Source organism: Streptomyces catenulae, from assembly GCF_000718015.1.
Classification (GTDB): Bacteria; Actinomycetota; Actinomycetes; order Streptomycetales; family Streptomycetaceae; genus Streptomyces; species Streptomyces catenulae.
Window position 1 is genome coordinate 461,374 of the sequence record NZ_JODY01000001.1, and the last position, 56,965, is coordinate 518,338.

A 56,965-nucleotide genomic window follows, 5' to 3' on the forward strand; every position below is an offset into this window, starting at 1 on the left:
CCGGTGTGGAGCGCCCGCAGACCGTGACCTCCGCACCGGCCGCGAGGAACGCCTCGGCGAGGGTCCGTCCGATGCCCTTGGTGCCGCCGGTGATCGCCACCGTCCGGCCGGTGAAGTCCCGCGGATCGCCGCTCATGGCCCGCCCCTCTCCGCCCGCGTCGCGGTGCCCGGCCGGGCCGCCGCGGGCCCTTGACACCCGGCCGCGCGGCCACCGTAATCTATCTACCAAACGTTTGCTAGGTGACTGCGGAGCCGCCGCCCCGGGGCGGGCGCCCGGTACGAGACCGTCCACGGCACACACCGTCAGGAGCTGCGTATGGCCGACAAGACGATGACCGCGCCGGAGGTGGTCGCCCGGCTCCGCTCCGGTATGACCCTCGGCATCGGCGGCTGGGGCTCACGCCGCAAACCGCTCGCCCTGGTCCGCGAGATCCTCCGCTCCGACCTGCGCGACCTCACCGTCGTCTCCTACGGCGGCCCCGACGTCGGCCTGCTCTGCGCCGCCGGGAAGGTCCGCAGACTCGTCTTCGGCTTCGTCTCCCTCGACTCCATCCCCCTCGACCCGCACTTCCGCGCCGCCCGCCAGCACGGCCGCATCGAGGTCGCGGAGTACGACGAGGGGATGCTCCAGTGGGGGCTGTACGCCGCCTCGCTGCGGCTGCCGTTCCTGCCCACCCGCGCCGGACTCGGCTCCGACGTCCTGACCGTCAACCCCCATCTGCGCACCGTCGCCGACCCGTACGGCGGCGGTGAGGAACTGGTCGCGATGCCCGCGCTGCCGCTGGACGCCGCACTGGTCCACCTCAACCGCGCCGACGCGGCGGGCAACGCCCAGTGCCTGGGCCCCGATCCGTACTTCGACGACCTCTTCTGCGGCGCCGCCGAGCACGCCTTCGTCTCCTGCGAACGGATCGTCCCCACCGCCCGCCTCACCGAGGACGCCCACCCGGCCACCCTCGTCGTCCGCCGCCTCGCCGTCGAAGGCGTCGTCGAGGCGCCCGGCGGCGCCCACTTCACCTCCTGCGCACCGGACTACCCGCGCGACGAGGCGTACCAGCGGGAGTACGCCGACGCCGCCCGGTCGCCCGAGGCGTGGGAGGCGTTCCACCACCGCTATCTCACCGGCGACGGACACCACCGCACGCCGGACCAGGACGGAGAGGGGCAGCCGGTATGAGCGACGCGACCCGGGCCGAGATCTGCGCGGTCGCCTGCGCCGAGGCGTTCCGCGGCAGCGGCGAGATCCTGGCCAGCGCCTTCGGCACCGCCCCCACCATCGGCGTCCGGCTGGCCCGCGCCACCTTCGCCCCCGATCTGCTGCTCACCGACGGCGAGGCGCGGCTGGTGCAGGGGATCTGGCCGCTCGGCGCCGCGCCCGACGGGCCCGTCGAGGGCCACGCGCCGTTCCGCACGATCTTCGACCTGGTGTGGAGCGGGCGGCGGCACGCCATGATGATGCCCACCCAGATCGACGCCCACGGCAACGTCAACCTCTCCGCCATCGGCCCCTACGACGCGCCGAAGGTGCAGCTCCTCGGCGTCCGCGGCGCCCCCGGCAACACCCTCTGCCACCCGGTGAGTTACTGGATCCCGCGCCACTCCACCCGGGTCTTCGTGCCCCGCGTCGACATGGTCTGCGGCGTCGGCACCGCCGCCGCGGCCACCGTGGGGCGCGCCGCCCGCCACCACGATCTGCGCCGCGTCGTCACCGACCTCGCCGTCCTGGACTTCGCGCCCCCGACCGGCACGCTCCGGCTGGTCTCGGTCCACCCCGGCGTCAGCCCCGAGGAGGTCGTCGCCCGCACCGGCTGCCCGCTCGTCGTGGACGGCGACATCCCCACCACCCGGCCGCCCACCGCCGCCGAACTCCGCCTGATCCGCGAGGTCATCGACCCGGCGGGGCTGCGCGGGCGGGAGGTCCCGGCATGACGCACCCGGCGCTGCACACCCGGATCTGCGACCTCTTCGGCGTCGCCCACCCGATCGTCCAGACCGGCATGGGGTACGTCTCCGACGCCACCCTCACCGCCGCCACCGCCAACGCCGGGGGACTGGGCATCCTCTCCGCCGGGCTGCTCGACCTCGACGGGCTGCGCCGCGCCCTCGACGCGGTCCGCGCCGCCACCGACCGGCCCTTCGGCGTCAACCTCCGCGCCGACCAGCCCGACGCCGAGGCCCGCGTCGACCTGCTGATCCGCAGCGGCGTCAAGGTCGCCTCGTTCGCCCTCGCGCCCCGCCGCGACCTCATCGCCCGCTGCAAGGACGGCGGACTGCTCGTCGTCCCCTCCATCGGCGCCCGCCGCCACGCCGAGAAGGTCGCCGCCTGGGGCGCCGACGCGGTGGTCGTCCAGGGCGGCGAGGGCGGCGGCCACACCGGCGCCGTCCCCACCGGACTGCTGCTGCCGCAGGTCCGCGACGCCGTGGACCTGCCGGTCATCGCCGCCGGTGGCTACTGCGACGGCCGCGGGCTGGTCGCCGCCCTCGCCTACGGCGCCGACGGCATCGCCATGGGCACCCGCTTCCTGCTCACCCGCGACTCGCCCGTCGCCCCCGCCGTCAAACAGGTCTACCTGGACAAGGGCGTCCACGACACCGTCCTGACCCGCGAGGTCGACGGCGTCCCGCAGCGCGTGCTGCGCACCGGGCCGGTCGCCCGGCTGGAGCGGACCACCGGCGCCGGGCGGCTGCTGCGCGCCGCCCGCAACGCCACCGCCTTCCGGAAACTCTCCGGCACCCCCTGGCCCGACCTCGTCCGCGAGGGCCTCGCCCTGCGCCGCCGCCACGGCCTGACCTGGAGCCAGGTCGTGATGGCCGCCAACGCCCCGCTGCTCTACCGCACCGGACTCCTCGACGGCCGCCCCGACCTCGGCGTCCTCGCCACCGGCCAGGTCGTCGGCCTCATCGACGACCTGCCGAGCTGCCGGGAGCTGATCGACCGGATCATGACGCAGGCGGACGAGGTCCTGCGCCGCCTGGCAGACCCGCCCGGCGGGGGAGTCCGCCCCGCCGCACTCGACGAGGGAGCCGTGTGACCGTGCCCGAGACCCCCGGGGCGCCCGCCGCCCCCGACGCCCCGCAGCCCGGACCCGACCGGCCCCGCTCCCACCAGCTGCTCGACGGCCGGACCGTCGTCGTCACCGCCGCCGCGGGCACCGGCATCGGCTTCGCCGCCGCCCTGCGGTGCGCCGAGGAGGGCGCCCGCCTCGTCATCAGCGACCGCCACACCCGCCGCCTCGCCGAGGCCGCCGACCGCCTCGCCGACCACACCGGCACCCGCCCGCTCGCGGTGCCCTGCGACGTCACCGACGGCGCACAGCTCGACCACCTCATGGACACCGCGGCGCACGAGTGCGGCACCCTCGACGTACTGATCAACAACGCCGGGCTCGGTGGCACCGCAGCCGTCACCGAGATGACCGACACCCAGTGGGACACCGTCCTCGCCACCACGCTGACCAGCACCTTCAAGGCCACCCGCGCCGCGCTGCGCCATATGGTCCCGGCCGGTCGCGGCGTCATCGTCAACAACGCCTCGGTCGTCGGCTGGCGCGCCCAGCGCGGCCAGGCCCACTACGCCGCAGCCAAGGCCGGGGTGATGGCGCTGACCCGGTGCAGCGCCCTCGACGTCGCCGCCCACGGCATCCGCGTCAACGCCGTCGCCCCCAGCCTCGCCATGCACCCGCACCTCGCCAAGGTCGCCGGTGCGGAACTGCTCGCCGAGCTGAGCGCCCGCGAGGCGTTCGGCCGCGCCGCCGAACCCTGGGAGGTCGCCAACGTCATGGTCTTCCTCGCCAGCGACTACGCCTCGTACCTGACCGGCGAGGTCGTCGCGGTCAGCAGCCAGCACCCCTGACCTGCGCGGTCAGGCCGGGTGCCCGAGGTCCAGCAACTCCTCGTGGAAACCGCCGAACCCCCGCTCCCGGTCGACGAGATGGATCTCCAGGATCCAGTGGCAGCGCCGCCCCTGCCCGTCGTCCCGCCGCATCGGGCGGGCGCTGCCCGGCGCGATGTACGAGTCGACCTCGGCACCGGCCACCTTCTCGTGCGGGAACTCGCCCAGCAGATGGCCCGAGTGCGGCCCGCCGAACCCCCAGCCCGCCTCCTCCGCCAACCGCACCACCTCGGCGTACAGCTCCTCGCCGGTGATGTCCGGACGGGCCGCGAAATGGCGGCGACCCGCCTCGAAGAGCCGCGGCAGATCGTCGCGCAGCCGGTGCTTGACCGGATCGTCGCCGAGGACAAAAGTCCGGCCGAAATCCGCCTCCCACTCCGCGAAGAGCGGGCCGAAGTCGCAGAAGACGATGTCGTCCTCGCCGATGATCCGGTCCGGCGGGTTCTGCCGGTACGGCTGGAGGGTGTTGGGGCCGGAACGGACGATCCGCTTGTGCCAGTACCGCCGGACCCCGAACATCTCGTGGGCCAGATCCCGCACCGCGTCGCTCACCTCGCGCTCACCGCGCCCGGGGGCGACCAGCCCGCGGCGGCCGATCTCCGCGAAGAGCGCCGCCGCCTGTCCCTGCGCCGTGAGCAGCGCCGATGCGCGCGCGGACTCCTCGGCCGTCCCGCTTCCCCGGTTCTGCGTGCCCGCTTCCTGGGTCATGCGCACAGGCTAGGAGAGATCGGCACATCCGGCACGGCGGGCTCCGCATCCGGGGGCCGCAACGCGCCAGGTCGAGGCGGCCCCCGGACACCGCGCGCAGCCCGCCCGTCACATTCAGGTAACCCCCGCGAAACCCTTGACGGCCCTCTGATCCGTTCTTAACCTCGCTCGTAGTTCGTACCTTGCAGTAAACGTGCTGCGGCGCTTTCCGCAGATTTTTGGACAGGCACAGACATAGACCACCTGTCGGTGGTTTCGTCATGCCTGTCTTTCTTCTCTCCCCGCCACCGATGGGTCCTTCCTTCAGAGGCGGATTCATGGCACAACGTCCGAGCGTCAACGGCGTCGCCGACGTCGTCGGCCTCATCGATGGCCTGGGAAAGATCACCGGCCGCGCGCAGGTCGTCTGGTTCCTCGTCTTCGGCGGGCTCTTCCTCGACGCCTACTCCAACGCCGCGCTCAGCGCCGGACTGGGCCCGATGACGACCCAGATGCACCTGACCAGCACCCAGGTCTCGGTCCTCACCGCCACCGCCCCCGCGCTGGCGATCCTCTTCAACCCGGCCGGCGGCTGGCTCGCCACCCGCTTCGGCCGCGTCCCCCCGCTGCTGCTCGCCAAGGTCTTCGCCATCGCCGGTGCCCTGCTCGCCGCGTTCGCCGGGGACTTCACCGTCGTCTGGCTCGGCCGCGTCCTGGTCGGCGTCGCCTACGGCATCGACTTCGCGGTGGCGATGGCGCTGCTCGCCGAGTACACGCCGGCGAAGCAGGGCGGCCGCCTCAACCTCTGGCAGGCCGTCTGGTACGTCGCCACCACCAGCAACCTCGCCCTGGCACTGGTCTTCTTCCACCTGGACGTCGGCGCGGACATCTGGCGCTGGTCCGTCGGCTCCGCCGCGGTCGTCGCCGTCGTCCTGCTGGTCGGCCAGTGGGCGATGCTCAAGGAGAGCCCGACCTGGCTGGCGGGCAAGGGACGCCTGGACGACGCCGTCGCCAACCTCGACAAGCTCTACGGCATCAAGGCCGTCGCCGGACGCCCCGACGAGGCCACCCGCGCCGCCACCGCCGCCCCGGCGCCCGGCTTCCGCCAGGCCGGAGTCCTCTTCAAGGGCGCCTACCTGCCGCGTACCGTCCTCTCCTCGGTGATCTCCCTCGGGCAGTCGATGCAGTACTTCGCGGTCGGCTGGTACCTCCCGGTCATCAGCCTGTCGATCTTCGGCGAGAGCTTCGAGAAGGCCACCGTCGGCTCCATGGTCTTCAACGCCTTCGGCATCATCGGCGGCCTCCTCTCCGCCTACGCCGGGCGCCGCCTGGGCCTGCGGCTCAGCTCCGCCGCCGGGTTCGCCGGGGTCTTCGTCGCCCTCGTCGCGATGGGCCTGACCTTCGGGAAGGTGCCGCTGGCCGTCGCGTTCCTGCTGCCCGTGGTCTTCATCCTCTGCCACGCGGCGGGCCCCGGCGCCAACGGCAAGTCCATCGCCGCCCTCTCGTACAGCAGCGACGTACGGGCCCTGGGCACCGGCGTCACCGGCATGGTCGGCAGCTTCGGCAGCGTCGTCGGGCTGTACGTCTTCCCGCAGATCAAGGACGCGCTCGGGCTGGCCGGGACCTTCCTGGTGCTCTCCGTCGTGCCGCTGCTGGGCCTGATCACCTGCCTGGTCATCAAGTGGGACCCGACCAAGGCCGGGATCTCCCCGGACGAGGCCGCGGCCCACGACCTGGCCGCCGCGCCGGAAACCGCCCCCGCCGCCCCCGCGCGCTGACCGGGGCCGGGCCCCGCCCCGGCACACGATGATCGCTCGCCCCCGTACCGCACGCTCGTAAGTGAAAGGGCCGCTATGACGCAGACGTTCACCGGCGCCGCCTCCCGGCGCGGTGTGCTGGCCATCGACGAAGGCACCACGGGCACCCGGGCCGGAGTCGTCCTCGACTCCGGCGCCGCCCACCAGGTGTTCTACCGCTCGATCGCGGTCAGCCACCCGGACGACCTGGCCGTCGAGCAGGACCCGGCGGAGATCTGGACCGCCACCCTCGACGTGGCCCGGCGCGCCGTCGCCGGTGCCCGCGAGGACGGCATCGAGATCACCGCGGTCGCCCTCTCCACCCAGCGGGCCACCGCCATGCTGTGGGACGCCGCCACCGGCGAGCCGCTGCTGCCCGCCGTGGTGTGGCAGGACCGGCGGTACGCCCACGAGCTGACCGGCTACGAGGCCGAGTGGGACGCCCGCCTGCTGGCCCGCCAGGGCCGGCCGGTCGGCGCCCGCGCGCCCTTCCTCTGGGCCGCCCGGCAGATCGCCGCGCACCCCCAGGTCGCCGCCGCCCACCGCGCCGGACGGCTCCGCTTCGGCACCGTCGACACCTGGCTCATCTGGCGGCTGACCGGCGGCGCCGTCCACGCCACCACCCCCACCAACGCGGCGTCCAGCGGCGGCTATCTGCTCGGCGCGCACGCCTGGGACGAGGAGTGGATCGGCCACCTCGGCTTCCCCCTCGACCTCCTGCCCGAGCTGCGCTCCGACGACGCCGGGTTCGGCACCACCGACCCGGCCGCCCTCGGCATCGCCGTCCCCGTCGCCGCCTCCATGGGCGACCAGCACGCCGCCCTCATCGCCCTCGGCGGACTCGCCGCGGGCCAGGGCATGTGCATGTACGGAACCGGCGCCTTCGTCGACGCAGCGACCGGCACCGAACCCGCCCTGCCCCGGCCCGACATCTCCGGGGTGCTCGCCCAACCGGGCCGGCGGCAGGGCGACACCAGCCACTTCAGCCTGGAGGCGTACACCTCCACCGCGGGCTCCGCCCTGCGCTGGCTCTGCGACGACCTCGGCCTCTTCGCCTCGCCGAAGGAGCTGGGGGAGGAGGCCGGGCGGGTGCCGTCCCGGCCCGGCCGCACCCCGCGCTTCGTCCCGGCGCTCGCCGGGGTCCGTACGCCCGTCTGGCATCCGGAGGCCACCGCGGCGCTCACCGGACTCACCCTCGCCACCACCCGCGCCGACCTCGCCCGCGCCGTCCTGGAGGGCATCGCCCACTCCGTCTGCGACCTCATCGACGGGGTCGCCGACACCATGGGCGCGCCCTTCACCCGGCTGCGGGTCGGCGGCGGCGTCTCCGGCAGCGACCCGCTGATGCAGATCCAGGCCGATCTGACCGGACTGCCGCTGGAGCGCGCCGCCGACTCCGCCACCGCCAGCCTGCGCGGCACCGCCTACCTCGCGGGCGTCGCCCAGGGGCTGTGGTCCTCGCTCGACGAGATCGTCGAGGCCCAGCCGCGGGGCCGGATCTTCACCCCCGCCCTCGCCGCCGCGGACCGCGACCGCAGCCGCGCCGACTGGTACCACCTGCTCGCCGCCCACCTGCACGAAAGTGCCCTGCCCCCGCACACCCCCCACTGACGGCCCGCGCGCCGTCATCCGGACGGCCCGGCCGACCCCCGGGCCGTCGCCGAGGAACACCAGGAGTTGATGTTGTGATCACCATGCCCGCCCGGAAGCCGCGGCGCAGCGCCGCGGCGACCCGCCGATCGGCCCTGCTGCTCGACCGCGCGGCGATCAAGCGCGACCTCGCCGACGAGACCTACGACGTCCTCGTCATCGGCGGCGGCGTCACCGGTGCGTACGCCGTGCTCGACGCGGCCTCGCGCGGGCTGCGCGCCGCACTGATCGAGAAGGACGACTTCGCCTCCGGCACCTCGTCGAAGTCCTCGAAGATGATCCACGGCGGTCTGCGCTACATCGAACAGGGCAACGTCAACCTCGTCCGCCACTCCCTCCTGGAGCGCCACCGCTTCCGCAAGAACGCCCCGCACCTGGTCCACCGGCTGCCGTTCCTCTTCCCGATCCTGGAGAAGGAGGGGGTCTTCGACGCCCGCCTCGCCAAGGGCTTCGAGGGCCTGCTGTGGACGTACGACCTGGTCGGCGGCTGGCGCATCGGCAAGCTCCACCAGCGGCTCACCGTCCCCGAGGTCCTGGCGCAGGCGCCGACGCTGCGCGCGGAGAACCTCAAGGGCGGCCTGGTGTACTTCGACGCCCGCACCGACGACGCCCGCCTCGTCCTCACCCTCGTCCGGACCGCGGCGGCGCTCGGCGCGAAGGTCCTCAACGGCGCCGCGGCCACCGGGCTGCTGATGGCGGGCGGGAAGGCGTCCGGCGCCCGGGTCACCGCCGACGGCGACGACTTCGAGATCCGCGCCCGCGCCGTCGTCAACGCCACCGGCGTCTGGGCCGACCAGGTCGACGCGATGGCCGACGAGGGCCACGCGCCGCAGGTCCGCCCCGCCAAGGGCGTGCACATCGTGGTGCCGTGGGACAAGGTCCGTATCAACTGCACCGTCACCGTGCCGATCCCCGGCCGCGCCCGCCGCGCCACCTGCACCCGCTGGGGCAACAGCGTCGTCCTCGGCACCACCGACGAGGACTACCGGGGCTCGCCGGACGATGTGCACTGCACCCGGCAGGAGATGGAGTTCCTGCTGGAGGGCGCCAACACCGCCTTCGAGGGCAGGCTCACCCCCGACGACGTCACCGGCTCCATCGGCGGTCTGCGCCCGCTGGTCGGCGGCAAGGAGGGGGCCACCCTCGACATGCGCCGCGACCACCACATCACGATCGGCACCGGCGGCATGGTCACCGTCACCGGCGGCAAGCTCACCACCAGCCGCCACATGGGCGAGCTGGTCATCGACAAGGTGATGACCGTCCTCGGCCGCAAGGCCCCCAGCCGCACCGTCAAGCTCCCGCTGCTCGGCGGCGCGGGCTACGACGCCGAGGCGGTCGCCGCGTCCGGCGGCCTCGCCGCCCACCTCGGCGAGCGCTACGGCACCGAGGCCCGCTTCGTCGGCGACCTCATCCAGGACGACCCCTCGCTCGCCGACCCGGTCGTCGCCGGACAGCCCTACACCAAGGCCGAGGTCGTCTACGCCGCCCGCGCCGAACTGGCCCGCTCCGTCGACGACGTCCTCTCCCGCCGCACCCGCGCCCGGCTCTTCGCCCGCGACGCCTCCGCCGAGGCCGCCCCGGTCGTCGGCGCCCTGCTCGGGCAGGAACTGGGCCTCACCCAGGACGAGGTGGACCGCTCGGTCGCCGCGTACCTCGACTCCGTCCGCCACGAAAAGACCGTCCTCCTCGAAGGAGCAGCAGCATGATCAGCCGTCAGACCATCACCCACCCCTTCAACCGCGGCAACTACACGGTCGGCGCCCCCAGCTTCGCCAAATGGGCCAAGGACCGGCCGGTCGGCGACGGCCCGGCCGCGCTCCAGGGCGAGCCGGTCGAGGTCCCCGAGGCCGTGATCGAGGAGCTGCGCGGCGCCGCCCACGCCGTGCACACCACCCGTGAGGAGGTCGTCACCCGTACCCGCGACTGGTGGGCCGGTTCGATGATCGGCGAGACCGAGGGCCGCCCGGCCACCCCGGACGCCGTGATCGTCGAGGCCGCCGACGCCGACCAGATCGCCGCCGTGCTGCGCATCTGCCACGAGGCCGGTATCCCCGTCACCCCCTCCGCCGGGCGCTCCAACGTCACCGGCGCGGCGCTGCCCGTCTTCGGCGGCGTCGTCCTGGACGTCTGCGGGCTCGACGCCATCACCGGCTTCGACGCCGAGTCGAACATCGTCGACGTCCAGGCGGGCATGTTCGGCGACCTCTTCGAGAAGCAGCTCCAGGAGGAGTACGGCGTCACCACCGGCCACTGGCCGTCCGCGTTCGCCGTCTCCACCGTCGGCGGCTGGATCGCCTGCCGCGGCGCCGGTCAGCTCTCCACCCGCTACGGCAAGATCGAGGACATGGTCGTCGGCGTCGACGTGATCCACGCCGACGGCACCCGCGCCACCTACGGCGACTACGCCCGCGCCGCCGTCGGCCCGGACCTGCGCCAGCTCTTCATCGGCTCCGAGGGCACCCTCGGCGTCATCGTCGGCGCCCGCCTCCGCGTCCACCCGCTGCCCAGCTACGCCAAGGCCGTCGCCTTCGGCTTCGCCACCTTCGCCGAGGGCCTGGACGCCTGCCGCAAGATCATGCAGCGCGGCGCCACCCCCGCCGTGCTCCGCCTCTACGACACCCTGGAGTCGGGCACCCACTTCGGCCACCCCGAGACCAACCTGCTGCTCATCGCCGACGAGGGCGACCCCACGATCGTCGACGCCTCGATCGCCGTGGCCGCCGACGTCTGCGCCGCGTACGGCCCCGAGCTGGACAGTGACGCGGTCTTCGCGCGCTGGCTGGACGAGCGGATGCTGGTCGGCAAGTCCGCGGACGGCTTCACCCCCGGCCCCGGCTTCGTCGCCGACACGCTGGAGATGGCCGCCTCCTGGACCGACCTGCCGGTCATCTACGACGAGGTGGTCGCCGCCATCCAGTCCGTCGAGGGCACCCTCGCCGCCTCCGCCCACCAGTCCCACGCCTACACCGACGGCGCCTGCGTCTACTTCTCGCTCCGCGGGGACGTCGCACCCGAGGCGCGCCGGGACTGGTACCGCGCGGTGTGGGACGCCGCCAACGGTGTCCTCATCAAGCACCGCGCGGCGCTCAGCCACCACCACGGCTGCGGGCTGCTGCGCGGCCCCTACCTGGAGGAATCGCTCGGCGCCGGGTTCGCCACCTTCGTCGCGGTGAAGAACGCCCTGGACCCGGACGGCATCCTCAACCCTGGCAAACTGGGCCTGCCCAGCCGCTTCGGGACGTCCCCGCTGAGCTGACCCGGAACGCGCCCGGGCGGCCCGGTCCCCACCGGGCCGCCCGGCGGCTCCGGTCTCCCTCCGCCCTTTCTCGACGGGAAAGGCCACTCCACCGGAAGGCTCCGCCATGGCCCCCTCTCCCCGGTCCGGCGCCCCGCTCGACCCCCGGCTCACCTCGGCCCTCGCCGAGGTCCCGGTGGTCGCCTCGGTCGTCGGCAGCCAGCCGCTGCGCCAGTTCCTGACCGCACCGGCCAGGATGTGCATCCTCGCGTCGTTCGCCGTGGGGCAGCTGCCCCAGGTCGTCCCGGCGCTGGGCCGGGCGGGGAAGGCCGTGTTCGTCAACGTCGACTCCAGCCCGGGCCTCGCCCAGGACCGGGGCGCGCTCGAATTCCTCAAGGACCTCGGCGCCCACGGCGTGGTGAGCACCCGCCTCTCCCTCATAGAGAAGGGCCGGCCGCTCGGCCTGCTGACCGTCATGAAGGTCTTCGTCACCGACCGTTCCAACCTGCGCCGCTCCCTGGACGCCGTCTCCCGCGGCGCCCCCGACCTCGTCGAGGTCATGCCCGCCCCGATCATCGGCCGGATGAACGACCGGTCCCGCCGCGCCATGTCCCCGTCGATCGCGGCGGGCTTCGTGGAGTCCCCGGCGGACGTCGCCCTGGCGCTGGCCCAGGGCGCGGTCGCCGCCGCCACCTCCGACCCCCGCCTCTGGCACCTGCGCCGCGACCAGCTCCCGCCGGTCCCGCCGTCCGCCCTCAAGCGGCCCGCCGCCTCCCAGGAGTAACCCCCCATGACATACGTGGTCATCGCCCGCTACCGCACCCTGCCCGACGCCCAGGACACCGTCCTGCCGCTCCTCGACGCCATGGCCACCGCCTCCCGCGCCGAGGAGGGCTGCCTGGGCTACCGCGTCCACCAGGGCACCGAGGACCCCCGCGACCTCGCGCTCTACGAGGAGTACCGCACCGAGGCCGACTTCGCCGCGCACTGCGCCTCCGCCCACTTCCAGGACCTCGTCCTCGGCAAGGTCGTCCCGCTGCTGGAGAGCCGCGAGGTGCTGCGCTGCGCACCGCGCGCGGAGGTGACCGCATGAGGACCCGCGCCGCCGTCCTGCGGGCCGTCTCCACCGACCGCCCGTACGCCACCACCGCCCCCGTCGCCGTCGAGGAGCTGGAGCTGGGGGCGCCCCGCGAGGGCGAGGTCCTGGTGAAGATCGCCGCGGCCTCGCTCTGCCACTCCGACCTCTCCGTCGTCAACGGCGACCGGGTCCGCCCGCTGCCCATGGCGCTCGGCCACGAGGCGGTCGGTGTGGTCGTCGAGGCCGGTCCCGGTGTCCGCCGGGTCACCGCGGGCGACCATGTCGCGCTGGTCTTCGTGCCGAGCTGCGGCTCCTGCGCCGACTGCGCCCAGGGCCGCCCCGCGCTCTGCGCCGCCGCCGCGGCGGCCAACGGCTCCGGCGGACTGCTGCACGGCCCGTCCCTGCTGACCGACGCGGCGGGCGAACGCGTCCACCACCAGCTGGGCGTCTCCGCCTTCGCCGAACACGCCGTCGTCGCCCAGGAATCCCTGGTCCCGATAGCCCGCGACATCCCGTTCGCCGTCGCCTCGATGTTCGGCTGCGCGGTCCTCACCGGCGCCGGTGCGGTCATCAACACCGCGGCGCTGCGCCCGGGCCAGTCCGCCGTCGTCTACGGGCTCGGCGGCGTCGGGCTCTCCGCGGTGCTCGGCGCCCGCGCCGCCGGGGCGTACCCGGTCGTCGCCGTCGACCCGGTCGCCGAGAAGCGTGAACTGGCGCTGCGGCTGGGCGCCTCGCACGCCTACGCCCCCGACGAGGCTCCGGCCGCGATCCGCGAGCTGACCTCGGGCGGCGCGGAGATCGCCGTCGAGGCGGTCGGGTCGCCCGCGGTGATGGCCGCCTGCCTGGACGTGGTCGGCCGCGGCGGCAAGGTCGTCTCGGTGGGGCTGCCCGCCCCCGGCCGTACGCTGGAGGTACCGGCCCTGGCCTTCGCCGGTGAGGGCAAGTCGCTCCTCGGTTCGTACATGGGTGACGCGGTGCCCAGCCGGGACATCCCGCGCTTCCTCGACCTGTGGCGCGCCGGTCTGATGCCGGTCGAGCTGATGCACACCGGCACCCTGCCGCTGACCGGCATCAACGACGCCCTGGAGGAGCTGGCCGCCGGGCGCGCCATCCGCCAGGTCCTCGACACCAACGGTCTGCTGGACGGCTGACCGCCCCCGAACGCGCGCCCGGCACGGTTTCCCCCGAACCTGCCGGGCGCGCTCCTGCCCCCGCCCGGTCGCGGCGCTCCCCGCGACGGCGCACGGTGAGAGGGAGGGGCCGCGCACGGCGGGCCGGGCCGGGCGCCGCCGTGGACCCCGCGCCGAGCCGCGAGGAGGAGGCGCCATGACCGTCCCGCAGCCGCCCGGACCTCCCGGGCCGACCCACCCCGACCCCGTGCCGCCCACCCCCGGCCCGGGCCCCGGCCCGCCCGGTCCGACGCCCGGCCCCGGGCCGGGACCGGTACCCGCACCGGGACCGGATCCCGTGCCCGGCCCCGTCCCGCCGCCCGAGCCCGACCCCGTCCCGCCGCGCCCGGCCCCGCCGACCCCGGGGCCCGCCCCGGGACCGGCCCCCGACCCGGTACCGGCGCCGCACACCCCCTGAGCCGGGCCGCGCGCGCCCTTCCGTATTTCTGGAACGCGTTCTACTGTGCCGCCCACGACCCGATGGCCGACGGCCCGTCAGAAACCGTCGCGCCGCGGGCCGTCGGCGACAGGAACGTACGGACACCGGACGAAGGGCAGGGCCGTGCACCTCGCATACACCCCCGCACAGCAGCGGTTGCGCGCCGAACTGCGCGGCTACTTCGCCGAGCTGATGCCCGAGAACACCTACGCCCAGGACGCCGACCCCGCCGCCCGTAAACGCTTCTACCGCGCCACCGTGCGGCGCCTGGGCGCGGACGGCTGGCTCGGTGTCGGCTGGCCCGAGGAGTACGGCGGCCGGGGCATGACGCCGATGGAACAGTTCCTCTTCTTCGACGAGGCGGCCCAGGCGGGCGTCCCGCTGCCGCTGATGGCGCTCAACACCGTCGGCCCCACCCTCATGCGCTACGGCACCGACGAGCAGAAGGCGTACTTCCTGCCCCGCATCCTCTCCGGCGAGATCGACTTCGCCATCGGCTACAGCGAACCGGACGCCGGTACCGACCTCGCCGCGCTCCGCACCCGCGCCGTCCGCACCGGCGACGAGGACACCGGCCACTACGTCGTCGACGGCCAGAAGATCTGGACCACCAACGGCGACACCGCCGACTGGGTCTGGCTCGCCGTCCGCACCCGCAGCGCCGCCGACGGCACCCCGCCCCACAAGGGCATCACCCTGCTCCTCGTCCCCACCGACGACCCCGGCTACTCCTGCACCCTCATCAACACCCTCGCCTCACACGACACCACCGCCAGCCACTACGACCACATCACCGTGCCCGCCGCCCGCCGCGTCGGCCGGGAGAACGAGGGCTGGCGGATCATCACCAACCAGCTCAACCACGAACGCGTCACCCTCGCCGCCCACGGCACCATGGCCATCCGCGCCCTCCACGACGTCCAGCACTGGGCCGCCACCACCCGCCTCACCGACGGCCGCCGCGTCATCGACCTCGGCTGGGTCCGCACCCGCCTGGCCCGCACCCACACCGCCCTCGACGCGATGAAACTCCTCAACTGGCAGATGGTCGACGCCCTGGAACGCGGAACCCTCACCCCGCAGGACGCCTCCGCCGTCAAGGTCCACGGCTCCGAGGCGCGCCGCGACGCCTACGCCTGGCTGATGGAGATCCTCGCCGCCGCGGGCCCCCTCAAGGACGGCTCCACCGGCGCCGCCCTCCACGGCGACCTGGAACGCGGCTACCGCTCCGCCGTCATCTTCACCTTCGGCGGCGGCAACAACGAGATCCAGCGCGAGATCATCTCCTGGATCGGCCTGGGGATGCCCCGGGTACGGCGGTGAGGCGGTACGCCCGCTGCCCGGCGGTCAGCCACCGACGGACCCGCCGTGGGGTCCGGCCACCGCGCCCCCGACCGGCCCGGAGGGTTCCCGGGCCGCCGGGAGGGTGAGCCGGAAGACGGCGCCCGCGCCCGGGGCGCTCTGTGCCGTGACGGTGCCGCCGTGGGCCTCCGCGAGCTTCCGCACGATCGACAGCCCCAGACCGCTGCCGCCGGTCTGTCGGCTGCGGGACTTCTCGGCGCGCCAGAAACGCTCGAAGACATGCGGGAGTTCGTCCGCCGCGATGCCCGTTCCGGTGTCCGCCACCTCGATCCGTACGGAGCCCTCCGCCGCCCGCGCGCGCAGCGTCACCGTGCCGCCGCGGGGCGTGTGCCGGATCGCGTTGGAGAGCAGATTGCCGGTCATCTGCCGGAGCCGGACCGGGTCCGCGGCCACGGGCGGCACCCCGTCGGCGGTGACGGTCAGCCGCACCCCGCCCGCGTCCGCGTCGGCGCGGTGCGCGGTCGCGGTCTGCGCCAGCGCGTCCGCGACCGCCACCGGCACCTTCGACAGCCGCAGCTCGCCCGCGTCGGCCGCCGACAGATCGCGCAGGTCGTCGATGATGTGCTGCAACAGCAGGGCCTCCTCCAGCACGGAGGCCAGCAGCTCCGCGTCGTTGTCGACAACGCCGTCCTCCGCCGCCTCCAGCCAGCCCCGGATGTTGCTCAGCGGCGTACGCAACTCGTGTGCCACATCGCTGACCATCGCCTTACGGAGCCGCTCCAGCTCCGCGCGCCGCCCGGCCATCGTGTTGAACGCCGCCGACAGCCGCCCGATCTCGTCGCCGCCGACCACCCGCACCTGGGCGGACGCGTCGCCGTCCGCCAGCCGCTGCACCGCGGCGGTCAGCGCCCGCAGCGGACGCACCAGCCGGATGCCCGCCAGGACGGTGACGGCGACGGTCACCAGCAACACCAGCGCCGCGCCCCCGGCGATCCGCGCCTTGTTGGCCGGGGAGAGGGAGAAGAAGGTGGTCGCGGTGCGGGTCGGGGCGGAGACGTAGAGCTGCGCGGCGGGCGCCACGTACGGCGCGAGCTGTTCCGCGCGGCCGGTGGCGAGGCAGGAGGAGACCAGCGGGCCGCCGGACCAGCGGCCGGTGGCGGCCGGTCGCCCCTCGCCGTCCAGCGTGAGGGTGGTGGCGTGCGCGCCGCGGTGGGCGAGACAGGTGTTGACGAGGGTGTTGAGCGCACCGAGCGCCTTCCGCTCGGTGGGCGTCGGCCCGCCGCCGAGGGCCGGGGTGGTGCAGGCGGGGGCGGCGCTGGTGGCCGGGGGCACCAGCCGGGGCCGTCCGCTCGGCAACCGTTCGACACGGGCGTCGGTGCCGCCGGTCCGGTGCAGACAGCTCCGAAGGCGCGCGGCGAGGCTGTCCAGGGCGGTGCGTTCGTCCGGGGGCAGCAGGAACGGGCCCACCGCCCGCGCGTCGATCCGGTCGCCCGCCGCGCCGGGCAGCAGGTCGGGGTCGACGGCGAGCGGGTCGATGACGGCGGTGGGTTTGGCGGGCGGCCGGAACGGTACGCCGGGCTCCGGGTCGGAGTCGGCGACCGGCCGCGACCCGCCGCGGGCGGTCAGCACGATGCGGTGGCCGGTCCGGCGGGCGAGCGCGGCGACCGTGGCGTCCGCGTCCGACCAGTCCGGGTGCCGGGCCGCGTAGCCGAGCAGCGCGTCGTACGTCCGGGCGTCGTCGGCCAGCGCCTGACCCTGCTCCTGCCGGATGGCGACCGCCGTCATCCGGACGACGACATACGCGGTGGCCGCGACCGAGCAGACGGAGACGACCACGGAGACGGCCAGCAGCCGCAGCAGCAGACTGCGGCGCAGCGCCCTCGGCGCACGGCGCCAACGGGCCGGCGGGCGCACCGGGTCCCCCTCCGTGGCGCCGCCCCGGCGCCCGGCCCGGTCAGCGCCCACGGCGGGTGTCCCGGCGGCCGTCGGCGGGCGGCTCCTCGTCGACGAGCTTGTAGCCGACGCCGTAGACCGTCAGGAGGCGGCGGGCGTCGCGGGGGTCCTCCTCGATCTTCTTGCGGAGGTTCATGACGTGGACGTCGACGGTCCGGGCGGTGATGTAGCGGTCGACGCCGTGCAGCCGCTCCAGGATCTGCGCCCGGGTGAAGACCTGCCCCGGCCGCGACGCCAACACCTCCAGCAGCCGGAACTCGCCCGGTGTGCAGTGGATCCGGCGGCCGTGGGCCCACACCTCGTGGCGTCCGGGGTCCACGGTCAGCGGCCCGGACCGCAGTACGGGGTCCGGCGCGGGCGCGGGCGCCGCCGGGCCGCCGCCCGTCCGGCCGCCGCGCCGCAGCAGCGACCGGGCGCGGGCCATCAGCTCCCGCGGGCTGAACGGTTTCGTCAGATAGTCGTCGGCGCCCAGGTCCAGGCCGAGCAGCAGATCGTCCTCGGTGGAACGGGCGGTCAGCATCATCACCGGCAGGGCGGCCAGCTCCGGCTCCGCGCGTACGATCCGGCACACGTCGAGGCCGTCGATGTGCGGCATCATCACGTCGAGGATCAGCAGCTCCGGTGGCCGCCGCCGGAGTTGGGCGAGCGCCGTCGGCCCGTCGTGCACGACGACCACGTCATGGCCCTCGTGCTCCAGGTAGCGGCGGACCAGATCCGCCTGTTTCGCGTCGTCCTCGGCGACGACCACATGCGCGCACATGCGGTGAGTCTAGGAACGCCGCACCCCGCACCGGGCCACCGGAGCGGGCCGCAACCGGTACACCACGGGTTCCTGACAGCTTTCTGACAATCCGTCGCGCCGCCGGGCGGCAGCCCGCACCGGGGGCGCGGCGCGCCCGTCACCCGCGCTCCCCGCCCGGCGTTGTCCCGTCGAGCGGTCCCCGTGGACGGGCCGCGTACGGCGGTTTCCAGGAGGTGTGGCACGGATGACGGAGAGTGCTGGGGGGACGGGGCCCGCCATGCGGCCCGTGGTGTGGGAGACCTACGGGCCGGAGGATCTGGGCGGACAGCCGATCTTCGGCGGCGGGTTCATCAACTTCGGGTACTGGCGCGGCATCGACCTGGACCGCCCGCTCGGCGAGGCGGAGCGGGTCCGCAGCCAGGAGGACCTCTACCGGCACGTCCTGGACGCCGCCGCGCCGCGGCCCGGCGCGCGGGTGCTGGAGGTGGGCTGCGGGCTGGGCACGGGATGTGTGGTGATGCTGCGGGAGTACGGGTGCGCCGTCACCGGTATGGACATCCATCCGCAGCAGCTGAGCCGGGCGCGCGCCGCCCATGCGGAGGTGCTGCGGGCGGAGCCGGGGCGGCTGCGGTTCGTCCGGGGCGCCGCGGAGCGGATGCCGTGCGGGGACGGCGAGTTCGACGTGGTGGTGAGCGTGGAGGCGGCGCAGCACTTCCCGGACCTCGGCGCCTTCGCCGCGCAGACCGCGCGGGTGCTGCGGCCCGGCGGCCGGGTGGCGGTCGCCGGGTTCTTCACCGTGGACGAGGCGCCGGACCGCCCCGACCGCCTCGCCCGGCTGCTGGAGACCTTCGACAGCGGACTGGACATCGCCCGGCCGGTACGCGCCCTCACCGACGCGTTCGCGGACGCCGGGCTCGCCGGGGTGTCGGCGGCGTCGATCGGACGGTACGTCTGGCCGGGCTGGGACCGCTGGCTCGCCCGCTGGTGGGCCCCGGACACCTGGCCGCGGAACTTTCTGCGCGCCTATCAGGAAGGGATCCTGGACTATTACCTCGTCACGGCGGACCGGCCGCGGTAGGGGCGCGGGGCGCCCGGACCCCGCGGGCGGGCGCCCCGCCGCCGCACCCCGGCGCGCGGTGGCTCCCGGTGGGCGGGCCGCGGCGATAGCCTCGCCCGGGGCGGCCCGGAGCGCCGCCACCGGCAGGCCGCGGGCCGGGGCCGGGAGCGGCACACAGGAGGAGCGGACACCGTGGCGGACGAAGCGAACGAGACCCCGGACAGCACCGCCGTACGGGTCGCCCTCTGGCGGGCGCTGCACGTCCGGGCGGACGCGGCGCCCCCGGTCCTGCACGACGAGACCGGGCTGCAACTGGCCGACCCGGAGGACGGGTGGGAGCGGCGCGGCGACATGGATCTCCACGGCACCGGCGGGTTCCGCGCCGCCGTCGTCGCCCGCGCCCGCTTCGTCGAGGATCTCGTCACCGACCGGCTCGCCGACGGCGTCGGCCAGTACGTCATCCTCGGCGCCGGGCTCGACACCTTCGCCCAGCGCCGCCCGGAGACCGCCGACCGGCTGCGGATCTTCGAGATCGACCAGCCGGGCACCCAGGCGTGGAAGCGGCGCCGCCTCGACGCGCTCGGATACGGCGTCCCGGACCGGCTGCGGTTGGTGCCGGTCGACTTCGAGGCGGGCGACGACTGGTGGGCGCGGCTGGTCGACGCGGGCTTCGACCCCGCCCGGCCCGCCGTCGTCGCCTGCACCGGCGTCACCATGTACCTCACCGAGGAGGCCGTCACGGCGACCCTGCACCGCCTCGCCGGGCTCGCCCCGGGCTCGACGCTCGCCCTGACGTTCCTGCTGCCCACCGAACTCCTCGACGCCGCCGACCGCCCCGCGCTGGAGGCCACCGCGCCGCAGGCGGCGGCTGCCGGAACGCCGTTCCGCAGCTTCTTCACCCCGGAGCGGATGCTCGCGGCGGCCCGGGAGGCCGGTTTCCGGGAGGTCCGCCATGTGGCCGGAACCGCGCTCGGCGCCCGCTACTTCGCCGACCGGCCCGACGGCCTCCGCCCGTCCAGCGGCGAGGACTTCCTGGTGGCCACGGTCTGACGGCCACGCCCGGCCCCGGGAGCGCGGCGGGCGCCCGGGCGGGGCTCCGCCGAGGCGCGGCCCCCCGGCGGACGGACCCGCCCGCCGGTCCGTCCGCCGGTGGGCCGTCCGTTACTCCGCGCTCACCCGGTACAGCGCCGTCGCGTGCGGCGCCAGCGTGGTGGCGGTGAGGGGGCCGGTGGTGCGGGTGGTGCGGCCGGTGGTCAGATCGCGGACCCGGTAGGAGTGTGCGGCGGGCAGTCCGGCGGCGGTCGCCGTGGTGGACACCGTGCGGGGCGTGTCACCGGAGTTGAACAGCGCCACGGCCCGGTCGCCGCCGCGCAGCGGCTTCGCCAGCACCGCCGTCTCCTCGTCGTGGTGCACCAACTCGCCCTGGACGCCCAGTGGGTCCTGGTCGACGGCGATGATCTCCTTGTTGCCGAGGACCCGCAGCGCGGCGGGGGAGAGGCGGGTGAGATCGGTGCTGGAGATCAGCGGCGCGGCCATCACCGCCCACAGCGCCATCTGGCTGTGGATCTCCGTCTCGGTCAGCCCCGAGTCACCGGCCAGCAGGAAGTCCGGGTCGTTCCACCGGCCCGGCCGCTGCAACGCCGCCAACTGCGCGTTGTAGTCGAAGTTGTAGCGGATCGAGGACCACTTCGCGGCCGGGGTGTGCTTCTCCACCGCGATGTCCCGCCCCTCCCGCCAGAGGTTGCCGACCTCCCCGGACCAGCCGATGACCCGGTGCCAGAGCGCATCGCCCTCGTACTGGAAGTACGCCGGGGCGGAGACCGAGAAGGCGATCGGGCGGCCGGTGGCGCGCAGCGCCCGGCTCATCTGCCGGTAGACGTCGTGGTAGGTCTCCTCCTTGGTGCGGCCCGCCGCCGTCGGCACGTTGCAGCCGTCGAACTTCAGGTAGTCGACCTTCCAGCTGGCGAAGAGATCGGCGTCCTGCTGGAAGTGGCCGAGGCTGCCCGGGTACTTCTCGCAGGTCAGCGTCCCGGCGTCACCGTAGATGCCGTACTTCAGGCCCATCCGGTGCAACTCCCGCCCGATGTACGCCATGCCGTGCGGGAACTTCGCCGGATCGGGCACCAACTCGCCGCTCTTCCCTCTCTCCTTGAGCGTCCAGCAGTCGTCGACGGTGACGGTGTCGTACCCCTTCGCCGCCAGCCCGGTGCGGACCAGCGCCCGGGCGTTGTCGAGGATCACCTTCTCGCTGACGTCGCACATGTAGTACGACCAGTTGTTCCAGCCCATCGGCGGGGTCGGCGTCAGATCGGGGTACCGCTCCGCGCTGTGCCGGGCGGCGGGCGCCGGATCGGCGGACGCCGGGGCGGTGGCCGCGAGCAGGCCGGTCGTGCAGACCGCCGCGGCGGTCAGCGCGACGGCGGCACGGCCGGGACGGGAAACCGGAGGAATACGCACAGGGCACCTCACGAGGGACGAAGCGGGGCGGGGACGGCCGGAGGCTAGGACCGCACCGGAGGCCGGTCAAGACACCCCGCCGCACGCTGACGGGGATTCAGCCGCCGGAGCCGCCGCACCGTCCGCGCGGGGCACGGGGGTACGAGGGCGTCCGGGACGCCGCCCGCCACCCGACCCGCGCTGAACTGACGCCACGTCAGAAAACCTCTTCCCTCCTCCGCCCCCCTGCGGCATCCTGCGCCCATGCAGACCGAGCTGAGCACCACGCTGGGCGTCGAGCACGCCGTCTTCGGGTTCACCCCGTTCCCCGCGGTCGCCGCCGCCATCACCCGCGCCGGTGGCTTCGGCGTCCTCGGCGCGGTCCGCTACACCGCGCCCGACGAACTCGCCCGCGACCTGGAGTGGATGACGGCGCACACCGACGGCCTGCCGTACGGGCTCGACGTCGTCATGCCCGCCCGCAAGGTCGAAGGCGTCACCGAGGCCGAGGTCGAGGCGATGATCCCGGACGGCCACCGCGACTACGTCGCACGGATCCTCGCCGAGCACGACGTCCCGCCGCTGCCCGAGGGCGAGACGTCCGGCTGGCGGATCACCGGCTGGATGGAGGAGGTCGCCCGCAGCCAGCTGGACGTGGCCTTCGACCACCCGATCAAACTCCTCGCCAACGCCCTCGGCTCCCCGCCGCCCGACGTCATCGCCCGCGCCCACGACCGCGGCATCCGCGTCGCCGCCCTGGCCGGAAGCCCCCGCCACGCCCGCCACCACCGCGACGCCGGGATCGACATCGTCGTCGCCCAGGGGTACGAGGCCGGTGGGCACACCGGGGAGATCGCCACGATGGTGCTCACCCCCGAGGTCGTCGCCGCCGTCGACCCGCTGCCGGTGCTCGCCGCCGGAGGCATCGGCACCGGCGAACAGATCGCCGCCGGGCTCGCCCTCGGCGCCCAGGGCGTCTGGCTCGGTTCGCTCTGGCTCACCACCGAGGAGGCCGAACTCCACTCCCGGCGGCTGACCGCCAAACTCCTCGCCGCCGGACCCGGCGACACCGTCCGCTCCCGCGCCCTGACCGGCAAACCCGCCCGCCAGCTGCGCACCGCCTGGACCGACGCCTGGGACGCCGCGGACGGCCCCGGCCCCCTCCCGATGCCCCTCCAGGGCCTGCTGGTCGCCGAGGCCACCTCCCGTATCCAGCGCCACGGCATCGACCCGCTGCTGGGCACGCCGGTCGGCCAGATCGTCGGCCGGATGAACAGCGAACGCAGCGTCCAGGCCGTCTGCGACGACCTCACCCGCGGCTTCGAGAAGGCCGTCGACCGCATCAACCGCATCGCGGGCCGCGCCTGACCGCCGCGCCCGCCGAGGAGGCAGCACGATGACGGACCACCCCGCACCGCCCACCGGCTTCTGGGCCCAGGCCACCGCCGACCCGGACCGCACCGTCCTGATCGCCCCCGACGGCGAGGAGTGGACCGCGGGCCGCCTGCACGCCGCGGGCAACCGCCTCGTCCACGGGCTGCGCGCCGCCGGACTCACCCGCGGCGACGCCTTCGCCGCCGTCCTCCCCAACGGCGTCGAGTTCCTGACCGCGTATCTCGCCGCCTCCCAGGCCGGTTTCTACTTCGTCCCCGTCAACCACCACCTGGTCGGGCCCGAGATCGCCTGGATCGTCGCGGACTCCGGGGCGAAGGTGCTGCTCACCCACGAACGGTTCGCCGACGCGGCCCGCGCCGCCGCCGACGAGGCCGCTCTGCCCGCCGGACGCCGCTACGCGATCGGCGCCGCCGAGGGGTTCCGCCCCTACGCCGACCTCCTCGACGGACAACCGGACACCCCGCCCGCCGACCGCACCCTGGGCTGGGTCATGAACTACACCTCCGGCACCACCGGCCGCCCCCGCGGCATCCGCCGCCCGCTGCCCGGCACGCCGCCGGAGGAGACCCATCTCGGCGGTTTCCTCGGGATCTTCGGCATCCGGCCGTTCGACGGCAATGTCCATCTGGTCTGCTCGCCGCTCTACCACACGGCCGTCCTCCAGTTCGCCGGTGCCTCCCTGCACCTCGGCCACCGGCTGGTCCTGATGGACCGCTGGACACCCGAGGAGATGCTGCGCCTGATCGACACCCACCGCGCCACCCACACCCATATGGTCCCCACCCAGTTCCACCGGCTGCTGGCGCTGCCCGAGGAGGTCCGCGCCCGGTACGACGTGTCGTCGATGCGGCACGCCATCCACGGGGCGGCGCCCTGCCCCGACCATGTCAAACGCGCCATGATCGACTGGTGGGGGAGCTGCGTCGAGGAGTACTACGCGGCGAGCGAGGGCGGCGGCGCGTTCGCCACCGCCGACGACTGGCTCAAGAAGCCCGGCACCGTCGGCAAAGCGTGGCCGATCAGCGAACTTGCCGTCCTCGACGACGACGGCAACCCCCTGCCCCCGGGCGAACTCGGCACCGTCTACCTGAAGATGCGCACCGGCGGCTTCCGCTACCACAAGGACGACGCCAAGACCCGGAAGAACCGCGTCGGCGACTTCTTCACCGTGGGTGACCTGGGCTGTCTCGACGAGGACGGCTATCTCTTCCTCCGCGACCGCAAGATCGACATGATCATCTCCGGCGGCGTCAACATCTACCCCGCCGAGATCGAATCCGTCCTCCTCGCCCACCCCGCCGTCGCCGACGCCGCCGCCTTCGGCATCCCGCACGACGACTGGGGCGAGGAGGTCAAGGCCGTCGTCGAACCGGCCGAGGGCCACGAGGCCGGAGCCGAACTCGCCGCCTCCGTCCTGGAGTTCTGCACCGGACGACTGGCCGGATACAAACTCCCCAAGTCCGTCGACTTCGTCCCCGCCATGCCCCGCGACCCCAACGGCAAGCTCTACAAGCGACGGCTGCGCGCACCGTACTGGGAGGACACCCCCTAGGGGTTCCCCGGCCGGGCGAACGCGGCCCGCAGCCGCCCGCCGTTCACCAGCGCGACCACCCCGGCCAGCAGCACCCCGCACCCGGCCTGTTCCCACCGCAACCAGACCGGGAACGCCCCGGGCAGCGCCACGATCACCACGACGGCCACCAGCATCGCCCCGGAGGCCAGCCGCAGCCGCAGGAACGCCCGCCGGTGCCCGCGGGCGGCCCCCGCGGCGAAGGACGCCATCAGCAACGAGGTGGCGGCCACGATGATCACCCGTGTCCACACGGCACCGTTCACCGCCACCGGATCGTGGCGCAGCACCACGGCGGCGCCGAGCGTGAGCACCCCGAGGACGACGTACCAGCCGACGAGCTGCCGGGTGCGGCGCAACCGCCGCCGCACCTCCGGCTCCCGCAGGATCTCCCCGTCCACCCCACCGGTCCGTGGACCCGTCCTGACCATGTGTTCCTCCCCTTCCCCGGCGGCTGCCGCGCCGTCCGGACCGTCCCCGCGGGCCGACCGTGGCCGCCTCCCACGGGCCGTCCCAGCATCCGGCGCGCGTCCCACCGGGACATCCGCCGCCGGGACGAGCCGACCCCCGGCCGCACCCGGGGGCGAGGCGGCGCGGCCCCTTAAGGGACCGGCCCGCCGAACCCGCCCCGACGGGCCGGAGTGGGGCGGAATCCCGGCGGTACCGCCTGCTCGGACGAGGGGGAACGGCCCGGGCGCACCCGTAGGGGACGTGGCCCGGTCCCCGGCGCGCGGCGGGCGGGCGTGCGCCGGGCGGTGGCGCCTCTGCCGGGTGCCTTGACCGGGCCGGGGACGGGGCCGAGGATCGCGCCATGACGGCAGCGCGGAGCAACACGGTCGACGGAGTCCTGCGGCGCAGCGCCCGGCGGGTGCCCGGGCGGACGGCGGTCCGCTACGCCGACCGCGCCTGGACCTACCGGGCACTGGACGAGGCGGTGACCGCGGCGGCACACGTACTGCGCGGCCTCGGCCTCACCCCGGGCGACCGGGTCGCCGCCTACGGACGCAACTCCGACGCGTACCTCATCGGCTTCCTGGCCTGCTCGCGCGCGGGGCTGGTGCACGTCCCCGTCAACCACGCCCTCACCGGCGAGGACCTGCGCTACGTCCTCGACCAGTCCGGCAGCTCCCTCGTCCTGACCGACCCCGCCCTCGCCGCCCGGCTCCCGGCGGAACTCCCCGCCCTGCCGCTGCGCGACGCCCCGGACGGACTCCTCGCCCGCCTCGCGGCGGCGCCGGGGACGGACCTGGACGACCTCCCCGGGGACGACGGCGACGCGCTCGCCCAGCTCCTGTACACCTCCGGGACCACCGCGCTCCCCAAGGGCGCGATGATGACGCACCGCGCCCTGGTGCACGCGTACACCAGCGCCGTCATCGCCCTCGACCTGACGGAGAGCGACCGGCCGCTGCACGCGCTGCCGCTCTACCACTCGGCGCAGATGCATGTCTTCCTGCTGCCCTATCTGGCGGTCGGCGCGGAGAACACCCTCGTGGACGGGCCCGCCGCCGAACAGCTCTTCTCCCTGATGGAGACCGGCCGGGTGGACAGCCTGTTCGCGCCGCCCACGGTGTGGATCGGCCTCTCCCGCCACCCCGACTTCGCCGTCCGCGACCTCCGCGGGCTGCGCAAGGCGTACTACGGCGCGTCGATCATGCCCGTACCGGTCCTGGAGCAACTCCGCTCCCGGCTGCCCGCGCTCGCCTTCTACAACTGCTTCGGACAGACCGAGATCGGCCCGCTCGCCACCGTCCTCGGCCCCGGGGAGCACGCCGGACGGATGGACTCCTGCGGCCGCCCGGTGCTCTTCGTCGAGGCGAAGGTGGTCGACGCGGACGGCCGTGAGCTGCCGGACGGCGAGCGCGGCGAGATCGTCTACCGCTCCCCGCAGCTGTGCAGCGGCTACTGGGACAAGCCGCAGGAGACCGCCGAGGCGTTCCGCGACGGCTGGTTCCACTCCGGTGACCTGGCGGTACGCGACGCCGACGGCTACTTCACCGTCGTCGACCGGGTCAAGGACGTCATCAACTCCGGCGGGGTGCTGGTCGCCTCCCGCCAGGTCGAGGACGCGCTCTACGCCCATCCGCAGGTGGCGGAGGTCGCGGTGATCGGGCTGCCCGACGAGCGGTGGATCGAGGCGGTCACCGCCGTCGTCGTCCGCACACCCGCGGCAGACGCGGACGCGCCGGTCGGGGAGCGGGAGCTGATCGACGCGGCACGGGCCCGGCTCGCCGGGTTCAAGGTGCCCAAGCGGGTCGTGTTCGTCGACGCGCTGCCCCGCAACGCCAGCGGCAAGATCCTCAAACGCGAGCTGCGCGCCCGCCTCGCCGCCGGCTGACCGGCGCCGCCGACCCGCCGGACGCCCGCGCCGAGCGGCGGGCGCGGGCGGAGATCGCGGGCCACCGCGTGTACGGAGGGCGACTGTCAGTGCCCCCTGCCATGCTGGGAACCGGTCGAAATCCCGCGTGCGGTGACGGTGCGTCATCGCCGCGCGGGAGCCGGCCACGGTCGCCGTGTGCCGCGTCACGGCGCGCCGACCGCAGCGCCGTCCCGGCACCGCACAGCCACCCGTCCGCGCAAGGCGAAGGACCTCGGAGGACCCATGCTGACCACCGACTACGCACCGGGCATGCCCAACTGGATCGACCTCGGCACCACCGACACCGACGCCGCCGTCGCGTTCTACTCCGCCGTCTTCGGCTGGACGCACCGGTCCGCGGGGCCCGAGGCCGGAGGCTACGGCTTCTTCCAGCTCGACGGGCGGACCGTCGGCGCGATCGGCCCGCTGACCGAGGAGGGCGCCACCCCGTCCTGGACCGTCTACTTCCACACCGCCGACGCGGAGGCCACCGCCCGCGCCGTCGAGGCGGCCGGGGGAGCGGTGCGGATGGCGCCGGGCGATGTCTTCACCGCCGGACGGATGGCCGCCTTCACCGACCCGACCGGCGCCGACTTCGGCGTCTGGCAGCCCCGGGAGAACCCCGGTCTCCAGGCCGTCATGGCGCCCGACACGCTCTGCTGGACGGAGCTGTACACCAGCGACACCGCCGCGGCCAGGGAGTTCTACCGCACGGTCTTCTCCTGGACGTACCAGGACATGCCGATGGGCGACGGCCCGGTCTACGGCATCGTCTCCGCGGCGGGCGGCGGCACCGGCGCGGACACCAGCCAGGGCGGCGTCCTACAGCTCCCGAAGGAGCATCTGGACGCCGGTGCGGTCTCCGAATGGCATCCGTACTTCGGCGTCACCGACTGCGACGCCACCTTCGAGATGGCCACGGAGCTGGGCGCCCGTGTGCAGATCCCGCCCATGGACATCCCGCGCGTCGGCCGCGTCGCCGCGGTCCAGGACCCGTGGGGCGCGCCGTTCGCCCTGATCAAGGGGGACCCGACGATGGAGTGAGCGGGCACGCCGGGGCGGTCGGCGGGACCGGCCGTGGCGGGGCCGCCGCCCACGTCCGCCCCGCCCACGTCACCCCTGCCGCGTCACCCCGCCCGCGTCATGCCACCCGGGTGGCCGTGCCCAGCAGGGCCACCGCCGGAAGGGCCACGAAGCCGTCGCCCACCGCATGGGCGGCCACCTTCCGGTCGTAGGCCCGGCGGACCGCCGTGCGGGAGGCGTCGTCGAGATGCCGGAGGACGGTGGCGGCCACCGGCGTACCGGTGGTGATGTCGTGCCACCACTGGCCGGGATCGACGCGGTGCAGCAGCTGCGACCGCTCCACATCGGCGTCCCCGAACCCGGCCGCGTCCAGCAACCGGCAGAAGGCGGCAGGCCGTTCGGTGGCGTCGTACCCGGCGAGGAACGGTGCGGCCTCGGGCGCCTCGGCGGGCCGGTCCACCCCCGACTCCGTCAGCGCCTCCCCGAACAGCGCCAGCGCCCGCATCGCCTCCTGGTCCCAGCAGGACAGCGCGGCCCGGCCGCCGGGCGCCAGCACCCGGTGCACCTCCGCGAGGCCCGCGGCCGGGTCCCCGAGGTGGTGGATGACGAAGTTGCCGGTCACGGCGGTGAACTCGCCGTCCGCGAACGGCAGCGCGTCCAGCAGGGCGACCCGCACGTCGAGCCCGGGATGCGCGGCCTTCGCGAGCGCGGCCATCTCCGGGGAGGCGTCCACCGCCGTCACCTCCGCGCCCCGCCGCAGCGCCGCGGCCGCCACCGGACCGGGACCGCATCCCACGTCCAGCAGCCGGGTGCCGGGCCCGACGCCCGCCGCGTCCAGCAACGGCGCGACGAACCGGGCGGTGAGCCGGGCGAAGCCCTCGCGGTACGCATCGCTGCGCCCGGCCCAACCCTCCCGCTCGAACCGGTCGAACGACTCCGCGTCCCAGGTGGTCATGGCCGCTCCCGCCTCTCCTCGATGGCCGTTCATCGTGGCAGCCGGGGCGCCCGGACGACCAGCGGCCACCTCCCGGAACCGGCCGGACGGAACACCGCCCGGCCGGGCCCGACGCCCCGTAAGCTCATCGGCCCGGGCCGCGTACGGCCGCCCGTTGCGGCGCCGAGCGCTCCCGGAGCGCCCGATACGAGAAAGGCCGAAAGGTGCAGCCGACCCCCGTGATCCGACGCCTCCTGCCCGCCGCCGCGTGTGCGGCGCTCCTGCTCACCGGGGCGGGCGGGGCACACGCCGCCACCGCCACGGCGGGGGCGCACCCCGCCCCGTCGCACGCCGCCCCGGCCCCGGGCGCACCCTCCGCGGCGACGCCCACCGGCGAGGCGGCCGCCCGCTCCCCGTACCGTCACCTGAGGCCGCTCGCCGCGCTCTCCGCCGAGCGGGCCGCCCTCGGTGATCTGGTGGCGGCCGCCAAGTGGGGCACCGGTGCGCCGATCGACGATCCGGTGCGGGAGCAGGAGGTGCTGGACGCCGTCGCGGCGCAGGCCACGCGGCTCGGCGCCGACCCGGAGGCCACCCGGCGGATCTTCCGCGACCAGATCGAGGCCAGCAAGGTGGTGCAGCGCGGTCTGTACCGCCGCTGGACGGCGGACCCGGCGCGGGCCCCGCAGGAGCGGCCCGACCTGGCAGTGGTCCGCGCCGAGATCAACCGCGTCAACGCCGCCCTGGTCCGCGCCGTCGCCGCCTCCCCCGAGGCCCGCTCCGCGCCGTACTGCCCGGTGGTCCTGGGCGCCGCCGCCGACCGGGTGCGGTACGAGCGGCGGCTGGACGCCCTGCACACCCGGGCGTTGGGGCGCGCGGTCCGGTCGGTGTGCGGGGGCTGAGGGCCCGTCGCCTCCTCAGCCCGCGTCGCCGCCGCCCGCCGCCACCGCCTTCGCCCACCGGTAGTCCGCCTTGCCGCTCGGTGACCGCTGGATCTGATCGGTGAGGACCACCGTGCGGGGGACCTTGTACCCGGCGAGGCGGGAGCGGCAGTGGGCGCGTACCGCCTCGGTGTCCAGCGGGGCGGCGCCGGGGCGGAGTTGGACGACGGCGGCGACGCGGCTGCCCCAGTGCGGGTCCGGTACGCCCGCCACCAGCGCGTCGTAGACGTCCGGATGGGCCTTGAGGGCCTGTTCGACCTCCTCCGGGTAGATCTTCTCGCCGCCGGAGTTGATGCACTGCGAGCCACGGCCCAGGACCGTGACCACGCCGTCCGCGTCGACGGTGGCCATGTCGCCGAGCAGCACCCAGCGGTCGCCGTCCGCCTCGAAGAACGTCTCGGCGCTCTTGGCCGGATCGTTGTGGTAGCCCAGCGGGACATGGCCGCGCAGCGCGATCCGGCCCACCTCGCCCGGGGCGACCGGCCGCCGGGTCGCCGGATCGACCACCGCGGTACGGGGGTTGACCCGCACCCGGAAGCCCCGGTCGGGCCCGGAGTCGTCGGTCGCCGTGCCGTTGAAGCCGGACTCCGACGAGCCGAAGTTGTTGAGCAGCATCGCCTGCGGCACCAGCGCGGTGAACTGCGCGCGGACCGTGTCCGACAGCACCGCGCCGGAGCTGGAGACGCTGAACAGCGAGGAGCAGTCGGTGCCGCGCAGCGGACCGGCCAGCGCGTCGGTCAGCGGGCGCAGCATCGCGTCGCCGACCAGCGAGACGCTGGTGACCTTCTCCCGCGCCACGGTCCGCAGCACCTCCTCGGGCACGAACTTGCGGTGCAGGACGACCTTCTGGCCGAAGTGGAAGGCGATGAACGCGGTCAGCGTGGAGGTGCCGTGCATCAGCGGCGGCGTCGGGAAGAACACGATGCCGTCACCTCCGGCCGCCACCCGCTCCGCGACCTCCTCCGGGCGCCGCACCGGCTCGCCCGTGGGGGCGCCGCCGCCCATCCCGGAGAAGAACAGGTCCTCGTGGCGCCAGACGACGCCCTTGGGCATCCCGGTGGTGCCGCCGGTGTAGATGATGAACCGGTCGTCGGCGGAGCGCGGCGCGAACCCGCGCCCCGGCGCCCCCGCCGCCTCCGCGTCCGCGAGCGCCACCGGCACCGGATCCGGCACCGGCGCGCCCCGGGGCGCCTGCCCGACCCGTACGAGATGGCGGAGCCGGGGCGCGTGCGGGGCGGCGGTGGCGACCCGGGCGCTGAACTCGCCGTCGAAGACCAGCGCCACCAGGTCCGCGTCCCGGTAGAGATAGGCCAACTCGTCCTCGACGTACCGGTAGTTGACGTTCACCGGTGTGGCGCGGATCTTCAGGCAGGCGTAGAGGGTCTGGAGGTACTCGACGCCGTTGTAGAGGTGGAGCCCGACGTGGTCGCCGGGGCGGACGCCGCGGTCGGCGAGGTGATGGGCGAGGCGGTTGGCGGTGCGGTCCAGCTCCGCGTAGGTCAGCCGCCGTTCGGCGCCGCTGCCCGGATGGTCGACGTACACCAGCGCCTCGCGGTCGGGGACCGCGTCGACGATCGATTCGAAGAGGTCGGCCAGGTTGTACTCCACGTCTCCTCCAGACCGTGCCGGACGGCGGCTCGGCGGCCATTAGAGCGGGGCCCGCGACAGCAGGGAAGGGCTCCGGCGAAGAAAACTGACTGAGTGTCAGAAAACTCTTGAAGTCGCCGTACCGCTCCTGCACCCTGTTCGGTGCGTGGCGCCCGGGCCCCGCCCGGCGTGCGGCGTCCGGGCGAACCACGGACTTCGCGGACGCGCCCGGCGTCCACAGACGGGAGGACGGACATGGGCGGGACGGAACATCTCACCGTGCACCGCGAGGGGGCGACCCTGGTGCTCACCCTCGACCGGCCGGAGGCGAAGAACGCGCTGTCGCTGCCGATGCTGGTCGGCCTCCACGACGGCTGGCTCGCCGCCGACGAGGACGACACGGTCCGCTCGATCGTGCTCACCGGCGCGGGCGGCACCTTCTGCGCCGGTATGGACCTCAAGGCCCTCGCCGGAGACGGCATGGCCGGTGACCACTACCGCGAACGGCTCCGGGAAGACCCCGACCTGCACTGGAAGGCGATGCTGCGCCACCACCGCCCCCGCAAACCGGTGATCGCCGCGGTCGAGGGGCACTGCGTCGCCGGGGGCACCGAGATCCTCCAGGGCACCGACATCCGGGTCGCGGGGGAGAGCGCCGTCTTCGGCCTCTTCGAGGTCGCCCGGGGCCTCTTCCCGATCGGCGGCTCCACCGTCCGCCTGCCGCGCCAGATCCCGCGCACCCACGCCCTGGAGATGCTGCTCACCGGCCGCCCGTACCCGGCGTCCGAGGCCGCCCGGATCGGGCTGATCGGCCATGTCGTCCCCGACGGCGGGGCGCTGGACAAGGCCCTGGAGATCGCCGAACGGATCAACGCCTGCGGTCCGCTCGCCGTGGAGGCGGTCAAGGCATCCGTCCACGAGGCCGCCGACCTGTCCGAGGCCGACGGGCTCGCCGCCGAACTCGCCCGGGGCTGGCCGGTCTTCGACACCGCCGACGCCAAGGAGGGCGCCCGGGCCTTCGCCGAGAAACGCCCGCCCGTCTTCCGGCGCGCCTGACCCGCGCACCGGACCACCCCTCGCGCCCGGCGCGCGTCCGATCGCCGGGGGCGCACCGTGCACCCCGCGCGCCCCGGCCACGCGCCCACCCAAGGAGTCCGCATGCCAGAGGTCACGCCCGAGCCCACCGCGCCACCCGCCGCACCGGAGGACGTCCTCACCGCGCCCCTCGTCGTGGAATTCCCCTTCACCCGGTCGCTCGGCCCCGTCCGCGGCGCCTTCCTGACCGGACTGCGCGAACGCACCGTCCTCGGCATCCGGGCCACCGACGGCCGCGTCGTCGTCCCGCCCACCGAGTACGACCCGGAGACCGGCGAGGAGCTGAGCACGCTCGTCGAGGTCGCCCCCACCGGCACCGTCACCACCTGGGCCTGGAACCCGACCCCGCGCCGCGGCCAGCCGCTCGCCACCCCCTTCGCCTGGGTCCTGGTCCGCCTCGACGGCGCCGACACCGCCCTGCTGCACGCCCTGGACGCGCCCGGGCCGGACGCCGTCCGCACCGGGATGCGGGTCCGCGTCCGCTGGGCCGCCGACCGCACCGGCGCCATCACCGACCTCGCCTGCTTCGTCCCGGACGACGCCCCCGCCCCGGAGACCGCCGAACCGGCGCCCCACCACGGCGCGTTCGACGACCCGGTCACCGGGATCACCGTCCCCGCCCGGCTCGACTACACCTACGCACCCGGCCGCGCCCAGACCCGCTATCTGCGGGCCCTCGGCGACCGCCGCACCCTCGGCGAGCGCTGCCCGGTCTGCCGCAAGGTCTACGTCCCGCCCCGCGGCGCCTGCCCCACCTGCGGCGTCGCCACCGCCGAACAGGTCGAGGTCGGCCCCCGCGGCACCGTCACCACCTTCTGCATCGTCAACATCAAGGCCCGCAACCTCGACATCGAGGTGCCCTACGTCTACGCCCACATCGCCCTCGACGGCGCCGGACTGCCGCTCCACGCCCGCATCGGCGGCATCCCGTACGACCAGGTCCGCATGGGGCTGCGCGTCGAACCGGTCTGGCGCGACGGCAGCCGCTACCCCGACCACTACCGGCCCACCGGCGAACCCGACGCCGACTACGACAGCTACAAGGAGCTGATCTGATGCCGGGCCCGATCCGCGACATCGCCGTCGTCGCCTTCGCCCAGAGCGACCATGTGGCCGACAGCAGCGCGGTCTCCGAGGCCGAGATGGTGCTGCCCGTCCTCCACGACGTCCTCGACCGCACCGGCCTCAAGGCCCGCGACACCGGCTTCGTCTGCTCCGGCTCCTCCGACTACCTCGCCGGTCGCGCCTTCTCCTTCACCATGGCCCTCGACGCCGTCGGCGCCTGGCCGCCGCTCTCCGAGTCCCATGTCGAGATGGACGGCGCCTGGGCGCTGTACGAGGCCTGGGTCGCCCTCCTCACCGGCGAGGCCGACACCGCCCTCGTCTACGCCTACGGCAAGTCCTCCCCGGGCGATCTGCGTGAGGTCCTCACCCGCCAACTCGACCCGTACCACCTCGCCCCGCTGTGGCCGGACTCCATCGCCCTCGCCGCCCTCCAGGCCCAGGCCCTCCTGGACGCGGGCCTGACCTGCGAGGACGAGCTGGCCGCCGTCGCCGCCCGGTCCCGCACCGCCGCCGCCGACAACCCGCACGCCCAACTGCGCGGCCCCCGCCCGCAGGGCGACCACGTCGTCGCCCCGCTGCGCCGCGGCGACTGCGCACCCGTCGGCGACGGCGCCGCCGCCGTCGTCCTCGCCGCCGGGGACCGCGCCCGCGCCCTCTGCGACCGGCCCGCCTGGATCCGCGGCCTCGACCACCGCGTCGAGGCCCACTCCCTCGGCGTCCGCGACCTCACCGCCTCACCCTCCACCCGCCTCGCCGCCGAACGCGCCGGAGCCTTCGACCGCCCCGTCGACCTCGCCGAACTGCACGCCCCCTTCACCTCCCAGGAGATCGTGCTGCGCCGCGCCCTGGACCTGGGGGACGGCGTCGACGTCAACCCCTCCGGCGGCGCGCTCGCCGCCAACCCCGTGATGGCCACCGGCCTGATCCGCATCGGCGAGGCCGCCGCCCGTATCCAGCGCGGCGAAAGCCACCGGGCCCTCGCCCACGCCACCTCCGGTCCCTGTCTGCAACAGAACCTCGTCGCCGTCCTGGAGGGGGAGTCATGAGCAAGGAGCCCGTGGCCGTCGTCGGCATCGGTCAGACCGCGCACGTCGCCGCCCGCCGCGACGTCTCGCTCGCCGGACTCGTCCGGGAGGCCGCCCGCCGCGCCCTCGACGACGCCGCCCTCGACTGGCGCGACATCGACGCCGTCGTCATCGGCAAGGCCCCCGACTTCTTCGAGGGCGTGATGATGCCGGAGCTGTTCCTCGCCGACGCGCTGGGCGCCGTCGGCAAACCCCTGCTCCGGGTGCACACCGCGGGCTCGGTCGGCGGCTCCACCGCGCTGGTCGCCGCCAAACTCGTCGCCGCCCGCGTCCACCGCACCGTCCTCACCCTCGCCTTCGAGAAACAGTCCGAGTCCAACGCCATGTGGGGCCTGTCCCTGCCGATCCCCTTCCAGCAGCCGCTGCTCGCCGGGGCGGGCGGCTTCTTCGCCCCGCACGTACGCGCCTATCTGCGCCGCAGCAAGGCCCCCGACCACATCGGCTCCCTCGTCGCGTACAAGGACCGCCGCAACGCGCTGAAGAACCCCTACGCCCACCTCCACGAGGTGGACCTCACCCTGGAGAAGGTGCGGTCCTCGCCCATGCTGTGGGACCCCATCCGCTACTCCGAGACCTGCCCCTCCTCCGACGGTGCCTGCGCGATGGTCCTCACCGACACCGCCGGCGCCGCCCGCTCCCCGCACCCTCCGGCGTGGCTGCACGGCGGCGCCATGCGCAGCGAACCCACCCTCTTCGCCGGGAAGGACTTCGTCTCCCCACGCGCCGGGCGCGACTGCGCCGCCGACGTCTACCGCCAGTCCGGCATCACCGACCCGCGCCGCGAGATCGACGCCGTCGAGATGTACGTCCCGTTCTCCTGGTACGAGCCGATGTGGCTGGAGAACCTCGGCTTCGCCGCCGAGGGCGAGGGCTGGAGACTCACCGAGTCCGGCGCCACCGCCCTCGACGGCGATCTGCCCGTCAACCCCTCCGGCGGCGTCCTGTCCACCAACCCGATCGGCGCCTCCGGCATGCTCCGCTTCGCCGAGGCGGCCCTCCAGGTACGCGGCCGGGCGGGCGAGCACCAGATCGACGGGGCCCGCCGCGCCCTGGGCCACGCCTACGGCGGCGGGGCGCAGTTCTTCTCGATGTGGCTGGTGGGCGCCGACCGGCCGGAGTGACCCGGACCGGACGGCGCCCCGTCGGGAGCGCTACCGCGGCGCGGCGGCGTGCGGCCGGTCGGCGGGACGGTCCGGCAGCGGGATCTTCTGCGCCAACCTGTCGCCCTCGACGTCCAGATCGGGCAGCAGCCGGTCGAGCCACGCGGGCAGCCACCAGGCCCGCTCCCGGGCGAGGGCCATGGTGGCCGGGATGAGCGTCAGCCGGATGACGAAGGCATCGATGACGATGCCGACGGCGAGCGCGAAGCCGATCTGCTTGATCATGGGATCGGGGTTGACGACGAATCCGGCGAAGACCGCGACCATGATGGTGGCGGCGGCCACGACGACGGACGCGGCGCGGGAGAACCCGGCGCGGGTGGCCCCGTGCGCGTCCGCGCCGTGGACGTGCGCCTCCCGCATGGAGGTGACCAGGAACATCTGGTAGTCCATGGCGAGCCCGTAGAGCACGCCGGTGATGAGGACGGGCAGCAGGCTCACCACGGGCGCGGTGGCGTCCAGCCCGATCAGGCCCTGCAACCACCCCCACTGGAAGACCGCCGTGGTGACGCCGAAGGTCGCCCCGATGCTCAGCAGGAAGCCGAGCGTCGCCATCAGCGGCACCAGCACCGACCGGAAGACCAGCAGCAGGACGATCAGGGAGAGCCCCAGCACGGTGGCCAGATAGACGGGCAGGACGTCGGTGAGCCGGTCCGACATGTCGAGGGCGAGCGCGGTGAAGCCGCTGACGCCCAGGGTGGTGCCGCTGTCCGCGCCGATCCGCCCGCTCCGGTGGCGCACCTCGGTGACGAAGTCCTCGGTGGCGCCGTCGTTGGGGCCGCTCGCCGGGACGAGCGCGAGGACCGCCGTGCTCCCGGCGGGGTCCATCCCGGCCAGCGACACCGACCGGGCGCCCTCGATCTTCCCGAGGTCGGCGGTGAGCGTGGCGAGCGCCGCGGGGGTGAGCGGACGCGTGGCGTCGGCGGGGTGCACGGCGATCATCAGCGGACCGTTGTACCCGCGCCCGAAGGCGTCGCTGACCAACTCGTAGCTCCGGCGCTGTGCGGTGTCCCCGTTGTAGCCGGCGCCCGAGGGCAGCCCCGACCGCATGTCGGCGGCGGGCAGCGCCAGTACGACGGGGATCAGCAGGGCGGCGGCGAGCGCCGGGTACCTGCGCCGGACCAGCCCCGCCGCCCACCGCGGCGTCCACGGCCGCCGGGTGGCCTCGGCGGACCGCGGCGCCCGGCCGCGCGCCGGGCGGATGCGTTCCTTGACGAGGCCCAGCAGCGCGGGCAGCAGTGTCAGGGCGAGCAGCACGGCGATCGCGACGGTGGCCGCGGCGACCACGGCCATGGTGCTGAGCAGGGTGATCCCCACGACCAGCAGGCTGGTCAGGGCGATGACGACGGTGCTTCCGGCGAAGAACACCGCACTGCCGGCGGTACCGATCGCCCGCGCCGCCGCCTCGTGCGCGTCGGGCCCGTCGTCGAGGATCAGCCTGCGCTGCCGGACGATGACGAAGAGCGCGTAGTCGATGCCCACGGCCAGCCCCAGCATCAGGGCGAGGACCGCGGTCAGCGAGTGGATCTCGAAGACCCCGGAGAGCGCGAACGCCCCGCCGACCCCGACCGAGACCCCGGTCAGGGCGACGACCAGCGGCAGTCCGGCCGCCACGACCGACCCCAGGGTGACCAGCAGGACGAGCGCCGCCACCCCGACGCCGACGACCTCCCCGACGCCGACCACTTCGGGCAGCTGCATCATCGACCCCGACGGCAGCACGTCCAGCCCGCCGGGCGCGGCCTGCTGCCGGGCGGCGTCGACGGTGTCCTCGACGGTCCCGGCGGGGAGTTCGAAGATCTGCTTGTCGAACTGGAACTGCAGCAGCGCCGCGGAGCCGTCGGCGGACACCGCGACACCGGGCACCGGCTCGCCGCGCACCAGGAGCGGCACCGGCGCCTTCCCTGCGGAGGGATGCGGAGCGGCCCGGTCCACCGCCGCCCGGGCCTGGAGCAGCGCGCTCCGGCTGCCCTTGGCGGCCTCCTCGGCGAGGGTGGTGCGCGGGTCGACGACATGGTCGTGGCGGTGGACCGCGTCCACGGCCGCCAGCAGCGCGCCGCGGGTCCGCCCGTCACCGATCCGGGTGCCGTCCGGCGCCCGGAAGACCAGCATGCCCTGCCCGCCGGACGCCTCCGGCAGGGACGTGGACAGGTCGTCGATGACCCGCTGGGCCGGGGTGCCGTCGATACGCACCTCGTTGCTGATCTTGATCGGGTTGGCCGCCAGCAGCCCGGCGACGGCGGCCACCACGGCCAGCCAGCCCCCGATCACGTACCAGGGCCTGCCGTAGGCCCACCGGCCCAGCCGGTACAGCAGAACGGACACCGCTCTCTCCTCGTCTCCGGTCGCCGTGCGTCCGGGCAGGGGCGCAAAGCGAGAGTCCACTCTCGAAACGAGAGGAGGCTACCAAAGTGATAGTGAACTATCACCGGATGATCCGGCGGGTAGTCTTCGTCGCCAGAGCAGGAAAGGAGTGGCAGATGGCCACCAACGGCGACCGCGCCCCGCGGCGCAGAGTGGACGCACGCTCCACCGTCGAGCGGATCACCGCCGCCGGACGGACCGTCCTGGGCAGGGGCGACGGCTCCCTCGAACAGATCGCGGCCGAGGCGGGCGTGGGCATCGCCACGCTCTACCGCCACTTCCCCAACCGCGAGGCCGTCGTCCGCGCCGTCCTCGACGACCTCCTCGACACCGAGCTGCCGCCGCTCGTCGCGCACGCCACCGACGCCCCCGAACCCCGGCAGGCGCTCCAGGAGATCGCCACCCACCTCCTCGACCGGATCATCGAGGAGAAGGGGCTGGTCACCTTCGTCAGCAACTTCGCCGACGTCGCCGTCGACGTCCTCCAGCGCTTCGGCCGGTCACTCACCCCGCTGCTGCTCGCCGCCCAGGAGCAGGGCGGGATCCGCAAGGACCTCACCCCGGAGGACATCCCGCGCTTCCTGGTGATGGCCGTGGCCGGGCTCGCCGTCCCGGGCACCGCGCCCGCGGTCCGGACCCGCTACCTCACCCTGATGTTCGACGGCCTGAACCCCGCCCATGCGACGCCCCTGCCCCCGCTGGACCCCGGCGAGGACGACCTGCGCACCGCGGTCGACCACATCGCCCGCGGCTGACGCGACAACCGCTCCCCGGGCCGTCCGCCGTCACGGCCAGAGCAGACCCGCCGTCCAGCTCTCGCCGCCGGGCCCGTACGCGAGCCGGGTGTGACGGCGACCCCGGGAGCCCTGCCGGAACTCCGGGTGCGCGGCGAACCGCCAGCCGTCCGGACCGAGGTTCTTGAGGATCAGCATCCGCGCCGACGGGCGGCCCCGGCATCGGCCGCGGACACCGTCCCCCGCCCCTGCGCACGGGCCCCACCGGGACGGCCGCCCGCCCGCGGCCCGGCCCCGCGCCCGCCCGCCGGGCCCCCGCCGCTGGGTCCGCCGACCGCCGTCCGGGCACGTACGATGGCGGCATGTCCTTCCTCCGCCGCCGCAGCGCAGCCACGCCCGCCGGGCCTGACTTCGACGTCCTCGCCATGGATCCCGGGGACTGGCCGGGCAACCTCGGAGCCGGGCTGCTGCCCGCCCCCGACGGCACCTGCCAGGGCGTCTTCCTCCGCTACGACCTGTTCGGCGGCCGCGGCCCCGCGATGGTCATCGGAAACCTCCCGGAGGGTTCCCCGGCCCGCGAGCTGGCCGACGGCGAGGTCCCCTTCGAGGTCGCCCAGCTGCTCGCGGCGCTCGGCAACGACGAGCCGGTCGAGGTCGTCGAGAGCGAGGACACCCCCGTCATGCACGAGGACAACCTCCTCATCGTCAAGCGCATCAAGTGTTCCGAAAGCCGCGTCTCCTGCGTCCAGTTCGACCGCAGCGACGGCGTGCTGGTCACCATCGCCAGCTGGGACCGCCCGATCACCGACGACCTCTACGCCCTCCTCAAGCCGCTGCCGGCCGAACTCTTCCAGCAGCACTGACGCGCGCGGGGCCGGGCAGCGTCACCACTACCCGGCCCCGCGCCCGCAGCGGCCGGTTACCGCCGCACGTCCACATCCGCGGCCCGCACATACCCGATCCGGTGCCCGACCTGGATCACGTAGTAGCGGTCCGCGCCCCGGACGACGGCGTGGGTGGCCGGGTCGTAGCCGGAAGCGGAGAAGTAGTCCCCGAGCAGCGACCCGCCGGTGGCGTACCGCTCCCCGGCGTGCAGCTGGTACGGCAGCGGTGAGACCTCCTGCACCGGCACCCCCGCCGGATACGCCGCCTTCTCCGGGTACGCCCGCCCGTAGACCGGGATCGTCGCCCGCCCCGCCTTCGGCGTCACCGTGGCGCCCGACGTGCGGAAGGCCGTGGGGTGCTTCGCCGGGTTCTCGAACCACGCCCGCTGCCCCAGGTACCAGATCGCCGTCCAGCCGCCCCGCTGCCCGGCGAACGCGAACCGCTGACCGGTGCTGGCCCGCGCCCCCAGATCGTTGACGTCGGTCGTCGAGGGAGCGCCGTCCGGCCGCAGCCCGACATCCTTGACCAGCGCCGCGTCCGCGCTCGGCGCCACCCGCAGCCGCACCGCCTCCGAGCCGTGCGCGGCACACGGCTCGCCCGCCTTCTCGCACCCCGTGTACGGCGGCTTGTTCGTCGCGTAGTCCGGCCGGATGGTGACGACATCGCCCGCCGCCCGCTTCTGCGCCGCGAACGGCTTGCCCAGCAGCGTGAAGTAGTGCGCCCAGTCCCAGTACGGACCGGGGTCGGTGTGCATCCCCGGGATCGTCGAGGTCGTCGTCCCCGGCACGTTGTCGTGGCCCAGGATGTGCTGCCGGTCCAGCGGCACCCCGTACTTCCTGCTCAGATACGTCACCAGCCGCGCCGAGCTGCGGTACATCGCCTCCGTGTACCAGGCGTCGGGAGCGGTCAGGAACCCTTCGTGTTCGATACCGATGGAGTGGGAGTTGATGTACCAGTTCCCCGCCTGCCAGGCGACGTCCTTCGTCGGCACATGCTGGGCGATCAGCCCGTCGGACGAGCGCACCGTGTAGTGCCACGACACATACGTCGGATCCTGGACCAGCTTCAGCGACGTCTCCCACGACCCCTCGGTGTCATGGATGACGATCGTGTCGACCTTGAGATCCTTCGGCCGGTCGGCCTTGTCGTGGTTCCCGTAGTCGCCGTCCCCGAACTTCTCGTACGGCGCCGGGACCGACTCGCACGCCACCGACGCCGGGCACTCGGGCCGCGCCGCCGGGGCGAGGGCCTGCCGGACCGCCGCGGCGATACGTTTCGCCTGCGCGGCGTCGGGACGCAGCCCGGGCGCCGCCGCCAGCGTCACCCGCTGGCCCGCGTCCGTGGTCCGGGCCTGACCGCGCCGGAGCGTGTCGAAGACCTCGTCGGCGAAGGCCCGCCCGCCGGACGCGTCGCCCGCCCCGGCGTACCGCGCCACCGCCGCGTACCAACCGGCCGGACCGGCGTCACGCGCCGCCCCCAGCGACCGCTGCTCCGCGGCGAGCAGCGCCGCACCGCCGAGGATGTTCGCCGCCGGATCGCTGCGCAGCCTCGCCGCCGGGATACCGGTCAGCTCGGCCGCCCGGGGCAGCGTCCGCAACCTGGCGGGCAGTTCGGCGGGGAGCGTCCGCGGAGCGGCGGCCCGGCGACCGGCCGCGACCGGCCGCGCCGCATCGCCCCGCGGGTCGTCGTCCGCCTCGCTGTGCGCCGCCACCCGGGCCACCACCGCCCGGGCGTCCGTCAGATGCATCGGGCCGTACCCGCCGTCCACACTGGGCGCCCCGGCGTGCGCGTCCCAGCGGGACTCCAGGTAGGAGACGCCCAACAGCACATCGGCCGGTACGTGGTAGCGGGCCGCGGCCTCGGTGAAGGCCCGCTGGAGGGTGTCCGCCGCGGGCTCGGCGGCGCCCGCCGGACCGGTCGCCGACACCAGCGGGAGCAGCAGCGCCCCGGCGGCGAGGGCCGTCGCGGTGCGGACGGCCGGGCGGGAGGTGCGTCGCCCGCCCTCCGGATCGGCGCTCCGGAATCTTCGCAGTCTTCGCAAGGCAACCTCCTGGGACCGGCCCCGGCCGGGGCGTTGTGACGGGTGATGCGCAGACGTCCGAACGGGACGGGACTCGACCCGTGAGCCCCGACCGGCCTAGAGGTATCGGCTGCCCGACGATCCGTCAATCACCTGGCCACCGCGGAATTTCGCATGTCAGCGCGGTACGGAGCGAGTCTTCCCGGGATCGGCCCACGGCCTGCGAGGCGTCAGTGGAATGGACCAGTGACGGCCCGGAAGAGGGCGCGGCCACCGGTCCCGCCACGCCGCGCCCACACCCCGGCACGACGGAGGGCGGCGCATCCGTCGCTCCGGATGCGCCGCCCTCCGCTTCACCGCTCAGCGGGTGCCGACCGCCGCCCGCACCGCCCGCCGGGCCATCTGGGCGTCGTCGTGCAGCCGCCGCAGCAACAGCCGCTGCTCCTCGCCCGCCGACAGCACGCCGGGCACACCCCCCACCGGGGTGCCCTCCGGCACCGGCTCCCGCATCGTGCGCTGCACCGCGCTCTCGTACCGCTGGATCTCCCGCGTCAGCACCAGCATCAGATTGACCAGGAACGCGTCCCGCGCCGCCGGGCCCGACGCCTGGGCCAGCTGGCTGATCTGACGGCGCGCCGCCGGAGCCTCGCCGAGCTGCGCCCACAGCGTCGCCAGGTCGTAGCCGGGGAGGTACCACCCGGCGCTGTCCCAGTCGAGCAGCACCGGGCCCATCGGCGACAGCAGGACGTTGTTCAGCAGCGCGTCGCCGTGCGAGAACTGCCCCTGGACGTGCGGGATGCCACGCAGCAGCTTCCGCAGGTCGCCCAGGTCCCGGTCGGTCAGCAGCCCCAACTCGTGGTAGCGCGCCATCCGGCGGCCGTAGTCCAGCGGGGCGTCGAAGAGCCCGGGTGGCGGCTGCCAGAGGTTGATCCGGCAGATCGCGCCCAGCGCCGCCCGCACGTCCCCGCGGGCCGGAGCCTCGGAGGGGTGGCGCTGGAGGGCGGCGACGCGGCCCGGCATCCGCTCCACCACCAGCGTGCAGTTGTCGGGATCGGCGGCGACCAGCCGCGGCACCCGCACCGGGGGACGGTGCCGGACGAACGCCCGGTACGCCACTATTTCCTGCCGGAACCGCTCGACCCAGGTGGGGGAGTGGTCCAGTAAACACTTCGCGACCGCCGTGGTCCGCCCCGTCGTGCCCACCAGCAGCACCGACCGGCCGCCGCGCCGCAGCACCTGGACCGGATGGAACTCCGGACAGATGCGGTGCACGGCGGCGACGGCGGCGCGCAGCGGGGCGCCCTGGGGGCCGGACAGATCGAGCCGTCCGCTCAGCGGCTGGGCGACCGCGCCCGCCCGCCGGACCCGGCCACCCGCGAGCCCGGGCACCATCCCCGCACCGGCGGCCGGATCGGGGTACGGCCGGCCGTTCGCGGGCTGGTGACGGTACGTCCGGGTGGGGGCGGTCACGGCGGACGATGCTGCGTACATGGGTGAGACGGATCCCTTCGTGCGCCGACGAGTGGTGCGCTCCCGGCCCGGTGGCGGGAGCCCGCCGTACGGACCTCGTGCAGAAGGCCGGTTCGGCGTGCCCCTGGAGCAGGGCGCGCACCCTGGGGAATGCGGCCTGGCCACCGGGCCGGGGGCGGCACGTCTACACAACACACCGGCGCGGGTGGCAGACCATGTGGCGCACCCTGGCGAACCCCTGGCGAATGCTCGCGGCCCATGTCAACGGCGGTTACTGTCAACGCAGTCGAGGAACCTGGGGGCTTGACGTGGGCAGGGAGCCGAACACCCGTCTCGCGGACCTTTTCGGACTGGCCGGCTGGTCCAAGGGCGAACTGGCGAGGGCGGTCAACCGGCAGGCGGCGGCCATGGGCCATCCGCAGCTGGCGACCGACACCTCGCGGGTCCGGCGCTGGATCGACATGGGAGAGACCCCCAGAGATCCGGTGCCGAAGGTGCTCGCCTCCCTGTTCACCGAGCGCCTCGGCCGTGTCGTAACCACCGAGGATCTCGGGTTCGCCCGGAGCGGCCGTACGGGGAGGCGGCAGTCCGACGACGGGCTGCCGTGGGCTCCCGAGCGGACCGCCGCGGTCCTCACGGAATTCACGGGAATGGACCTCATGCTCAACCGACGCGGTCTGGTGGGCGCGGGCGCGGCGCTCGCCGCGGGCTCCGCGCTGACCGGCGCCATGGACAACTGGCTGCACACCGACCCGGCTCCGCGGCCCGACGCCGCGGCACACCCCGATCCCCTCACCTCCTCCGGCTTCGAACCGTCCCACCGCTACGACCAGATCGGCCTCGACCGCTACGAGGCGGCGCCCGTCGGCTCCCAGGAGATCGACGCGCTGGAACGCTCCGTGGAGGTCTTCCGCGCCTGGGACGCCGCCCGCGGCGGCGGACTCCAGCGCAAGGCCGTGGTGGGCCAGCTCAACGAGGTCGGCGGCATGCTCGCCTACCGCCACCCCGACCACCTCCAGCGCAGGCTCTGGGGCGTGGCGGCCAACCTCGCCGTGCTGGCCGGCTGGATGTCCCACGACGTGGGTCTGGAGCCCACGGCGCAGAAGTACTTCGTCATCGCCGCGCACGCCGCACGGGAGGGCGGCGACCGGCCGCGCGCCGGTGAGGCGCTCTCCCGCGCCGCCCGCCAGATGGTCCACCTGGGCCGCCCGGACGACGCGCTCGACCTGATGCAGCTGGCCTCCTCCGGCTCCGGCGAACAGGCGCTGCCCCGCACCCGCGCCATGCTCCGCACCATCGAGGCATGGGCCCATGCGGCGAAGGGCAACGGCCACGCCGTCCGCCGCACCCTGTGCGAGGCCGAGGAGCTGTTCGTCTCCGACAAGGGCGATGTGCCGCCGCCCAGTTGGATGCAGATGTTCGACGAGGCCGATCTGCACGGCATGGAGGCGCTGGCCTACCGCACCCTCGCCGACCACGACCCGTCGGCCGCCGGTCTCGCGCAGAGCCACGCCAAACAGGCCCTGCAACTACGGGAGTCCGGCCGCCGCCGGTCGCAGATCTTCGACTACCTCTCGATGGCGTCGGCCTGCTTCATCGGCGACGACCCCGAACAGGCCGACCGCTACGCCCGGTTGGCGCTGGCCGCCATCGGCGAGAACTCCTCGCACCGCACCTGGGACCGGCTCCGCGAGATGTACCGCCTCGCCGGGCAGTACTCCGGCAACGACCGGATCAAGGAGCTGCGGGCGGAGATCGACGAGGTGATGCCCAAACCCCGCGGCCGGGCGAAGGTCCCGGCCCCGGCGACGGCGTTCGACACCCGGCTCGGCACCACCAGCTTCTCGGTCTGAGCCGATGCCGTACGCCCCCGACACCGGTGCGGCCGACCCGGTCCGTACGCACCGGAGCAGACCGACGGCCGGGAGGGGCGGTGTGACCGGGCCGCCGGATCCGGTCACCGCATCCCGGCCCTCCCGGCCGGTCGTTCCCGCTCGGCTCAGCTGACCCGCGCGATCAGCAGACAGGCGTCGTCCTCCCGCGTGGCACCGTCGAACTCCTCGACGGCGAGCCGGACGCACTCCTGGGCGTCCCGTGCCGCGGTGAAACGCGGCGCCAGGGAGAGCAGCCGCTCGGCCGCCTCGTGGGCCGCGTCCGGACCGTGTGTCCGGCGCGGCAGCAGACCGTCGGTGTGCAGCACCAGCAGATCGCCGGGGATCAGCCGCTCGGTGCGCTGACCGTAGGAGGAGTTGGCGGTCGCGCCGAGGAGGACGCCCTCCGGCGGGTCCAGCGCGCGCCCCGTGCCGCCGCGGAAGAGCAGCGGCGCGGGGTGCCCGGCCTGGGCCCACTCCAGCTCCCGGGTGGCCGGGTCGAACCGGGCGCAGACGGCGCTGCCGAGCGCGGGCTGGGCGGCGGAGTCCAGGAGTTGGTTGAGGAAGCCCATCAGCGGCCCGGGGCGGTGCCCGGCCACCGCCATCCCGCGCAGCGCGCCCAGCACCATCGCCATCCCGGACGTCGCGCTGGCGCCGTGTCCGGTCAGATCGCCGACGCTCAACAGTGTGGTGGCGTCGGGGAGCGGCAGGGCGTCGAACCAGTCGCCGCCGATCAGGGCGCTGGTGGCGGCGGGGAGGTAGTGCCCGGCGAGATCGAGGGCGACCGGGCCGCCCTGCGGGAAGCGGAGCGGACCGCGCCACGGCGGCAGCACGGCCTCCTGCAACTCGACCGCGAGCCGGTGCTCGGTCCGTGCCGCATGGCGCCTGCGCTGGAGCGAGTCGCGGCTCTCCCGCACCGCCCGCTCACTGCGCCGTACCTCGCTGACGTCCCGCAGCACCGCCCACATGCACGCCGTCGAGCCGTCCGCGTCCAGCACCGGCTCACCGGTCATGTGGACCGTCCGCACCCGGGCGTCGGGGCGGACGACGCGGAACTCGCCGTCGATGGGGCGGCCGTCCACCAGACAGTCGGTGACCATCGTGGCCAGATGTTGCTGGTCTTCGGCGAAAACCAGCGCGGGCAGCTCGTCGAGGGTCAGCGGCCCCTCGGACGGCTCCCGGCCCAGGATGGTGAACAGCTCCTCGGACCAGCTGACCTCATCCGTGAGGAGATTCCACTCCGCGCTGCCCACCCGGCTCAGCAGCGAACCGTGCGGCGGCTCCTCCTCGGCGGACGGCGCGAGCGGCCCGGCGTACGCGGCGCCGTCGGTCTCCTCCGGGGGCAGGCCCTCTCTGAGCTGGTCGAGATGGCCGCCGACGTCGTCGAGGTGGTGGACGGCGAGGTCGCACAGCGCGCGCTGCCAGCGCAGCTGCGGATCGACGGTCACGTCGTCGGTCGCCGAGGACCCGCGTACGGCGTCGAGGCCACCGCGCAGCCGGCGGGCCTGGCTGATCAGGGCCTCGACCGTGTCACGCGGTGGCTGGGCGGACGGACGGTCCGCGAAGAGGGGGGACGGCATCGATTCTCCGAGATATGGCGGCGCCGGCCACGGCGGTCCTGTCCTGGCCGACAGAGCGCGCCCGGGGGCTGGTGTGAGGGCCGGGTAACGACTCTTGCACAGGCTGCGACGGTCTGTAAGTGATTTGGCATGACCCGGGACGGCGTTGCGGTCGGCATATGCCCGCGGAACTCCGTGGGCACCACCGGCCGAATCGGCGGAATGACAGATTCCAAGCTAGGCTGCGCCCGCCGTCGCGCTGCCGCGCCCACCGATCCACGCTGGGAACGACGCATACGGCCCGCGGTCACCGGCAAGAATGCCGGTCGGCGGAAATCCCGTTGCCAGCCCGTCCCCCGCACCGGATGCTGACCTCATGTTCGATCCAGACATAGCGCCCAGTGGCACCCTGCTCGGCCTCCTGCAGCGAGGCCGCGGCGACGGGACCCTGCACGCCCTCGCGGCGCCACGGGCCGAGGCGCTCGCGGCGCTCGACGACTGCGTGCTGCGCGATGCCCGCCGCGACTGGCAGGTGGAGAACCGCTCCCTCTACTACGCGCGCCTCTACATGCAGCTCGACGGCGGACTCGACGCGATCGAACGACACCTCTTCCATCCGGACGACGGCGTCGACACCACCGAGGAGCGCACCGGCCTCGCCCTCGCCGTCCTCGGCCACCTCGCCGCCTACGGCCGCGACGCCGCCCGCCTGCTGCTGCGCGGGTACGCCGCGACCGGCAGCAACTGGCGCTGGGCCCTGGACGAGCTGGCGCTCCGCGACGACGACGCGGGTCTGGCCGCCCTCGCCCCCGCCGTGCTCGCCCGCTTCCCCGCCACCGCCGAGGGCGACGCCGCGCTGGCCGCCGCCGTCCGCGACGCCTTCGAACCCCACCCCTGGCGGCTGTGGGCCGAGGACCCGCGCTACGCGGCGCGCCTGGCCGCCGCCGGGGAGCAGGGCTCCTTCGACCGCTGGCAGCGGCAGCTGCGCCCGCGCGGGCCGCGGCCCGGCTGGAGCGTGGCGGAGGTGCTGCGCTGGGCCGAGGAGGGCGCGCCGGGCGCCGAGGAGCAGCGGTATCTCGCCGCCGCCCGCTGCCTGGGCGCCGTCGCCGGGCCCGAGGACCGTCCCGCCCTGCTGGACGCGGCCCGCAGCGGCCCGGACGCGGCCCGCAGCGGCCCGGACGCGGCCCGCGCCGCCGTCCTGCACCACCTCGCCGAACGCGGCGACCCCGCCGCCCTCGATCTCGTCGAGGCCACCGTCGGCGGTCCCGACGCGGGCGAGGTGCCCGTCACCGCCGCGCTCGCCGCCTTCGCCCGGATGCCCGCCACCGACGCCGTCCTCGGCCGCGCCCGCGGCTGGGCCCGCCGCGACGACCGGCTGGGCGCCGCCGCTGCCGCCGTCCTCGCCCGCCGCGGTGACGCCCGCGACGCCGGGGTGGTGCTCGCCGCGCTGCGCCGTACGGTCCGTGCCGACGGGCCCGACGCCGGTGCGCTGTGGGAGCTGGTCGACGGCGTCGGGCGGCTCGGCGTCGGCTGCGCGGCGCCCGTGTTGCGCCACGTCTACCGTGAGACGGCCTCCTCCGAGCTGCGCGGGCGGACCGCCGCCGCGCTCGCCGTGACCGACCCCGGGTTCGCCGCCGGGTTCGCCGTGGAGTGCCTCTGGGACTGTGAGGAGACCACCCGGGAGCTGGCCGCCCGGCACGCTGCGACCGGTGACGACCGGGTCGTCGAACAGCTCCGCAGGCTCGCCGCCGATCCGGCCGAGGAGGCCGAGGTGCAGACCGCCGTCCGCAGCCGGTTCGGGCCGGACGCCTCACCGGTCTGAGGGACGGCCGACGCCCGGGCGGCACGGCCCCCGGCGCGCGCCCGTACCGCCCCGGTCCGTACGACGGGATCCGTACGAGGGGATCGGTACGGCCCGGTCCGTACGGCCGGTCCGTGCCCCGGGTCAGTCCAGCGCGAAGCGGCCCGGGGTCGGGGCGGCCGGTGGGCGTGGGGCGGCGGGTGCCGCGGCGGTCGGGGCTTCCCCGGGCGGGCCGTACGCCTCGTCGTCGCTCTCCGAATCCGACGCCCCGCCCGGTGCCGCGGTGATGTTTTCGCCCTTGCGGGGGATGCCGCCGCGTTCGTTGCGGCGCTTGATCGAGTCCTGGAGGGTGTTCGGGTTCTCCAGCAGCGGCAGTCCGAGACCGGGCGCGGAGGCGCCGGTCGCGGCGCGGTAGACGTTGCGGGCGAAGGTGGTGCAGTTGAAACGCGCCAGGTTGTAGGGGTGGTTCTTGTTGGCGCGGATGTACTCCTTCGCCTTCTCGAACTGTTCCCGCGTCAGCTCCGCGGTGAATTTGGAGGTGGCGGCCCCCGGGTCGTCGAGGTTCTGCTTGACCTCGCCCCGCACCGTCTTCAGCGGGGTGTTGCGCGGGAACTCCTCGGCGGGGAAGAAGCCGTAGGACTTCCACTCCTCGAACCCGTTCTCGGCCTTGTAGAGGGCGACCCAGGCATGGCCGAAACCGCCGGTCCAGTAGTCGAGGCGGTTGGTGCGGCTGTTCTTGTTCGACTGGAGCTGGATCCGGTACCGCGGGGTGTTCTCCTCGGTCTCGGACTCCGCCCGCTGCACCGGGCGCGGCGCGAGCGCGCGGACGGTGGCGGCGTTCCCGGCGCGGCGCTGGAGCGCCCGCACCCCGGCGGGCGTGAGGGGCACCGGGCCCCCGGGGCGCGGCGCCGGGCGCGGGGCCGCCGGAACCCGTGGGGCGGGGCTGCGGTCCGGCGCGGTACCGGCCGCACCGCGGTCCTGTCGAGTGAACACGGCTGCTCCTGGAGGCATGGCGTCGGGACGTGTGGGGCGCCCCCGCAGTCTCCGCACCCCGCGCCCCGCCGGTCCAGGTCCGTGAGGGCAGCGCCGGGGGCACCGTCGGGGCGCCGGAGGGGAGGGCGGAGGCGGTCGCGGGCTGCCCGCGGGGACGGGACCGGGGCCGTCCGCGGCTCCCGGGCGCCACGCCCCGACGCCCCCTGGTGCGTCCCGTCCCCGCTGTCACAATGGCCGGATGACCGGACGCTGGGAGTTCTGGATCGACCGCGGGGGCACCTTCACCGACGTCATCGGCCGGCGGCCGGACGGTCGGCTGGTCACCGCGAAACTGCTCTCGCACCACCCCGAGCGCTACCGCGACGCGGCCGTCGAGGGCATCCGGCGGATGCTGGGGCTCGCGCCGGGGGAGCCGGTGCCCGCCGAGCGGGTCGCCGTCGTCAAGATGGGCACCACCGTCGCCACCAACGCCCTGCTGGAGCGGACCGGCGAGCCGACCGTCCTCCTCGTCACCGAGGGCTTCCGCGACGCCCTGCGCATCGCCTACCAGAACCGCCCCCGGATCTTCGACCGGCACATCGTGCTGCCCGAGCCGCTGTACGACCGGGTGATCGAGGTGCCCGAGCGGCTGGACGCGCACGGCGAGGTGGTGCGGCCGCTGGAGACCGCGGCGCTCCGCGCCGAGCTGGCCCGCGCCCGCGCCGACGGGCTGCGCGCCGCCGCCGTCGTCCTGCTGCACGGCTACCGCCACCCCGCCCACGAGAAGGCCGTCGCCGCCCTCGCCGCCGACGCGGGATTCCCGCAGGTCAGCTGCTCGCACGAGGTCAGCCCGCTGATGAAGCTGGTGCCGCGCGGCGACACCACCGTCGTCGACGCGTACCTCTCGCCGGTGCTGCGCCGCTACGTCGACGAGGTGGCCGCCCAACTCCCCGGCATCCGGCTGATGTTCCTGCAGTCCAACGGCGGGCTGCGGCGGGCCGCGCACTTCCGGGGGAAGGACGCGGTGCTCTCCGGTCCGGCCGGTGGCGTCGTCGGTATGGTCCGCTCCGCCGCCGAGGCGGGGCCCGGACACGACCGGGTCATCGGCTTCGACATGGGCGGCACCTCCACCGATGTCTCGCACTACGCGGGCGAGTTCGAGCGGGTTCTCGACAGCGAGGTGGCCGGGGTGCGGATGCGCGCGCCGATGATGAACATCCACACGGTGGCCGCCGGGGGTGGCTCCGTCCTCCACTTCGACGGGCGCCGCTACCGCGTCGGCCCCGACTCCGCGGGCGCCGACCCCGGGCCCGCCTGCTACCGCCGCGGCGGCCCGCTCACCGTCACCGACGCCAATGTCATGCTCGGCCGGATCCAGCCCGACCACTTCCCGGCGGTCTTCGGCCCGGACGGCGACCGGCCGCTCGACGCGGCGGTGGTCCGCGCCCGCTTCGCCGAACTGGCCGCGCGCGCCGCCCGGGAGAGCGGCGACGACCGCGGGCCGGAGGAGGTGGCCGCCGGGTTCCTCGACATCGCCGTCCTCAACATGGCCAACGCGGTCAAGAAGATCTCCGTCCAGCGCGGCCACGACCTCACCCGCTACGCGCTGACCAGCTTCGGCGGCGCCGGTGGCCAGCACGCCTGCGCCGTCGCCGACGCCCTCGGCATCGACACGGTGCTGATCCCGCCGCTCGCCGGGGTGCTCTCCGCGTACGGCATCGGCGTCGCGGACGCCACCGCGATGCGCGAGCGGGCCGTCGAGACGGAGCTGGACGGCGCGGCTGCCGCGGACCGGGTCCGGGCCGTCTGCGACGAACTGGCCGGGCGGACCCGCCGCGAACTCGTCGCCGAGGGCGTGCCCGCCGACAGCGTCACCACCCGCGCCCGGGTGCTGGTCCGCTACGCCGGGACCGACACCACGCTCGGCGTCCCGCTCGCCACCGCGGACGAGATGGCCGCCGCCTTCACCCGGCTGCACCGCGCCCGCTATGCCTTCACCATGGACAAACCGCTGGTCGCCGAGGCGGTGACGGTCGAGGCGAGGGGGGCCGCGGGCGGTGCGGGCTCCGGCGCGGAGCGGCCCGGGCCCCGTGCGGGCGCGATGCGGTCCGCCGCCACCGTCCGGATGTACGCGGGCGGCGCCTGGCGGGACACCCCGCTCTTCGCGCGTACCGGACTGCGGCCGGGGGACACCGTCACCGGGCCCGCGCTGGTCACCGAGGAGGACGCGACGACGGTCGTCGAACCGGGCTGGCGGGCGACGGTCGGCGACGCCGGGCATCTGGTGCTGGACCGGGCGGAGCCCCGTCCGGAGCGGGCGGCCGTCGGGACCGCGGCGGACCCGGTGATGCTGGAGGTGTTCAACAGCCTCTTCATGGCCATCGCGGAGCAGATGGGCGTCCGGCTGGAGCACACCGCGCACTCCGTCAACATCAAGGAACGCCTCGACTTCTCCTGCGCGCTCTTCGACGCGGACGGCAACCTCATCGCCAACGCCCCGCACATCCCGGTCCATCTGGGCTCGATGGGGGAGTCGATCAAGGAGGTGCTGCGGCGGCGCGGCACCACGCTGCGGCCGGGCGACGTCTACGCGGTCAACGACCCGTACCACGGCGGCACCCATCTGCCGGACGTCACCGTCGTCACCCCGGTCTTCGACGACGCCGGGCGGGAGCTGCTCTTCCTGGTGGCCTCGCGCGGTCACCACGCGGAGATCGGCGGGATCACGCCCGGTTCGATGCCGGCGTTCAGCCGGACGGTCGACGAGGAGGGCGTCCTCTTCGACACCTGGCTGCTGGTCCGCGACGGGCGGCTGCGGGAGGAGGAGACCCGCGCGCTGCTGACCTCGGGCCCGTACCCCTCGCGCGCGCCCGACGCCAACCTCGCCGATCTGCGCGCCCAGATCGCCGCCAACGAGAAGGGCATCGCCGAACTCCGCCGGATGACCGCGCAGTTCGGGATGGACGTGGTCCGCGCGTACATGGGGCATGTCCAGGACAACGCCGAGGAGTCGGTCCGCCGGATCATCGCCGGGCTCTCCGACGGCAGCTGCGACTACGTCACCGACAGCGGTGCGCACATCGTGGTCGCGCTGAGCGTCGACCGGGCCGCCCGCACCGCGGTGCTGGACTTCTCCGGCACCTCACCGCAGCAGCCGGGCAACGACAACGCCCCGCGCTCGGTGGTGACGGCCGCGGTGCTCTACGTCTTCCGCACGCTGGTCGCCGACGACATCCCGCTCAACAGCGGCTGTCTGAAACCGGTCGAGGTGCGGATCCCGGACGGCTGCATGCTGGCGCCGTCCCACCCGGCGGCGACGGTCGCCGGGAACGTCGAGACCAGCCAGGCCGTCACCGGCGCCCTCTACGCGGCCCTCGGCGTCCAGGCCGAGGGCTCCGGCACGATGAACAATCTGACCTTCGGCAACGACCGGGTGCAGTACTACGAGACGGTCGCCTCCGGCTCCGGCGCGGGCCCCGACTTCGACGGCACCGACGCCGTCCAGACCCATATGACCAACTCCCGGCTGACCGACCCCGAGGTGCTGGAGTGGCGCTACCCGGTGCGGGTCGACGCCTTCGCGCTGCGGCCGGGCAGCGGCGGCGCCGGGGCCCACCACGGCGGCGACGGCGTCGAGCGGCGGCTGCGGTTCCTGGAGCCGATGACGATCGCCCTGCTCAGCGGCCACCGCCGGGTGCCGCCGTACGGGATGGCGGGCGGCGCCCCGGGCGCGCTCGGGGAGAACGTCCTGCGGCGCGCCGACGGCACCACCGAGCGGCTGCGTGGCCGGGACACCGCCGAGGTCGGCCCGGACGACGTGCTGGTGGTGCGGACGCCGGGCGGGGGCGGGTACGGGGAGCCCGGCCAGGCGTGAAGGCGCGCGCCGTACGCCCCGTCCTCGCGCCCTGTCCTCACGCCCCGCGCAGCGGCAGGAAGCGGATCGGGGTGCCCGGTACGGCCTGCGCGGCGGACGCCAGATGGCGGGCGGGGACCACGCCGATCACCGGGTAGCCGCCGGTCGTCGGATGGTCGTGCAGGAAGAGGACCGGCAGCCCGTCCGGCGGCACCTGGAGGGCGCCCAACGGCATGCCCTCACTGGGCAGTTCACCGTCGCGTGCGCGCTCCAGGGGCGGGCCCTCGGTGCGCAGCCCGATGCGGTTGCTCGCCGCCGAGACCCGGAAGCGCTCGGTGGCCAGGGTGCGGTGGCCGTGCGCGGTGAACCAGTCGTCGCGGGGCCCGGGCCGGTAGGGCAGCAGCAGTTCAGCGGGCGGGCCGGGGTGCGGGACGGCGTCCGCCCAGGCGGGGGCCGCGGGCTCGGCGCCCAGCGGCAGCACCGTGCCGTCGGAGAGCGGATCGCCGCCCAGACCGGAGAGCAGATCGGTGGCGCGGCTGCCGAGCACCGGCTCGGTCGCGACGCCGCCGCCGAACGCCAGGTAGGAGCGGAGCCCCCGGGCGGCGGGCCCGGCGTCGAGGACCGCACCGGCCGGGACGCGGACCGGGGCGCCCCAGGCGGCGGGGCGGCCGTCGACCGTCACCGGGCAGGGCGCGCCGGTCACCGCGACGGTGGTGGCGCGGCGCATCCGGACGGCGCACCCGGTGAGCGTGGTCTCCAGGGTCGCCGCCGCCTCCGCGTTGCCGACCAGGCGGTTGGCGAGGCGGTGGGCCGGGGCGTCGAGGGCGCCGGAGAGCGGGACGCCCAGGTGGGCGTGGCCGGGGCGGCCGAGGTCCTGGACGGTGGTGAGGGCTCCGGCGCGCACCACGAGGCAGGCGTGATCGGTCATCGGACGGTCTCCGTGTCGCGGGCCCGGTCCACGGGGACGAACCGGACCCGGGTGCCGGGCGTGAGCAGGGCGGCGTTCTCCCGTGCCGGGTCCCACAGCACCGCGTCGGTCCGGCCGATCAGCTGCCAGCCGCCGGGGGAGGAGCGCGGATAGACACCGGTGTACGGCCCGGCGAGCGCGACCGCGCCGACCGGCACCCGGGTGCGCGGGGTGGTCCGGCGCGGTACGTGGCACTCCTCGGGCAGCCCGGTGAGATAGCCGAAGCCGGGGGCGAACCCGCAGAACGCCACATGGAAGGTGGTGGCGGCGTGACGGCGCGCCACCTCGTCCGCGGTGGTGCCCCACAGCGCGGCCACCTCCGCCAGGTCCGGGCCGTCGTAGACCACCGGCAGCTCCACGGTCGGCCGGTCGGTGGCGGTCAGCGGCGGGATGTCCCAGGTGGCGAGGGCGGCGGCGAAGGCGCGGGGGTCGTCGAGACCGTCGAGGAAGACGGTCCGGGCGGCGGGCACGATCTCCGTGACCGGCGGCAGGCCCCCGGACGCCGCGCGCCGCAGCAGCTCCGCGTGGAGCGCGCCGACCCCGTCGGCGGTGTCCGGTTCGAGGAGGAGTCCGTGCGCGCCGACGGGCAGCGCTCTCATACGAAGCTCCGCACCGTCACACCGGCGGCGGCGAGTTCGGCCTTCACCCGGCGGGCGAGGGCGGCGGCGCCGGGGGTGTCGCCGTGCAGACAGAGGGACCGGGCGCGGACCGTGACGGGGGTGCCGCCGTGGGAGCGGACGGCGCCGTCCCGGGCGATGGCCAGGGCGCGTCCGACGACCTCCTCGGGGTCCTCGACGACCGCGCCGGGCTCGCGCCGCGGGACGAGGGTGCCTTCGGCGGTGTAGGCGCGGTCGGCGAACGCCTCCTCGACGACCGGCAGTCCGGCCGCGCGCGCCGCCTCGTGCAGCCGGGAGCCGGGCAGCCCGAGGACCGGCAGCGACCCGCCCGCGGCGCGGACCCCGGCGACCACACCGGCGGCCTGTTCGGCGTCGTGCACACAGCGGTTGTAGAGCGCGCCGTGCGGTTTGACGTAGCCGACGCGGGCCCCGGCGGCGCGGGCGAAGACCTCCAACGCGCCTATCTGGTACGAGATCTCGTCGGCCAGCTCGTCCGCGGGGACGTCCATGGCGCGGCGGCCGAAACCGGCGAGGTCGCGGTAGGAGACCTGGGCGCCGATGACCACCCCACCGGCGGCGGCGCGTTCGCAGACCCGGCGCATCGTGCCGGGGTCCCCGGCATGGAAGCCGCAGGCGACGTTGGCGCTGGTCACGACGGACAGCAGGGCGTCGTCGTCGGTGAGCCGCCAGCGTCCGAAGCCCTCGCCGAGGTCGGCGTTGAGATCGATGACGGCCGGTTGGACGGCGAGGTCGCTCATGGGGGTCCGCTCCAGGGCTCGGTGGCAGGGGGCGCGGCGGCTGCGGGGAGCGGGCGCCCGGGGCGGGCCGGTGGGGCCCGGGGCCGTGGGGCGCGCGGGCCGACCGGCGTCGGGCCCAAGGTAGCGATCGTTGAACGATCCGACAAGAGGTGTGTTGTTCCGATCCGGCTTCTGGGATTGACTTCCGGCGGAGAACGATCGAGGCGGCGCCCGGCACGGACCGGCGCCACGGCGGAAGCGGGGTGGGCCGGATGACCGGCGGAGCGGCGAAGACGGAGCGGCGGCCGGTCGGTGCCGAGGGGGCGGCGGACGGCCGGGCGCTGCTCGGCCGCGCCGGCACCGCCGAGCGGGTCGCGGACATCCTGCGCGACCGGATCACCGAGGGCTGCTACGCGCCCGGCGTCCGGCTCTCCGAGGAGTCCATCGGCGGCGCCCTCGGCGTCTCCCGCAACACCCTGCGCGAGGCGTTCCGGCTGCTCACCCACGAACGGCTGCTGGTCCACCGCCTCAACCGCGGCGTCTTCGTCCGCGTCGTGACCGTCGAGGACCTGGCCGACATCTACCGCGTCCGGCTGCTCGTCGAGTGCGCCGCCGTCCGCGGACTGGGTCAGGGGCCGTACGACGACGGGACACGGGCGGCGATCGGTGCCATCGAGGCGGCGGTGCGCTCCGGCGAGACGGCGGTGCGCGAGCGTGCCTGGCAGCAGCTGTCCACCGCCAACATCCGCTTCCACCAGGGCGTCGCGGCACTGGCGGGCAGCCCGCGCACCGACGAGCTGATGCGCGGGGTGCTCGCCGAACTCCGCCTGGTCTTCCACGTCATGGACGATCCGCGCCGCTTCCACGCGCCGTACCTCACCCGTAACCGGCAGATCGTCGAGGCGCTGGAGGACGGCGACGCCGCCGCGGGCGAGGAGTTGCTCCGCTCGTATCTGGAGGACTCGCTCGCCCAGCTCTCCGGGGCGTACGCGCGGTTGATCGCCGAGGGGTGACGGAGCGGGCGGCGGGCGCGGCGGCGTCCGGTCGGGCGCCGGGGTGCCGAGGTGCCCGGGGTCCGGTCGGCGGTGCGCCGCCGGAAAGTTCTCGTCCCTGAACCCCTTGTCGGATCGTTGAACAATCGCCTAGCCTCCGCTGCATCCATTCACCGATCCTCACGGTCCGCGTGGGGTCCTGTACGCGGAAGGCGGGCCCATGATCGTGCTCCTCGGCGTGCTCGTGGTCGTCATCGGCTTCGCCACGAAACGCCATCCCCTGCTGGTCGTCGGTGCCGCGGGCATCGTCGCCGGACTCCTCGGCGGACTCTCCCCCCGGGAGGTGCTGGCCGCCTTCGGCAAGGGCTTCGCCGACAGCCGGTCGGTGACGATCTTCGCGATCACCCTCCCGGTCATCGGCCTCCTGGAGCGCTACGGCCTCCAGGAACAGGCCCGCAACCTGATCGCCCGCT

47 protein-coding genes (2 of these 47 running past the window's edge) are annotated in these 56,965 nt (G+C 74.7%); 30 read left to right on the forward strand and 17 right to left on the reverse strand.

The features are described from left to right. Positions 1 to 136, reverse strand: the start of a protein-coding gene (locus IF23_RS0102060) for an SDR family oxidoreductase (RefSeq protein WP_030279075.1). It extends 629 nt beyond the left edge of the window; 136 of the gene's 765 nt are visible here — the first part of the coding sequence; its start codon is at positions 134 to 136; its stop codon lies beyond the left edge, outside the window. A gap of 180 nt (positions 137 to 316) precedes the next feature. Between IF23_RS0102060 and IF23_RS0102065 the strand changes: the two genes are divergently transcribed. Genes IF23_RS0102065 through IF23_RS0102080 form a run of 4 tightly spaced genes read left to right on the forward strand, consistent with a single transcriptional unit; the run spans position 317 to position 3,853 of the window. Next, positions 317 to 1,177 (forward strand): CoA transferase subunit A, encoded by an 861-nt coding sequence (locus IF23_RS0102065; protein ID WP_051739091.1) that lies wholly within the window; start codon positions 317 to 319, stop codon positions 1,175 to 1,177. Continuing rightward, positions 1,174 to 1,929 carry a CoA-transferase subunit beta gene (locus IF23_RS0102070; protein WP_030279080.1) on the forward strand — a complete coding sequence of 252 codons (756 nt, stop codon included), beginning with the start codon at positions 1,174 to 1,176 and terminating at the stop codon, positions 1,927 to 1,929. Before IF23_RS0102065 ends, IF23_RS0102070 begins: the two co-directional genes overlap by 4 nt. Continuing rightward, positions 1,926 to 3,032: an NAD(P)H-dependent flavin oxidoreductase gene (locus IF23_RS0102075; protein ID WP_030279082.1), complete on the forward strand. Its 1,107-nt coding sequence runs from the start codon at positions 1,926 to 1,928 to the stop codon at positions 3,030 to 3,032. The genes IF23_RS0102070 and IF23_RS0102075 overlap by 4 nt, the downstream gene beginning before the upstream one ends. A gap of 2 nt (positions 3,033 to 3,034) precedes the next feature. Next, positions 3,035 to 3,853, forward strand: coding sequence for an SDR family oxidoreductase (locus IF23_RS0102080; protein WP_030279084.1), 819 nt, complete (start codon positions 3,035 to 3,037; stop codon positions 3,851 to 3,853). 9 nt (positions 3,854 to 3,862) lie between these two features. Here the strand turns inward: IF23_RS0102080 and IF23_RS0102085 are convergent, their stop codons facing one another. Continuing rightward, positions 3,863 to 4,600, reverse strand: a complete 738-nt coding sequence (locus IF23_RS0102085) for a M24 family metallopeptidase (protein WP_051739094.1) — start codon at positions 4,598 to 4,600, stop codon at positions 3,863 to 3,865. 317 nt (positions 4,601 to 4,917) lie between these two features. On the opposite strand from IF23_RS0102085, the gene IF23_RS0102090 reads away from it, so the two are divergent. The 8 genes from IF23_RS0102090 to IF23_RS0102125 all read left to right on the forward strand — a co-directional run bounded on the left by IF23_RS0102090 (position 4,918) and on the right by IF23_RS0102125 (position 15,272). Continuing rightward, positions 4,918 to 6,357, forward strand: a complete 1,440-nt coding sequence (locus tag IF23_RS0102090; RefSeq protein WP_051739096.1) for an MFS transporter — start codon at positions 4,918 to 4,920, stop codon at positions 6,355 to 6,357. 75 nt (positions 6,358 to 6,432) lie between these two features. Next, positions 6,433 to 7,986, forward strand: a complete 1,554-nt coding sequence (locus IF23_RS0102095) for an FGGY family carbohydrate kinase (RefSeq protein ID WP_030279090.1) — start codon at positions 6,433 to 6,435, stop codon at positions 7,984 to 7,986. Positions 7,987 to 8,060: 74 nt separating this feature from the next. Beyond that, on the forward strand, positions 8,061 to 9,734 hold the full coding sequence (locus IF23_RS0102100) for a glycerol-3-phosphate dehydrogenase/oxidase (RefSeq protein WP_030279092.1): 1,674 nt from the start codon (positions 8,061 to 8,063) through the stop codon (positions 9,732 to 9,734). After that, positions 9,731 to 11,284: an FAD-binding oxidoreductase gene (locus tag IF23_RS0102105; RefSeq protein ID WP_030279093.1), complete on the forward strand. Its 1,554-nt coding sequence runs from the start codon at positions 9,731 to 9,733 to the stop codon at positions 11,282 to 11,284. Before IF23_RS0102100 ends, IF23_RS0102105 begins: the two co-directional genes overlap by 4 nt. A gap of 106 nt (positions 11,285 to 11,390) precedes the next feature. Next, positions 11,391 to 12,047, forward strand: coding sequence for a glycerol-3-phosphate responsive antiterminator (locus IF23_RS0102110; protein WP_030279095.1), 657 nt, complete (start codon positions 11,391 to 11,393; stop codon positions 12,045 to 12,047). A gap of 6 nt (positions 12,048 to 12,053) precedes the next feature. Further along, positions 12,054 to 12,356 carry a putative quinol monooxygenase gene (locus tag IF23_RS0102115; protein ID WP_030279097.1) on the forward strand — a complete coding sequence of 101 codons (303 nt, stop codon included), beginning with the start codon at positions 12,054 to 12,056 and terminating at the stop codon, positions 12,354 to 12,356. Next, positions 12,353 to 13,492 carry a zinc-binding dehydrogenase gene (locus IF23_RS0102120; RefSeq protein ID WP_030279099.1) on the forward strand — a complete coding sequence of 380 codons (1,140 nt, stop codon included), beginning with the start codon at positions 12,353 to 12,355 and terminating at the stop codon, positions 13,490 to 13,492. The genes IF23_RS0102115 and IF23_RS0102120 overlap by 4 nt, the downstream gene beginning before the upstream one ends. 580 nt (positions 13,493 to 14,072) lie before the next feature. Further along, entirely contained in the window at positions 14,073 to 15,272 is a 1,200-nt protein-coding gene (locus tag IF23_RS0102125; RefSeq protein ID WP_030279101.1) for an acyl-CoA dehydrogenase family protein, read from the forward strand. Positions 15,273 to 15,296: 24 nt separating this feature from the next. On the opposite strand, the gene IF23_RS0102130 is transcribed toward IF23_RS0102125, so the two are convergent. Then, positions 15,297 to 17,165, reverse strand: coding sequence for a sensor histidine kinase (locus IF23_RS0102130; protein ID WP_051739119.1), 1,869 nt, complete (start codon positions 17,163 to 17,165; stop codon positions 15,297 to 15,299). A gap of 40 nt (positions 17,166 to 17,205) precedes the next feature. After that, entirely contained in the window at positions 17,206 to 17,964 is a 759-nt protein-coding gene (locus IF23_RS0102135; protein ID WP_030279105.1) for a response regulator transcription factor, read from the reverse strand. Between the two features lie 226 nt (positions 17,965 to 18,190). Between IF23_RS0102135 and IF23_RS0102140 the strand changes: the two genes are divergently transcribed. Then, the gene (locus tag IF23_RS0102140; RefSeq protein ID WP_030279107.1) at positions 18,191 to 19,024 is read left to right on the forward strand and encodes a class I SAM-dependent methyltransferase; all 834 of its coding nucleotides are present in this window, start codon (positions 18,191 to 18,193) and stop codon (positions 19,022 to 19,024) included. 171 nt (positions 19,025 to 19,195) lie between these two features. Then, a complete protein-coding gene (locus IF23_RS0102145; RefSeq protein WP_030279108.1) occupies positions 19,196 to 20,053 on the forward strand; it encodes a class I SAM-dependent methyltransferase in 858 nt (285 codons plus the stop codon). 111 nt (positions 20,054 to 20,164) lie between these two features. On the opposite strand, the gene IF23_RS0102150 is transcribed toward IF23_RS0102145, so the two are convergent. Then, a complete protein-coding gene (locus IF23_RS0102150; protein WP_030279110.1) occupies positions 20,165 to 21,460 on the reverse strand; it encodes a glycoside hydrolase family 27 protein in 1,296 nt (431 codons plus the stop codon). Between the two features lie 243 nt (positions 21,461 to 21,703). On the opposite strand from IF23_RS0102150, the gene IF23_RS0102155 reads away from it, so the two are divergent. Together IF23_RS0102155 and IF23_RS0102160 are read left to right on the forward strand one after the other, a co-directional pair. After that, a complete protein-coding gene (locus IF23_RS0102155) occupies positions 21,704 to 22,807 on the forward strand; it encodes an NAD(P)H-dependent flavin oxidoreductase (RefSeq protein ID WP_030279111.1) in 1,104 nt (367 codons plus the stop codon). 28 nt (positions 22,808 to 22,835) lie between these two features. After that, on the forward strand, positions 22,836 to 24,386 hold the full coding sequence (locus tag IF23_RS0102160) for an acyl-CoA synthetase (RefSeq protein ID WP_030279112.1): 1,551 nt from the start codon (positions 22,836 to 22,838) through the stop codon (positions 24,384 to 24,386). Here the strand turns inward: IF23_RS0102160 and IF23_RS0102165 are convergent. Further along, positions 24,383 to 24,835, reverse strand: coding sequence for a hypothetical protein (locus tag IF23_RS0102165; RefSeq protein ID WP_078653725.1), 453 nt, complete (start codon positions 24,833 to 24,835; stop codon positions 24,383 to 24,385). The genes IF23_RS0102160 and IF23_RS0102165 overlap by 4 nt on opposite strands. A gap of 380 nt (positions 24,836 to 25,215) precedes the next feature. Between IF23_RS0102165 and IF23_RS0102170 the strand changes: the two genes are divergently transcribed. Beyond that, positions 25,216 to 26,742: a fatty acyl-CoA synthetase gene (locus tag IF23_RS0102170; protein WP_030279114.1), complete on the forward strand. Its 1,527-nt coding sequence runs from the start codon at positions 25,216 to 25,218 to the stop codon at positions 26,740 to 26,742. A 264-nt stretch (positions 26,743 to 27,006) separates the two neighbouring features. Further along, positions 27,007 to 27,807 (forward strand): VOC family protein, encoded by an 801-nt coding sequence (locus IF23_RS0102175; protein ID WP_030279115.1) that lies wholly within the window; start codon positions 27,007 to 27,009, stop codon positions 27,805 to 27,807. A 97-nt stretch (positions 27,808 to 27,904) separates the two neighbouring features. Here the strand turns inward: IF23_RS0102175 and IF23_RS0102180 are convergent, their stop codons facing one another. Further along, complete coding sequence (locus IF23_RS0102180; protein ID WP_030279116.1) at positions 27,905 to 28,741, reverse strand: class I SAM-dependent methyltransferase; 837 nt, start codon at positions 28,739 to 28,741, stop codon at positions 27,905 to 27,907. A 221-nt stretch (positions 28,742 to 28,962) separates the two neighbouring features. On the opposite strand from IF23_RS0102180, the gene IF23_RS0102185 reads away from it, so the two are divergent. Next, positions 28,963 to 29,619, forward strand: a complete 657-nt coding sequence (locus IF23_RS0102185) for a chorismate mutase (RefSeq protein ID WP_245654864.1) — start codon at positions 28,963 to 28,965, stop codon at positions 29,617 to 29,619. 15 nt (positions 29,620 to 29,634) lie between these two features. On the opposite strand, the gene IF23_RS0102190 is transcribed toward IF23_RS0102185, so the two are convergent. Further along, positions 29,635 to 31,266, reverse strand: a complete 1,632-nt coding sequence (locus IF23_RS0102190; protein ID WP_030279118.1) for an acyl-CoA synthetase — start codon at positions 31,264 to 31,266, stop codon at positions 29,635 to 29,637. A 234-nt stretch (positions 31,267 to 31,500) separates the two neighbouring features. Here IF23_RS0102190 and IF23_RS0102195 point away from each other — a divergent pair, with 234 nt between their 5' ends. From IF23_RS0102195 to IF23_RS0102210, 4 genes are all read left to right on the forward strand, one after another. Continuing rightward, complete coding sequence (locus IF23_RS0102195; protein WP_030279119.1) at positions 31,501 to 32,301, forward strand: crotonase/enoyl-CoA hydratase family protein; 801 nt, start codon at positions 31,501 to 31,503, stop codon at positions 32,299 to 32,301. Positions 32,302 to 32,403: 102 nt separating this feature from the next. After that, a complete protein-coding gene (locus tag IF23_RS0102200) occupies positions 32,404 to 33,396 on the forward strand; it encodes a Zn-ribbon domain-containing OB-fold protein (RefSeq protein WP_051739101.1) in 993 nt (330 codons plus the stop codon). Continuing rightward, positions 33,396 to 34,451: a thiolase domain-containing protein gene (locus IF23_RS0102205; RefSeq protein ID WP_030279122.1), complete on the forward strand. Its 1,056-nt coding sequence runs from the start codon at positions 33,396 to 33,398 to the stop codon at positions 34,449 to 34,451. The genes IF23_RS0102200 and IF23_RS0102205 overlap by 1 nt, the downstream gene beginning before the upstream one ends. After that, positions 34,448 to 35,611, forward strand: coding sequence for a thiolase domain-containing protein (locus IF23_RS0102210; protein WP_030279124.1), 1,164 nt, complete (start codon positions 34,448 to 34,450; stop codon positions 35,609 to 35,611). The genes IF23_RS0102205 and IF23_RS0102210 overlap by 4 nt, the downstream gene beginning before the upstream one ends. A 30-nt stretch (positions 35,612 to 35,641) precedes the next feature. Here the strand turns inward: IF23_RS0102210 and IF23_RS0102215 are convergent, their stop codons facing one another. Then, positions 35,642 to 37,975: an MMPL family transporter gene (locus IF23_RS0102215; protein ID WP_030279126.1), complete on the reverse strand. Its 2,334-nt coding sequence runs from the start codon at positions 37,973 to 37,975 to the stop codon at positions 35,642 to 35,644. A gap of 107 nt (positions 37,976 to 38,082) precedes the next feature. On the opposite strand from IF23_RS0102215, the gene IF23_RS0102220 reads away from it, so the two are divergent. After that, entirely contained in the window at positions 38,083 to 38,769 is a 687-nt protein-coding gene (locus IF23_RS0102220; RefSeq protein ID WP_245654858.1) for a TetR/AcrR family transcriptional regulator, read from the forward strand. 30 nt (positions 38,770 to 38,799) lie between these two features. Here IF23_RS0102220 and IF23_RS33890 read toward each other — a convergent pair whose 3' ends face one another. Beyond that, positions 38,800 to 38,946: a pyridoxine 5'-phosphate oxidase C-terminal domain-containing protein gene (locus tag IF23_RS33890; protein WP_157847966.1), complete on the reverse strand. Its 147-nt coding sequence runs from the start codon at positions 38,944 to 38,946 to the stop codon at positions 38,800 to 38,802. Between the two features lie 164 nt (positions 38,947 to 39,110). Here IF23_RS33890 and IF23_RS0102230 point away from each other — a divergent pair, with 164 nt between their 5' ends. Beyond that, positions 39,111 to 39,611 carry a hypothetical protein gene (locus IF23_RS0102230; RefSeq protein ID WP_030279130.1) on the forward strand — a complete coding sequence of 167 codons (501 nt, stop codon included), beginning with the start codon at positions 39,111 to 39,113 and terminating at the stop codon, positions 39,609 to 39,611. A gap of 56 nt (positions 39,612 to 39,667) precedes the next feature. Here IF23_RS0102230 and IF23_RS0102235 read toward each other — a convergent pair whose 3' ends face one another. Next, the gene (locus IF23_RS0102235) at positions 39,668 to 41,674 is read right to left on the reverse strand and encodes an N-acetylmuramoyl-L-alanine amidase (protein ID WP_425423789.1); all 2,007 of its coding nucleotides are present in this window, start codon (positions 41,672 to 41,674) and stop codon (positions 39,668 to 39,670) included. Positions 41,675 to 42,013: 339 nt separating this feature from the next. Beyond that, positions 42,014 to 43,144 (reverse strand): aminoglycoside phosphotransferase family protein, encoded by a 1,131-nt coding sequence (locus IF23_RS0102240; protein WP_030279135.1) that lies wholly within the window; start codon positions 43,142 to 43,144, stop codon positions 42,014 to 42,016. 287 nt (positions 43,145 to 43,431) lie between these two features. Between IF23_RS0102240 and IF23_RS0102245 the strand changes: the two genes are divergently transcribed. Continuing rightward, positions 43,432 to 44,976, forward strand: coding sequence for a DNA-binding protein NsdB (locus IF23_RS0102245; protein ID WP_030279137.1), 1,545 nt, complete (start codon positions 43,432 to 43,434; stop codon positions 44,974 to 44,976). A gap of 146 nt (positions 44,977 to 45,122) precedes the next feature. Here the strand turns inward: IF23_RS0102245 and IF23_RS0102250 are convergent, their stop codons facing one another. After that, positions 45,123 to 46,574, reverse strand: coding sequence for a PP2C family protein-serine/threonine phosphatase (locus IF23_RS0102250; RefSeq protein ID WP_030279140.1), 1,452 nt, complete (start codon positions 46,572 to 46,574; stop codon positions 45,123 to 45,125). 355 nt (positions 46,575 to 46,929) lie between these two features. Here IF23_RS0102250 and IF23_RS0102255 point away from each other — a divergent pair, with 355 nt between their 5' ends. After that, the gene (locus tag IF23_RS0102255) at positions 46,930 to 48,375 is read left to right on the forward strand and encodes a hypothetical protein (RefSeq protein WP_030279142.1); all 1,446 of its coding nucleotides are present in this window, start codon (positions 46,930 to 46,932) and stop codon (positions 48,373 to 48,375) included. 123 nt (positions 48,376 to 48,498) lie between these two features. On the opposite strand, the gene IF23_RS0102260 is transcribed toward IF23_RS0102255, so the two are convergent. Continuing rightward, positions 48,499 to 49,242 carry a hypothetical protein gene (locus IF23_RS0102260; protein WP_157847967.1) on the reverse strand — a complete coding sequence of 248 codons (744 nt, stop codon included), beginning with the start codon at positions 49,240 to 49,242 and terminating at the stop codon, positions 48,499 to 48,501. Positions 49,243 to 49,585: 343 nt separating this feature from the next. Here IF23_RS0102260 and IF23_RS0102265 point away from each other — a divergent pair, with 343 nt between their 5' ends. Next, entirely contained in the window at positions 49,586 to 53,200 is a 3,615-nt protein-coding gene (locus IF23_RS0102265) for a hydantoinase B/oxoprolinase family protein (RefSeq protein ID WP_030279151.1), read from the forward strand. Between the two features lie 37 nt (positions 53,201 to 53,237). On the opposite strand, the gene IF23_RS0102270 is transcribed toward IF23_RS0102265, so the two are convergent. The 3 genes from IF23_RS0102270 to IF23_RS0102280 are packed head-to-tail and all read right to left on the reverse strand — an operon-like array spanning position 53,238 to position 55,521. Continuing rightward, on the reverse strand, positions 53,238 to 54,107 hold the full coding sequence (locus tag IF23_RS0102270) for a 5-oxoprolinase subunit C family protein (protein WP_030279153.1): 870 nt from the start codon (positions 54,105 to 54,107) through the stop codon (positions 53,238 to 53,240). Then, the gene (locus tag IF23_RS0102275) at positions 54,104 to 54,745 is read right to left on the reverse strand and encodes a 5-oxoprolinase subunit B family protein (RefSeq protein WP_037676998.1); all 642 of its coding nucleotides are present in this window, start codon (positions 54,743 to 54,745) and stop codon (positions 54,104 to 54,106) included. Before IF23_RS0102275 ends, IF23_RS0102270 begins: the two co-directional genes overlap by 4 nt. Continuing rightward, the gene (locus IF23_RS0102280) at positions 54,742 to 55,521 is read right to left on the reverse strand and encodes a LamB/YcsF family protein (RefSeq protein ID WP_030279155.1); all 780 of its coding nucleotides are present in this window, start codon (positions 55,519 to 55,521) and stop codon (positions 54,742 to 54,744) included. The genes IF23_RS0102275 and IF23_RS0102280 overlap by 4 nt, the downstream gene beginning before the upstream one ends. A 251-nt stretch (positions 55,522 to 55,772) precedes the next feature. Here IF23_RS0102280 and IF23_RS0102285 point away from each other — a divergent pair, with 251 nt between their 5' ends. Both IF23_RS0102285 and IF23_RS0102290 read left to right on the forward strand, forming a co-directional pair. After that, on the forward strand, positions 55,773 to 56,513 hold the full coding sequence (locus IF23_RS0102285) for a GntR family transcriptional regulator (protein ID WP_030279157.1): 741 nt from the start codon (positions 55,773 to 55,775) through the stop codon (positions 56,511 to 56,513). A gap of 199 nt (positions 56,514 to 56,712) precedes the next feature. Beyond that, on the forward strand, positions 56,713 to 56,965 hold the 5' end (the start) of the coding sequence (locus IF23_RS0102290; protein WP_078653727.1) for a DUF969 domain-containing protein. It continues 509 nt past the right edge of the window; 253 of the gene's 762 nt are visible here — the first part of the coding sequence; the start codon lies at positions 56,713 to 56,715; the stop codon falls past the right edge of the window.

Excerpts from the sequence above, each read along its gene's own strand:
- IF23_RS0102075 (WP_030279082.1), top strand. The coding sequence starts at position 1,926 with ATGACGCACCCGGCGCTGCACACCCGGATCTGCGACCTCTTCGGCGTC.
- IF23_RS0102090 (WP_051739096.1), top strand. The coding sequence starts at position 4,918 with ATGGCACAACGTCCGAGCGTCAACGGCGTCGCCGACGTCGTCGGCCTC.
- IF23_RS0102255 (WP_030279142.1), top strand. The coding sequence starts at position 46,930 with ATGTTCGATCCAGACATAGCGCCCAGTGGCACCCTGCTCGGCCTCCTG.
- IF23_RS0102240 (WP_030279135.1), bottom strand. The coding sequence starts at position 43,144 with ATGTACGCAGCATCGTCCGCCGTGACCGCCCCCACCCGGACGTACCGT.
- IF23_RS0102205 (WP_030279122.1), top strand. The coding sequence starts at position 33,396 with ATGCCGGGCCCGATCCGCGACATCGCCGTCGTCGCCTTCGCCCAGAGC.
- IF23_RS0102110 (WP_030279095.1), top strand. The coding sequence starts at position 11,391 with ATGGCCCCCTCTCCCCGGTCCGGCGCCCCGCTCGACCCCCGGCTCACC.
- IF23_RS0102275 (WP_037676998.1), bottom strand. The coding sequence starts at position 54,745 with ATGAGAGCGCTGCCCGTCGGCGCGCACGGACTCCTCCTCGAACCGGAC.
- IF23_RS0102120 (WP_030279099.1), top strand. The coding sequence starts at position 12,353 with ATGAGGACCCGCGCCGCCGTCCTGCGGGCCGTCTCCACCGACCGCCCG.
- IF23_RS0102160 (WP_030279112.1), top strand. The coding sequence starts at position 22,836 with ATGACGGACCACCCCGCACCGCCCACCGGCTTCTGGGCCCAGGCCACC.
- IF23_RS0102180 (WP_030279116.1), bottom strand. The coding sequence starts at position 28,741 with ATGACCACCTGGGACGCGGAGTCGTTCGACCGGTTCGAGCGGGAGGGT.
- IF23_RS0102210 (WP_030279124.1), top strand. The coding sequence starts at position 34,448 with ATGAGCAAGGAGCCCGTGGCCGTCGTCGGCATCGGTCAGACCGCGCAC.
- IF23_RS0102200 (WP_051739101.1), top strand. The coding sequence starts at position 32,404 with ATGCCAGAGGTCACGCCCGAGCCCACCGCGCCACCCGCCGCACCGGAG.
- IF23_RS0102065 (WP_051739091.1), top strand. The coding sequence starts at position 317 with ATGGCCGACAAGACGATGACCGCGCCGGAGGTGGTCGCCCGGCTCCGC.
- IF23_RS0102095 (WP_030279090.1), top strand. The coding sequence starts at position 6,433 with ATGACGCAGACGTTCACCGGCGCCGCCTCCCGGCGCGGTGTGCTGGCC.
- IF23_RS0102085 (WP_051739094.1), bottom strand. The coding sequence starts at position 4,600 with ATGACCCAGGAAGCGGGCACGCAGAACCGGGGAAGCGGGACGGCCGAG.
- IF23_RS0102165 (WP_078653725.1), bottom strand. The coding sequence starts at position 24,835 with ATGGTCAGGACGGGTCCACGGACCGGTGGGGTGGACGGGGAGATCCTG.
- IF23_RS0102105 (WP_030279093.1), top strand. The coding sequence starts at position 9,731 with ATGATCAGCCGTCAGACCATCACCCACCCCTTCAACCGCGGCAACTAC.
- IF23_RS0102070 (WP_030279080.1), top strand. The coding sequence starts at position 1,174 with ATGAGCGACGCGACCCGGGCCGAGATCTGCGCGGTCGCCTGCGCCGAG.
- IF23_RS0102155 (WP_030279111.1), top strand. The coding sequence starts at position 21,704 with ATGCAGACCGAGCTGAGCACCACGCTGGGCGTCGAGCACGCCGTCTTC.
- IF23_RS0102230 (WP_030279130.1), top strand. The coding sequence starts at position 39,111 with ATGTCCTTCCTCCGCCGCCGCAGCGCAGCCACGCCCGCCGGGCCTGAC.
- IF23_RS0102220 (WP_245654858.1), top strand. The coding sequence starts at position 38,083 with ATGATCCGGCGGGTAGTCTTCGTCGCCAGAGCAGGAAAGGAGTGGCAG.
- IF23_RS0102250 (WP_030279140.1), bottom strand. The coding sequence starts at position 46,574 with ATGCCGTCCCCCCTCTTCGCGGACCGTCCGTCCGCCCAGCCACCGCGT.
- IF23_RS33890 (WP_157847966.1), bottom strand. The coding sequence starts at position 38,946 with ATGCTGATCCTCAAGAACCTCGGTCCGGACGGCTGGCGGTTCGCCGCG.
- IF23_RS0102135 (WP_030279105.1), bottom strand. The coding sequence starts at position 17,964 with ATGTGCGCGCATGTGGTCGTCGCCGAGGACGACGCGAAACAGGCGGAT.
- IF23_RS0102170 (WP_030279114.1), top strand. The coding sequence starts at position 25,216 with ATGACGGCAGCGCGGAGCAACACGGTCGACGGAGTCCTGCGGCGCAGC.
- IF23_RS0102265 (WP_030279151.1), top strand. The coding sequence starts at position 49,586 with ATGACCGGACGCTGGGAGTTCTGGATCGACCGCGGGGGCACCTTCACC.
- IF23_RS0102285 (WP_030279157.1), top strand. The coding sequence starts at position 55,773 with ATGACCGGCGGAGCGGCGAAGACGGAGCGGCGGCCGGTCGGTGCCGAG.
- IF23_RS0102270 (WP_030279153.1), bottom strand. The coding sequence starts at position 54,107 with ATGACCGATCACGCCTGCCTCGTGGTGCGCGCCGGAGCCCTCACCACC.
- IF23_RS0102175 (WP_030279115.1), top strand. The coding sequence starts at position 27,007 with ATGCTGACCACCGACTACGCACCGGGCATGCCCAACTGGATCGACCTC.
- IF23_RS0102140 (WP_030279107.1), top strand. The coding sequence starts at position 18,191 with ATGACGGAGAGTGCTGGGGGGACGGGGCCCGCCATGCGGCCCGTGGTG.
- IF23_RS0102115 (WP_030279097.1), top strand. The coding sequence starts at position 12,054 with ATGACATACGTGGTCATCGCCCGCTACCGCACCCTGCCCGACGCCCAG.
- IF23_RS0102195 (WP_030279119.1), top strand. The coding sequence starts at position 31,501 with ATGGGCGGGACGGAACATCTCACCGTGCACCGCGAGGGGGCGACCCTG.
- IF23_RS0102280 (WP_030279155.1), bottom strand. The coding sequence starts at position 55,521 with ATGAGCGACCTCGCCGTCCAACCGGCCGTCATCGATCTCAACGCCGAC.